This window comes from Nocardioides sp. Z43_10, from assembly GCF_059766615.1.
The window spans coordinates 1-54,175 of record NZ_JCBAJY010000015.1; the positions used below are offsets into that span (position 1 = coordinate 1).

52 protein-coding genes, 1 tRNA gene and 4 pseudogenes are annotated in these 54,175 nt (G+C 70.0%); 43 read left to right on the forward strand and 14 right to left on the reverse strand.

Annotated elements, in window-relative coordinates:
* Positions 1 to 51 precede the first annotated feature (51 nt).
* Positions 52 to 198, reverse strand: coding sequence for a hypothetical protein (locus tag AC6EI4_RS19095; RefSeq protein ID WP_498452440.1), 147 nt, complete (start codon positions 196 to 198; stop codon positions 52 to 54).
* Positions 199 to 649: 451 nt separating this feature from the next.
* A complete protein-coding gene (locus tag AC6EI4_RS19100) occupies positions 650 to 1,795 on the reverse strand; it encodes a DUF1015 family protein (RefSeq protein ID WP_498452441.1) in 1,146 nt (381 codons plus the stop codon).
* A 42-nt stretch (positions 1,796 to 1,837) separates the two neighbouring features.
* On the opposite strand from AC6EI4_RS19100, the gene AC6EI4_RS19105 reads away from it, so the two are divergent.
* From AC6EI4_RS19105 to AC6EI4_RS19240, 28 genes and pseudogenes are all read left to right on the forward strand, one after another.
* Positions 1,838 to 2,878 (forward strand): HAD-IIA family hydrolase, encoded by a 1,041-nt coding sequence (locus AC6EI4_RS19105; RefSeq protein ID WP_498452442.1) that lies wholly within the window; start codon positions 1,838 to 1,840, stop codon positions 2,876 to 2,878.
* Positions 2,875 to 3,102 (forward strand): hypothetical protein, encoded by a 228-nt coding sequence (locus tag AC6EI4_RS19110; RefSeq protein WP_498452443.1) that lies wholly within the window; start codon positions 2,875 to 2,877, stop codon positions 3,100 to 3,102. Before AC6EI4_RS19105 ends, AC6EI4_RS19110 begins: the two co-directional genes overlap by 4 nt.
* Positions 3,103 to 3,105: 3 nt before the next feature.
* On the forward strand, positions 3,106 to 3,945 hold the full coding sequence (locus tag AC6EI4_RS19115) for a TlyA family RNA methyltransferase (RefSeq protein ID WP_498452444.1): 840 nt from the start codon (positions 3,106 to 3,108) through the stop codon (positions 3,943 to 3,945).
* 8 nt (positions 3,946 to 3,953) lie between these two features.
* On the forward strand, positions 3,954 to 4,910 hold the full coding sequence (locus tag AC6EI4_RS19120) for an NAD kinase (protein ID WP_498425370.1): 957 nt from the start codon (positions 3,954 to 3,956) through the stop codon (positions 4,908 to 4,910).
* Positions 4,907 to 6,667, forward strand: a complete 1,761-nt coding sequence (gene recN / locus AC6EI4_RS19125) for a DNA repair protein RecN (protein ID WP_498425360.1) — start codon at positions 4,907 to 4,909, stop codon at positions 6,665 to 6,667. The genes AC6EI4_RS19120 and recN overlap by 4 nt, the downstream gene beginning before the upstream one ends.
* A gap of 69 nt (positions 6,668 to 6,736) precedes the next feature.
* Positions 6,737 to 7,930 (forward strand): putative cytokinetic ring protein SteA, encoded by a 1,194-nt coding sequence (gene steA / locus AC6EI4_RS19130; protein ID WP_498425359.1) that lies wholly within the window; start codon positions 6,737 to 6,739, stop codon positions 7,928 to 7,930.
* Entirely contained in the window at positions 7,927 to 8,847 is a 921-nt protein-coding gene (locus tag AC6EI4_RS19135) for a copper transporter (protein ID WP_498425358.1), read from the forward strand. The genes steA and AC6EI4_RS19135 overlap by 4 nt, the downstream gene beginning before the upstream one ends.
* Positions 8,848 to 8,858: 11 nt before the next feature.
* On the forward strand, positions 8,859 to 10,550 hold the full coding sequence (gene pyrG, locus AC6EI4_RS19140) for a CTP synthase (protein WP_498425357.1): 1,692 nt from the start codon (positions 8,859 to 8,861) through the stop codon (positions 10,548 to 10,550).
* Between the two features lies 1 nt (position 10,551).
* A complete protein-coding gene (locus AC6EI4_RS19145) occupies positions 10,552 to 11,151 on the forward strand; it encodes an NUDIX domain-containing protein (protein ID WP_498452445.1) in 600 nt (199 codons plus the stop codon).
* An 81-nt stretch (positions 11,152 to 11,232) separates the two neighbouring features.
* A complete protein-coding gene (ald, locus tag AC6EI4_RS19150) occupies positions 11,233 to 12,348 on the forward strand; it encodes an alanine dehydrogenase (RefSeq protein WP_498425355.1) in 1,116 nt (371 codons plus the stop codon).
* Between the two features lie 35 nt (positions 12,349 to 12,383).
* The gene (xerD, locus tag AC6EI4_RS19155) at positions 12,384 to 13,286 is read left to right on the forward strand and encodes a site-specific tyrosine recombinase XerD (RefSeq protein WP_498425354.1); all 903 of its coding nucleotides are present in this window, start codon (positions 12,384 to 12,386) and stop codon (positions 13,284 to 13,286) included.
* Positions 13,283 to 15,910, forward strand: coding sequence for a DEAD/DEAH box helicase (locus tag AC6EI4_RS19160; protein WP_498452446.1), 2,628 nt, complete (start codon positions 13,283 to 13,285; stop codon positions 15,908 to 15,910). The genes xerD and AC6EI4_RS19160 overlap by 4 nt, the downstream gene beginning before the upstream one ends.
* Positions 15,911 to 16,076: 166 nt before the next feature.
* A complete protein-coding gene (locus tag AC6EI4_RS19165) occupies positions 16,077 to 16,958 on the forward strand; it encodes a ParA family protein (protein ID WP_498425352.1) in 882 nt (293 codons plus the stop codon).
* Positions 16,943 to 17,308, forward strand: a complete 366-nt coding sequence (locus tag AC6EI4_RS19170; protein WP_498452447.1) for a hypothetical protein — start codon at positions 16,943 to 16,945, stop codon at positions 17,306 to 17,308. The genes AC6EI4_RS19165 and AC6EI4_RS19170 overlap by 16 nt, the downstream gene beginning before the upstream one ends.
* Positions 17,305 to 18,189, forward strand: coding sequence for a segregation and condensation protein A (locus AC6EI4_RS19175; protein WP_498452448.1), 885 nt, complete (start codon positions 17,305 to 17,307; stop codon positions 18,187 to 18,189). Before AC6EI4_RS19170 ends, AC6EI4_RS19175 begins: the two co-directional genes overlap by 4 nt.
* On the forward strand, positions 18,182 to 18,850 hold the full coding sequence (gene scpB, locus AC6EI4_RS19180) for an SMC-Scp complex subunit ScpB (protein WP_498452449.1): 669 nt from the start codon (positions 18,182 to 18,184) through the stop codon (positions 18,848 to 18,850). Before AC6EI4_RS19175 ends, scpB begins: the two co-directional genes overlap by 8 nt.
* Positions 18,847 to 19,602 (forward strand): pseudouridine synthase, encoded by a 756-nt coding sequence (locus tag AC6EI4_RS19185; protein ID WP_498452450.1) that lies wholly within the window; start codon positions 18,847 to 18,849, stop codon positions 19,600 to 19,602. The genes scpB and AC6EI4_RS19185 overlap by 4 nt, the downstream gene beginning before the upstream one ends.
* Before the next feature lie 100 nt (positions 19,603 to 19,702).
* Complete coding sequence (locus AC6EI4_RS19190) at positions 19,703 to 20,797, forward strand: prephenate dehydrogenase (protein WP_498452451.1); 1,095 nt, start codon at positions 19,703 to 19,705, stop codon at positions 20,795 to 20,797.
* Between the two features lie 57 nt (positions 20,798 to 20,854).
* On the forward strand, positions 20,855 to 21,544 hold the full coding sequence (cmk, locus tag AC6EI4_RS19195) for a (d)CMP kinase (RefSeq protein ID WP_498425347.1): 690 nt from the start codon (positions 20,855 to 20,857) through the stop codon (positions 21,542 to 21,544).
* Positions 21,541 to 22,326, forward strand: a complete 786-nt coding sequence (locus AC6EI4_RS19200) for a lysophospholipid acyltransferase family protein (protein WP_498452452.1) — start codon at positions 21,541 to 21,543, stop codon at positions 22,324 to 22,326. Before cmk ends, AC6EI4_RS19200 begins: the two co-directional genes overlap by 4 nt.
* A 35-nt stretch (positions 22,327 to 22,361) precedes the next feature.
* The gene (der, locus tag AC6EI4_RS19205) at positions 22,362 to 23,708 is read left to right on the forward strand and encodes a ribosome biogenesis GTPase Der (RefSeq protein WP_498452473.1); all 1,347 of its coding nucleotides are present in this window, start codon (positions 22,362 to 22,364) and stop codon (positions 23,706 to 23,708) included.
* A gap of 73 nt (positions 23,709 to 23,781) precedes the next feature.
* Positions 23,782 to 23,855: transfer RNA gene (locus AC6EI4_RS19210), tRNA-Pro, on the forward strand.
* Positions 23,856 to 24,027: 172 nt separating this feature from the next.
* A pseudogene (locus AC6EI4_RS19215) lies at positions 24,028 to 24,462 on the forward strand (RHS repeat-associated core domain-containing protein); the annotation flags it as partial.
* 35 nt (positions 24,463 to 24,497) lie between these two features.
* Positions 24,498 to 24,743: pseudogene (locus AC6EI4_RS19220) on the forward strand (IS3-like element ISTesp3 family transposase); the annotation flags it as partial.
* 154 nt (positions 24,744 to 24,897) lie between these two features.
* Positions 24,898 to 25,392 carry a nitroreductase family deazaflavin-dependent oxidoreductase gene (locus tag AC6EI4_RS19225; protein WP_498425367.1) on the forward strand — a complete coding sequence of 165 codons (495 nt, stop codon included), beginning with the start codon at positions 24,898 to 24,900 and terminating at the stop codon, positions 25,390 to 25,392.
* A gap of 67 nt (positions 25,393 to 25,459) precedes the next feature.
* Positions 25,460 to 25,990, forward strand: coding sequence for a GNAT family N-acetyltransferase (locus tag AC6EI4_RS19230; RefSeq protein ID WP_498452453.1), 531 nt, complete (start codon positions 25,460 to 25,462; stop codon positions 25,988 to 25,990).
* 360 nt (positions 25,991 to 26,350) lie between these two features.
* Positions 26,351 to 26,899, forward strand: a complete 549-nt coding sequence (locus AC6EI4_RS19235; RefSeq protein WP_498425343.1) for an SDR family NAD(P)-dependent oxidoreductase — start codon at positions 26,351 to 26,353, stop codon at positions 26,897 to 26,899.
* Between the two features lie 395 nt (positions 26,900 to 27,294).
* Positions 27,295 to 27,479: pseudogene (locus tag AC6EI4_RS19240) on the forward strand (IS3-like element ISPfr13 family transposase); the annotation flags it as partial.
* A 137-nt stretch (positions 27,480 to 27,616) separates the two neighbouring features.
* On the opposite strand, the gene AC6EI4_RS19245 reads toward AC6EI4_RS19240, so the two are convergent.
* From AC6EI4_RS19245 to AC6EI4_RS19255, 3 genes are read right to left on the reverse strand one after another with little or no spacing between them, the layout of a single operon-like run.
* Positions 27,617 to 28,075 (reverse strand): hypothetical protein, encoded by a 459-nt coding sequence (locus AC6EI4_RS19245; protein WP_498425342.1) that lies wholly within the window; start codon positions 28,073 to 28,075, stop codon positions 27,617 to 27,619.
* 18 nt (positions 28,076 to 28,093) lie between these two features.
* Complete coding sequence (locus tag AC6EI4_RS19250; RefSeq protein ID WP_498425341.1) at positions 28,094 to 28,903, reverse strand: hypothetical protein; 810 nt, start codon at positions 28,901 to 28,903, stop codon at positions 28,094 to 28,096.
* Positions 28,900 to 29,406 carry a sigma-70 family RNA polymerase sigma factor gene (locus tag AC6EI4_RS19255; protein ID WP_498425340.1) on the reverse strand — a complete coding sequence of 169 codons (507 nt, stop codon included), beginning with the start codon at positions 29,404 to 29,406 and terminating at the stop codon, positions 28,900 to 28,902. Before AC6EI4_RS19255 ends, AC6EI4_RS19250 begins: the two co-directional genes overlap by 4 nt.
* A 406-nt stretch (positions 29,407 to 29,812) precedes the next feature.
* On the opposite strand from AC6EI4_RS19255, the gene AC6EI4_RS19260 reads away from it, so the two are divergent.
* From AC6EI4_RS19260 to AC6EI4_RS19275, 4 genes are all read left to right on the forward strand, one after another.
* Positions 29,813 to 29,947, forward strand: coding sequence for a hypothetical protein (locus AC6EI4_RS19260; protein WP_498425339.1), 135 nt, complete (start codon positions 29,813 to 29,815; stop codon positions 29,945 to 29,947).
* A gap of 175 nt (positions 29,948 to 30,122) precedes the next feature.
* Positions 30,123 to 31,475: a carotenoid oxygenase family protein gene (locus tag AC6EI4_RS19265; protein ID WP_498425338.1), complete on the forward strand. Its 1,353-nt coding sequence runs from the start codon at positions 30,123 to 30,125 to the stop codon at positions 31,473 to 31,475.
* 866 nt (positions 31,476 to 32,341) lie between these two features.
* Positions 32,342 to 32,602, forward strand: coding sequence for a type II toxin-antitoxin system Phd/YefM family antitoxin (locus AC6EI4_RS19270; protein ID WP_498452454.1), 261 nt, complete (start codon positions 32,342 to 32,344; stop codon positions 32,600 to 32,602).
* Between the two features lie 2 nt (positions 32,603 to 32,604).
* Complete coding sequence (locus AC6EI4_RS19275) at positions 32,605 to 32,865, forward strand: Txe/YoeB family addiction module toxin (RefSeq protein ID WP_498452455.1); 261 nt, start codon at positions 32,605 to 32,607, stop codon at positions 32,863 to 32,865.
* Between the two features lie 261 nt (positions 32,866 to 33,126).
* Here the strand turns inward: AC6EI4_RS19275 and bla are convergent, their stop codons facing one another.
* The gene (bla, locus tag AC6EI4_RS19280) at positions 33,127 to 34,029 is read right to left on the reverse strand and encodes a class A beta-lactamase (RefSeq protein ID WP_498452474.1); all 903 of its coding nucleotides are present in this window, start codon (positions 34,027 to 34,029) and stop codon (positions 33,127 to 33,129) included.
* 422 nt (positions 34,030 to 34,451) lie between these two features.
* Between bla and AC6EI4_RS19285 the strand changes: the two genes are divergently transcribed.
* Together AC6EI4_RS19285 and AC6EI4_RS19290 are read left to right on the forward strand one after the other, a co-directional pair.
* Entirely contained in the window at positions 34,452 to 35,591 is a 1,140-nt protein-coding gene (locus tag AC6EI4_RS19285) for a PucR family transcriptional regulator (protein WP_498452475.1), read from the forward strand.
* Between the two features lie 129 nt (positions 35,592 to 35,720).
* Positions 35,721 to 36,722, forward strand: a complete 1,002-nt coding sequence (locus AC6EI4_RS19290) for a TerC family protein (protein ID WP_498452456.1) — start codon at positions 35,721 to 35,723, stop codon at positions 36,720 to 36,722.
* A 103-nt stretch (positions 36,723 to 36,825) separates the two neighbouring features.
* On the opposite strand, the gene AC6EI4_RS19295 is transcribed toward AC6EI4_RS19290, so the two are convergent.
* Both AC6EI4_RS19295 and AC6EI4_RS19300 read right to left on the reverse strand, forming a co-directional pair.
* Complete coding sequence (locus tag AC6EI4_RS19295; RefSeq protein ID WP_498452457.1) at positions 36,826 to 38,037, reverse strand: hypothetical protein; 1,212 nt, start codon at positions 38,035 to 38,037, stop codon at positions 36,826 to 36,828.
* A 9-nt stretch (positions 38,038 to 38,046) separates the two neighbouring features.
* A complete protein-coding gene (locus AC6EI4_RS19300; protein ID WP_498452458.1) occupies positions 38,047 to 38,415 on the reverse strand; it encodes a hypothetical protein in 369 nt (122 codons plus the stop codon).
* A gap of 253 nt (positions 38,416 to 38,668) precedes the next feature.
* Between AC6EI4_RS19300 and AC6EI4_RS19305 the strand changes: the two genes are divergently transcribed.
* From AC6EI4_RS19305 to AC6EI4_RS19330, 6 genes are all read left to right on the forward strand, one after another.
* Complete coding sequence (locus AC6EI4_RS19305; protein ID WP_498452459.1) at positions 38,669 to 39,940, forward strand: hypothetical protein; 1,272 nt, start codon at positions 38,669 to 38,671, stop codon at positions 39,938 to 39,940.
* On the forward strand, positions 39,922 to 41,340 hold the full coding sequence (locus AC6EI4_RS19310; protein ID WP_498452460.1) for a Dyp-type peroxidase: 1,419 nt from the start codon (positions 39,922 to 39,924) through the stop codon (positions 41,338 to 41,340). The genes AC6EI4_RS19305 and AC6EI4_RS19310 overlap by 19 nt, the downstream gene beginning before the upstream one ends.
* A gap of 75 nt (positions 41,341 to 41,415) precedes the next feature.
* Positions 41,416 to 43,335, forward strand: a complete 1,920-nt coding sequence (locus AC6EI4_RS19315) for a peroxidase family protein (RefSeq protein ID WP_498452461.1) — start codon at positions 41,416 to 41,418, stop codon at positions 43,333 to 43,335.
* Entirely contained in the window at positions 43,316 to 44,266 is a 951-nt protein-coding gene (locus AC6EI4_RS19320; protein WP_498452462.1) for a trypsin-like serine peptidase, read from the forward strand. Before AC6EI4_RS19315 ends, AC6EI4_RS19320 begins: the two co-directional genes overlap by 20 nt.
* Before the next feature lie 38 nt (positions 44,267 to 44,304).
* On the forward strand, positions 44,305 to 45,231 hold the full coding sequence (locus tag AC6EI4_RS19325; RefSeq protein ID WP_498452463.1) for a hypothetical protein: 927 nt from the start codon (positions 44,305 to 44,307) through the stop codon (positions 45,229 to 45,231).
* Between the two features lie 647 nt (positions 45,232 to 45,878).
* Positions 45,879 to 47,102: a catalase family protein gene (locus tag AC6EI4_RS19330; RefSeq protein WP_498452464.1), complete on the forward strand. Its 1,224-nt coding sequence runs from the start codon at positions 45,879 to 45,881 to the stop codon at positions 47,100 to 47,102.
* A gap of 31 nt (positions 47,103 to 47,133) precedes the next feature.
* On the opposite strand, the gene AC6EI4_RS19335 is transcribed toward AC6EI4_RS19330, so the two are convergent.
* Both AC6EI4_RS19335 and AC6EI4_RS19340 read right to left on the reverse strand, forming a co-directional pair.
* Positions 47,134 to 48,081 carry a hypothetical protein gene (locus tag AC6EI4_RS19335; RefSeq protein WP_498452465.1) on the reverse strand — a complete coding sequence of 316 codons (948 nt, stop codon included), beginning with the start codon at positions 48,079 to 48,081 and terminating at the stop codon, positions 47,134 to 47,136.
* Entirely contained in the window at positions 48,078 to 48,530 is a 453-nt protein-coding gene (locus AC6EI4_RS19340; RefSeq protein WP_498452466.1) for a hypothetical protein, read from the reverse strand. Before AC6EI4_RS19340 ends, AC6EI4_RS19335 begins: the two co-directional genes overlap by 4 nt.
* A 555-nt stretch (positions 48,531 to 49,085) precedes the next feature.
* On the opposite strand from AC6EI4_RS19340, the gene AC6EI4_RS19345 reads away from it, so the two are divergent.
* Positions 49,086 to 50,024, forward strand: a complete 939-nt coding sequence (locus tag AC6EI4_RS19345; protein WP_498452467.1) for a class II glutamine amidotransferase — start codon at positions 49,086 to 49,088, stop codon at positions 50,022 to 50,024.
* Between the two features lie 31 nt (positions 50,025 to 50,055).
* Here AC6EI4_RS19345 and AC6EI4_RS19350 read toward each other — a convergent pair whose 3' ends face one another.
* Positions 50,056 to 50,442, reverse strand: coding sequence for a VOC family protein (locus AC6EI4_RS19350; protein WP_498452468.1), 387 nt, complete (start codon positions 50,440 to 50,442; stop codon positions 50,056 to 50,058).
* Here AC6EI4_RS19350 and AC6EI4_RS19355 point away from each other — a divergent pair.
* Together AC6EI4_RS19355 and AC6EI4_RS19360 are read left to right on the forward strand one after the other, a co-directional pair.
* Positions 50,362 to 50,868, forward strand: a pseudogene (locus tag AC6EI4_RS19355) (CoA-transferase); the annotation flags it as partial. The gene AC6EI4_RS19350 and the pseudogene AC6EI4_RS19355 sit on opposite strands and share 81 nt — an antisense overlap.
* A gap of 80 nt (positions 50,869 to 50,948) precedes the next feature.
* Positions 50,949 to 51,641 (forward strand): GAF and ANTAR domain-containing protein, encoded by a 693-nt coding sequence (locus AC6EI4_RS19360; protein WP_498452469.1) that lies wholly within the window; start codon positions 50,949 to 50,951, stop codon positions 51,639 to 51,641.
* A 71-nt stretch (positions 51,642 to 51,712) separates the two neighbouring features.
* Here AC6EI4_RS19360 and AC6EI4_RS19365 read toward each other — a convergent pair whose 3' ends face one another.
* From AC6EI4_RS19365 to AC6EI4_RS19375, 3 genes are all read right to left on the reverse strand, one after another.
* Positions 51,713 to 52,282 (reverse strand): DinB family protein, encoded by a 570-nt coding sequence (locus AC6EI4_RS19365; RefSeq protein WP_498452470.1) that lies wholly within the window; start codon positions 52,280 to 52,282, stop codon positions 51,713 to 51,715.
* 61 nt (positions 52,283 to 52,343) lie between these two features.
* On the reverse strand, positions 52,344 to 53,213 hold the full coding sequence (locus tag AC6EI4_RS19370) for an SDR family oxidoreductase (protein ID WP_498452471.1): 870 nt from the start codon (positions 53,211 to 53,213) through the stop codon (positions 52,344 to 52,346).
* 126 nt (positions 53,214 to 53,339) lie between these two features.
* Positions 53,340 to 53,966, reverse strand: a complete 627-nt coding sequence (locus AC6EI4_RS19375; RefSeq protein ID WP_498452472.1) for a DedA family protein — start codon at positions 53,964 to 53,966, stop codon at positions 53,340 to 53,342.
* Between the last annotated feature and the right edge of the window lie 209 nt (positions 53,967 to 54,175).

The window sequence follows — 54,175 nt, forward strand, 5'->3', positions numbered from 1 at the left end:
AGGACGCCGCCGGACAACACTTCAACGTAGAGGCCATCACAGACCCCCGGGTCAGTGATGGCCTCTACGTGCATTTACGCCCGTGAGGCGCTGAGTGCCGACGAGCGCGGTCGTGTAGGTGAACTCGCCCAGCTCGATGGTCTCGCCGCCGGGGGAACGTGACGGCGAGTTGCGCGGGGTCAAGCGGTTGTCGTTCACCGCGTCCACCTGTGTCGTTACATGTGGAGGTGTACGCGTGCCCGTAGAACGCCAGGGTCTTCCCGGGGCGGATGCTCGCATCTGGGGCAGGGATGGCGCCGGGTGGTGAGCCGGCGGCGTCGTCTCGAGCCATGGTCCCGAGCCCCCACCGCTCGAGGCATGGTCTTCTCCTCCGAGCCGTCGTGCCCCCAGGCGCCAAGGAGAAGTCCCGTCCACGCCGGCGCGCCCCTCGTCGTTCTGCTCCAGAGAGTCACAATTGGTCGACGTTTCGTCACCGGGCGGGTTCTCCGGGCACCGAGGGCGGCGGAGGCGTGATGGGTCGCCGATTGGGCAGAAACGGCATGTCCAGACGCGGAATGGCGTCCGTTGGGGACCAAACGGCGGCCTTGGCGGCGGCCTTGGCGGCGGCCTTGGCGGCCTTGGGCGGGCGGTTTTGGCGGCGGGCTGAGGCTCAGCGGCCGGCGGTCTCGTCACGGATCGAGCGCATCAGCACGCCGAGGCTGGGTTTGGGCTGGAACGACGTCGCCTTCTCGGGGAGCAGGCGCTGGTCGGAGACGATCTCGCTGACGAGGTCGAAGTCAGGGGCCGGCATCAGCACGGCAAGGCCACGCTCGCTGCTGGTGCGGGCCAGGGCCTGCTCCACCGAGTGGTGGTACGACATTCGCGGCACCCCTGCGACCAGCGCCGGGAGCACCTGCTGGTGCAGCACCTCCACGGCGCCGCGGGACGAGCCGGGCTGCGGGCGCAGTCGTAGAGCCCCCCAGCGCTTCCCGTCGGAGACCACCAGGGAGGCGGGGGAGAGGGCGGTGACGGCGGCCAGCTCGTCACAGATGACGAGGTCGAGGCCCGCCGTGCGCGCCGCGTCGGCCAGGTGGTCGAACGTGACGCCCTGCAGGTGTCGGTGGATGGGCCCGAGGAACAGCGGGCTCTCGTCCTGGTCGACCAGCATCGCCAGCCCCCGGTCCCACGGGGTGCTTGGATGCTGCTGCTGCAGGCGCAGGTACGCCGCATAGCGGTGGTGCCCGTCCGCGATCAGGGCGTGCGAGCGGGCCAGTGCCGAGGTGATCGTCTGCAGCGTCCCGGAGTCCCGGATGGCCCAGATCCGGTGCTGCTGATCGGCCCGGTCCACGAAGGAGTGATCCGGTGCGGCGCTGGCCTGGATGCGGCGCATCACGTTGCGCACGGCGAGCGGGCCGCGGTGCACCAGCAGGATCGGGGCCGGGTTGAGCTGCATCTCGTACATGCGCTCGGCCAGCTCACAGACCTGCTCGGGGTGGATGCCCTCGTGCGGGAGGATGGCGCGCTCGCGGCCGGTGCCCTCGCCGTGCGAGAGGTCGACGGCCCCCACCAGCCCCCGGACCGTGAGGCCCCCCGCCGTGTACTCGTGCAGGTAGAGCGCCGGCACCGGGTCGTGGCGCAGTCGGCCCTCCTGCTCCCAGCGCGCGAGGCGCTGCCCGACCGCGCGATAAGGTCGCGCGAACGCCCGCGCTGCGGCGGGGTCCCCGATCCGGGTCTGGTCCAGGATCAGGGCGCGGAAGGGGAACAGTCGCAGCGGCGTCGCCACGAAAGGCGGGCGCACCACACTGCTCGACTCCATCGGTGCATCGTATTGCGCCGGACCAACCTACGAAGGAGAGGGATGTCGTTGCTGGGCTCGTCGCGTGAGGCGCTCACCGCCACCTACGACCTCGCCATGCTGGATCTGGACGGGGTCGTCTACGTCGGTCCCGACGCGGTGCCCGGCGCTGCGGGCAGCCTGTCGGCCGCGCGTGAGGCCGGGATGCGGCTCGCGTTCATCACCAACAACGCCTCGCGTCCTCCCGAGGTCGTGGCCGAGCACCTCGCTGAGCTGGGCATCCCGGCCGGTCCCGAGGACGTGGTCACCTCGGCCCAGGCCGCCGCCCGGGTCCTGCGCGAACGGCTCGGCGCCGGCGGCCGGGTGCTGCTCCTGGGGGGCCAGGGGCTCGAGGACGCCCTGCGCGCCGAGGGCCTCGAGCCGGTCGGGAGCGTCACCGACGAGCCCGACGCGGTGGTGACCGGCTTCGGTCCGCAGGTGCTGTGGCGCGAGATCATGGAGGCCGCGGTGGCGATCCGCAACGGGCTGTGGTGGGTCGCCAGCAACACCGACCTGACCTTCCCCACCGGCGCCGGCCTGGCGCCGGGGCACGGGGTGCTGGTGCGGATGCTCGAGGGCTTCACCGAGGTGGCGCCCGTGGTGGCAGGCAAACCGCAGCGCCCCCTGCTCGACGAGACCGTGCGCCGGATGGACGCCGTACGCCCGTTGATGGTCGGGGACCGCCTCGACACCGACATCGAGGGCGCCACGGCCGCCGGCATCGACTCGCTGCTCGTGCTGACCGGGGTGACCGGCCTCAGCGAGCTCGTCGCCGCGCCACCGACGCTGCGACCCACCTATCTCGCGCCGGGTCTGGACGGACTCCTCGAGGCGCACCGGACCCCCGACCTCACCTCCGACGGTGTCCAGCAGCGCGGCTGGACGGCCCGCGTCGACGCCGGGCGGCTGACGGTGCACGGCAGCGGGGACCCGACCGCGTGGTGGCAGGCGGTCGCGGTCGCGGCCTGGCGCCACCTCGACGAGACGGGGGTGGTGGTCGACACGTCCGGGCTCGTCCCGCCCTCGGCCGAGGAGCCGACGGCGAGCGGTAGCCTCGGGGCATGAGTGAGTCCCACGAGCTCGGCGTCTCGGATCCGGGCGCCCCGAGCGCCCCGAGCGCCACGACCGGCGTCGCCGCCGTCGATGCCGTCCTGGACTCCCTGGACGGGATCGACGCGCTGCCCCTCTCCGAGCACGTGGCGCTCTACGAGTCCGCCCACCAGCGCCTGCGTCAGGCCCTCGACACCCGCCCCCAGCTGCCTCGCCCGGGCCGCCCGGCCGGGAGCTGAGCGGTGCCTCCCCGTCGACTCCGCCTGGACGCCGAGCTGGTCCGGCGCGGCCTGGCCCGCTCGCGCGAGCACGCCAGCGAGCTGGTCGCCGCGCGCCGGGTGAAGGTAGCCGGAGCCTTCGCGAGCAAGCCGGCCACGGGCGTCACCACCGACGTCGCCCTCGTCGTGCTCGACGACCCCGAGCGCCCCGACTACGTCTCCCGCGGAGGGCACAAGCTCGCCGGCGCCCTGGCCGCGTTCGCCGAGCAGGGCCTCACCGTCCGCGGACGCAGGTGCCTGGACGCCGGAGCCTCCACCGGCGGCTTCACCGACGTGCTGCTGCGCCTGGGCGCGGCCGAGGTGGTGGCCGTCGACGTCGGGTACGGCCAGCTCGCCTGGCGCCTGCAGCAGGACGAGCGGGTCCAGGTGCACGACCGCACGAACATCCGCGACCTCAGCGTCGAGACCATCGGCGGCCCCGTCGACCTGGTCGTGGGCGACCTCTCCTTCATCTCCCTCGAGCTGGTCCTCGACGCGCTCATCGGCGCCACCAAGCCCGAGGGCGACCTGGCGCTGATGGTGAAGCCGCAGTTCGAGGTCGGCAAGGACCGGGTCGGCAAGGGCGGCGTGGTGCGCGACCTCGCCCTGCGCGCCGAGGCCGTCACCGCGATCGCCGACAGCGCTGCGCGCCGGGGCTGGGGGGCCCGTGCGGTGGTGACCAGCCCGCTGCCCGGCCCCTCGGGCAACGTCGAGTTCTTCCTGTGGCTGCGCGCGGGACCGGCGCTGATCGGCGCCGAGGAGATCACCGCGGAGGTGCAACGCTCGGCGTCGCTGGGGGTCTCGGGTGAGAGGGTGGACACGTGACCGCGCCCATGCCCAGCCGCCGTGTCCTCCTGCTCGCCCACACCGGACGGGAGGAGGCCCGCGAGGTCGCGCGGGCCTTCTGCAAGTCCCTGGTCGAGAACGGGATCGTGGTCCGCCTGCTCGCCCACGAGGCGCCCGACCTCGGGTTCTACTCGGGCGCGGACCGGGAATCGCCCGACTCGCTGATCGAGGTGGCCGACGAGGAGCACGGCGACCCGGTCGAGGGCTGTGAGCTGGTGGTGGTGATCGGCGGCGACGGGACGATCCTGCGCGCCTCGGAGATGACCCACGAGAGCGGCACACCCGTGCTCGGGGTCAACCTGGGGCACGTCGGCTTCCTGGCCGAGGCGGAGTCCGACGACATGGAGCTGACGATCGACGCGATCGTGCACCGCCGCTACACCGCCGAGGACCGGATGACGCTCGACGTGTCTGTCTACCGCGACAAGGAGCTGATCGCGCAGACCTGGGCGCTCAACGAGGCGAGCGTGGAGAAGGCCGCTCGCCAGCGGATGCTCGAGGTGGTCGTCGAGATCGACGGGCGTCCGCTCTCGCGCTGGGGCTGCGACGGGGTGGTCTGCGCGACCCCCACCGGCTCGACCGCCTACAACTTCAGCGCCGGGGGACCCGTGGTCTGGCCGGGCGTCGAGGCGCTGCTGATGGTCCCGATCAGCGCGCACGCGCTCTTCGCCCGACCGATGGTGGTCGCCCCCACCTCGGTGCTGGCGGTCGAGGTGCTGGCGCAGACCGAGGGCGCCGGCGTGCTGTGGTGCGACGGCAGGCGCACGGTGGAGCTTCCCCCCGGCGCTCGCATCGAGGTACGGCGCGGGCAGCGCCCGGTCCGGTTGGTCCGGCTGCACCAGGCACCCTTCACCGACCGGCTGGTCGCCAAGTTCGGTCTCTCGGTCGAGGGCTGGCGCGGCGCGGCGGAGCGCCGGCGCCGGGTGAGCGGGGGACAGGCGTGATCGAGGAGATCCGGATCAGCTCGCTGGGGGTCATCGAGTCCTCCACGCTCGAGCTGGGGCCGGGCCTGACCGTGATCAGCGGCGAGACCGGGGCCGGCAAGACCATGATCGTCACCGCATTGACGCTGCTGCTCGGCGGTCGCGCCGACAGCGGCGCGGTGCGCTCCGGAGCGCGCGGCGCCCGGGTCGAGGGCGTGGTGCGGGCCGAGGCGCTGCCCGACTTCGTCGCCCGCGTCGAGGAGGCCGGCGGGGAGGTCGAGGACGGCCTGGTCGTGCTGGCGCGCAACCTGTCGGCCGAAGGGCGCTCGCGCGCGTTCGTCGGCGGCGCCTCGGTACCGGCGGCGACCCTGGCCGAGGTGGCCGAGCCACTGGTCGCGGTGCACGGGCAGTCCGACCAGCACCGGCTGCTGCGCGGCTCCGCCCAGCGCACCGCCCTCGACCGGTTCGGGGGCACCGAGATCGCCGGGCTGTCTCAGCGCTACGCCGGCCTCCACACCGAGCTGCTGGCCACCGAGCGCGAGCTGGAGGAGGTCGTCGCCACCGCGCGCGAGCGGGCGCGCGAGGCCGACCTGCTCCGGTTCGGGCTGGAGGAGATCGAGCGGGTCGCGCCCGAGCCCGGTGAGGACACCGCGCTCGCCGCGGAGGAGAACCGGCTCGGCTTCGCCGACACCCTGCGCACCGCCGCCGAGCAGGCCCGTGAGGCGCTCTCCAGTGAGAGCGGCGCCCCGGACGCGCTGGGCGCCGCCTCGGTGGCGCGCAACCTGCTCGAGGGCGTGCGCGAGCACGACGGCGAGGCCGCCGAGCTCGCCGACCGGCTCGCGGAGGTCAGCTACCTGCTCTCCGACGTCGCCGCCGACGTCGCGTCCTACGCCGCGCGCATCGAGAGCGACCCGATCCGGCTCGCGGGGGTCTCCGAGCGTCGCGCGGCGCTGACCGCGCTGACCCGCAAGTACGGCGAGAGCATCGACGAGGTCCTCGACTGGAGCCGCACCAGCGCCGAGCGGCTGCTCGACCTGGACTCCACCGACGAGCGGATCGCGGAGCTCAAGGCCCGCCAGGCGAGCCTGCGCGAGGAGCTCGCGCAGGTGGCCGGCGAGCTGTCGCAGGCCCGCACGGCGGCGGCGCTGCGTCTGGGCGAGGAGGTGACCGCGGAGCTGACCCGGCTCGCGATGCCGCACGCCCGGATCGAGATCGCGGTGCGCCAGAGCGAGCAGGAGCCCCCCGCAGGCGACGCCGGACTCACCGGGGCGCCGCTGCGGGTCGGCAAGCGCTGGCTGCGCTTCACCGCCTCCGGGGTCGACGAGGTCGAGCTGCTCCTCGCCGCGAACTCCGGTGCCGAGCCCCGTCCGCTGGCCAAGGGCGCCTCGGGAGGCGAGCTCTCCCGGGTGATGCTCGCCCTCGAGGTCTCGCTCGCCGGCACCAGCCCCGTCCCGACCTTCGTCTTCGACGAGGTCGACGCCGGCGTCGGCGGCAGGGCCGCCGTCGAGATCGGTCGCCGGCTGGCTCAGCTGGCCCGCACGGCCCAGGTCCTGGTGGTCACCCACCTGCCTCAGGTGGCGGCGTACGCCGATCGGCACGTGGTGGTGGAGAAGTCCAGCGACGGCACTGTGACCACCTCGGGGCTCACCGTCCTCGGACCCGAGGACCGCCAGCGTGAGCTCTCCCGGATGCTGGCCGGGATGGACGACTCCGACTCGGCCCTGGCGCACGCCCGGGAGCTGCTGGACAGCGCCCAGCCGGCCCGCGCGCTGGGCTGACAAGGGCGACTCGCCCGGCCTGCGCGGTTGCGACAAGGGCTCCGAACGGGTTGAGAAGATGACCCGGTCATGAAGTTCTCTGTACGACCACGCACCCCTGCCGCACTGCCCGGGATCGTCGGAACCGCACGCGCCGAGCGGCGCACACGGGTCCTGATCTCGCGGGTGCGTCCCGGTGACGTCGCTGTCCTCGACCACCTCGACATGGATCGGGCCACCGCACAGGCCCTGGTCGATGCTGGCGTGGTCGCCGTCCTCAACGCCTCCCCGATGATCTCGGGGCGCTACCCGAACCTCGGACCCCAGGTCCTCGTCGAGGCCGGCCTGCTCGTCGTCGACGGCCTCGGCGCCGACGGCTTCGCGGCGATCCGTGACGCCAGCACGGTCCGCATCGACGAGGGCGTCGTCCACGTCGACGACGCCGAGGTGGCGCGCGGACGCGTCGTCGACGCGGGCACCGTGCGCGAGGAGATGGAGAGCGCCCGCCGCGGGCTGGGCACCCAGCTCGAGAGCTTCACCCACAACAGCACCGAGTTCCTACGCCGCGAGCAGGACCTGCTCCTGCACGGCGAGGGCGTGCCGAGCCTGGCCACCAGGTTCGAGGGCCGTCCGGTGGTGGTGGTCGTCGCCGGTCACGAGTACCGCACCGAGCTGGCCGGCATCCGCACCTACATCCGTGAGCAGCGACCGGTGCTGATCGGCGTCGACCGCGGTGCCGACGCGCTGCTGGAGGCGGGGTACCGGCCCGACGTCGTGGTGATCAGCGGCGACGCCGACGAGGACGACGCCCCCTCGGCCAAGGTGCTGCGCCAGGCCAAGGACGTCGTGGTCCGGGTGGCGCGCGGCGCGAGCCGGGACTCCACCGAGCACCTCGAGCGACTCGGAGTGCGCCCGGTGCGCTTCGAGTCCGGCGCCACCTCCGAGGACGCCGCTCTCATCCTCGCCGACTCCGGGCACGCCCGCCTGATCGTGGGCGTCGGGATGCACGCGACGCTCGCGGAGTTCCTGGACCGCCAGCGCGCCGGTCTGGCGAGCACCTACCTCACCCGGCTCAAGCTCGGCCCCCGCCTCGTCGACGCCGAGGCCGTCCCGGCGCTGTACTCCGGTCGGGTCCGGCCACGGCACGTCTTCGTCGTCCTGCTCGCCGCGCTGGTGGCCCTCGCCGCCGCGATCGGGGTCACCCCCGTCGGCCAGGAGTGGACCACCGAGGCCACCGACGGCCTCGCCGACCTCTTCGACTACCTGCAAGGACTCCTCCCGTGATCTCGTTCCGCCACCACCTCGTCTCCCTGGTCTCGATCTTCCTGGCGCTCGCGGTCGGTGTGGTCCTCGGCGGCGGCCCCCTCTCGGAGGTGGGCAGGACAGCCGGCGACGACGCCGAGCGCCGGGCCGTCTCGGCCCAGCAGCGCGCCGACGATGCGACCAGCGCCGCCGCCTACGCCGACACGTTCGCCACCACCGTGGCCCCGCTCGTCTACGCCGACCGGCTGAGCGGTCGCGACGTCGCGATCGTGACGCTCCCGGGCGCCGACACCGAGGTCCTCGACGCGCTGACGGCGCAGGTCGCGGCCGCCAAGGGCCGGCTGACGGGCGTGCACGCGCTGAAGGAGGCCATGGTGGACCCGGGGGAGAAGGCGCTGGTCGACACCCTGGGCAGCCAGCTGGTGACCCAGGCCGGGCCGGGCTCCGCGACCGCGGACGCGACGACCTACCAGCGCATCGGCCAGCTGCTCGGGCGCGGCATCGCCAGCAAGAACGTCGCCGGTGAGCCCATCGACGAGAGCGGCCAGGAGATCCTGGACAGCCTGGCCGGCGCAGGCCTCGCCAAGACCGCGGCCGGCGCCACCCGACGAGCGCCGCTGGTGCTGGTCGTGCTCGGCGAGGAGCCGGCCGACGAGGACGGCGACCACGCGGGCAGCGACGCGATCCTCGCCGGCATCGTCTCCGGCCTGCGGGGCACCGCCACCGGCGTGGTGCTCGCCGGATCCACCGCGTCCGGAGCCGAGGGCCAGCTCGGCCGGCTCCGCGAGGACGAGGTGGCCGCGCAGCTGGCGACGGTCGACGGCGTCGAGCGTCCCCTGGGGCAGGTCACCGCCGTGCAGGCGCTGATCGGCGTCCTGGACGGCAGCGTCGGGGCCTTCGGCGCGTCCGGTTCGGACGGAGCCGCCCCTCTCCGGTAGGGTGGAACTCCGTGAAGATCGCGACGCCGACAAAGCACGTATTCGTGACCGGAGGAGTCGCCTCCTCCCTCGGCAAGGGGCTCACCGCCTCTAGCCTGGGTGCTCTGCTGAAGTCCCGCGGTCTCCGCGTGACGATGCAGAAGCTCGATCCCTACCTCAACGTGGACCCGGGCACCATGAACCCGTTCCAGCACGGCGAGGTCTTCGTCACCAATGACGGGGCCGAGACCGACCTGGACATCGGGCACTACGAACGGTTCCTGGACACCGACCTCAACCAGATCGCCAACGTCACCACCGGGCAGGTCTACTCCACGGTCATCGCCAAGGAGCGCCGCGGCGACTACCTCGGCGACACGGTCCAGGTGATCCCGCACATCACCAACGAGATCAAGGACCGCATCCGCGCCATGGGCGGTGACGACGTCGACGTGGTGATCACCGAGGTGGGCGGCACCGTGGGCGACATCGAGTCGCAGCCCTTCCTGGAGGCCGCGCGCCAGGTGCGCCACGACGTGGGCCGCGACAACTGCTTCTTCATCCACGTCTCGCTGGTGCCCTTCATCGGCCCCTCCGGTGAGCTCAAGACCAAGCCCACGCAGCACTCGGTGGCGGCGCTGCGCTCCATCGGCATCCAGCCCGATGCGATCGTCTGCCGCGCCGACCGGGAGCTCCCGGCCAGCATCAAGGGCAAGATCTCGCTGATGTGCGACGTCGACGAGGAGGCGGTGATCACCTGCGCCGACGCCCCGTCGATCTACGACATCCCCAAGGTCCTGCACCGCGAGGGCCTCGACGCCTACCTGGTGCGCCGCCTCGACCTGCCCTTCCGCGATGTGAACTGGACGGTGTGGGACGACCTGCTGCGCCGGGTGCACCACCCCAAGGAGGAGGTCACCGTCGCGCTGGTCGGCAAGTACATCGACCTGCCCGACGCCTACCTGTCGGTCGCCGAGGCGCTGCGCGCCGGCGGCTTCGCGCACGAGGCCAAGGTGCAGCTGCGCTGGGTCCCCTCCGACGAGTGCGCCACCCCCGCCGGAGCGGCCCGGATGCTGGGGGACGTGGACGCGATCTGCGTGCCGGGCGGCTTCGGGATCCGTGGGATCGAGGGCAAGCTCGGCGCCCTGACCTACGCCCGCACCCACGGCATCCCCACCCTGGGCCTGTGCCTGGGGCTGCAGTGCATGGTGATCGAGTACGCCCGCAACGAGGCGGGCCTCGAGCAGGCCGCCTCCACCGAGTTCGACCCCGACTGCCCCGAGCCGGTCATCGCGACGATGGACGAGCAGAAGGAGTACGTCGAGGGCGCCGGCGACCTGGGCGGCACGATGCGCCTGGGCCTGTACCCGGCCGCGCTCAAGGAGGGCTCGGTGGTGCGCGAGGTCTACGGCGCGCCGCTGATCGAGGAGCGCCACCGCCACCGCTACGAGGTCAACAACCGCTACCGCGACCAGCTGGAGAAGGCCGGGCTGGTGTTCTCCGGGACGTCGCCCGACGACAGCCTGGTCGAGTTCGTGGAGCTGCCCCGCGAGGTGCACCCCTTCTACGTCTCCACCCAGGCGCACCCCGAGCTGCGCTCGCGCCCGACGCGGCCGCACCCGCTCTTCGCCGGGCTCGTCGGCGCGGCGATCGAGCGGCAGCGCGAGCTGCGCTTCCCGTTGGACGAGGACGCCCTGCGCACCCCCGCCCTCGACGAGGCCTGAGGTGTCCACGGGGGAGCAGGACGTCGTGCTGGCCGACACGCCGGCCTCGTGGCCGGTGGCGCGCAGCGCGGACCTGCACCGCGACGGCTGGGTGATGGCGCTGCGCGAGGACTTCGTGCGCCGCCCCGGGCACGGGGACGACGAGCCGTTCCGGCGGCTCGTCCTGGAGCACCCCGGAGCGGTCGTGGTGCTCGCCCTCGACGAGCAGGAGCGGGTCTTCTGCCTGCGCCAGTACCGCCACGCGGCCGGCCGGGAGTTCGTCGAGCTCCCCGCCGGGCTGATCGACGGCGAGGGGGAGGACCCGCTGGACGTGGCCCGGCGCGAGCTGCGCGAGGAGGCGGCGCTGCAGGCCACGCACTGGAGCCACCTGGCCACCACGTACTCCTCGCCGGGGATCTCCTCGGAGCAGGTGCACTACTACGTCGCCACCGGGCTGAGCCCGGCCGATCGCGGTGACTTCGAGCTGGTGCACGAGGAGGCGGAGATGGTGTCGTTCTGGGCGCCGTTCGCGCAGCTGCGCGAGGCGGTGCTCGACGGCCGGGTGAGCGACGCCCCGGTCGCCGTCGCGGTGCTGATGTACGACGCGCGCCGACGCGACTGAAGGCCCTGGCGGCGGCCCGGGCGGGAGTAGTCTCGCGCCGTCGCCACAACGACGTGGTGAGTCTCACAGCGAGGAGCACACGTGAAGGTCGGGGTCCCGAAGGAAGTCAAGAACCACGAGTACCGCGTCGCGATCACCCCCGCGGGGGCCAAGGAGCTCACCGTGCACGGGCACGAGGTGCTCGTCGAGACGGGCGCCGGGCTGGGCTCGTCGATCACGAACGCCGAGTACGCCGCCGCCGGAGCGCGGATCGTGGACTCCGCCGAGGAGGTCTGGGGCTCGGCGGCGATGGTGCTCAAGGTCAAGGAGCCGGTCGCCTCGGAGTACCCGCTGATGCGTGAGGGGCAGCTGCTCTTCACCTACCTCCACCTCGCTGCCGACAAGGCGCTCACCGAGGAGCTCCTGGAGCGTGGCGTCACCGCCATCGCCTACGAGACCGTGCAGGGCGAAGACGGGGGGCTGCCGCTGCTGGCGCCGATGTCGGAGGTCGCCGGCCGGCTGGCACCGCAGGCCGGGGCGTACCACCTGATGCGCGCCGGGGGAGGGCGCGGGGTGCTGCTCGGTGGCGCGCCGGGCGTGCACGCGGGCAAGGTCGTGGTGATCGGTGCCGGTGTGTCCGGGATGAACGCTGCGGCGATCGCGCTTGGCATGCAGGCCGAGGTGCTGCTGATGGACAAGGATGTCGCCAAGCTGCGCGCCGCCGACCGGATCTACCGTGGCCACCTGCAGACGGTGGCCTCCAACGCCTACGAGGTCGAGCGGGCGGTGCTGGACGCCGACCTGGTGATCGGCGCGGTGCTGGTCCCGGGCGCGAAGGCGCCGACGCTGATCTCCCACGACCTGGTCGCCCGGATGAAGCCCGGATCCGTGCTCGTCGACATCTCGATCGACCAGGGCGGCTGCTTCGCGGACTCGCGGGCGACCACCCACGACGACCCGACCTACCGGGTCCACGAGTCACTCTTCTACTGTGTGGCCAACATGCCTGGCGCCGTTCCGCACACCTCGACCTACGCGCTGACCAACGTGACCCTGCCCTACGCCGTGGCGCTCGCGGACAACGGCTGGCGGGGCGCCTGCCTCGAGGACCCCAGCCTGGCCCGCGGTCTCAACGTGCACGCCGGCCAGCTGGTCAACGCTCCGGTCGGCGAGGCGCACGGGATCGCCGCCGTGGCACTGGACGGTGTGTTGAGCTGAGCGAGTCGTCCGGACCCAACTCCCTGGTGCGCGCGGTGCGCACCTACCTCGACCACCTGGGCGTGGAACGGGGACTGGCCGCCAACACCCTGTCGTCGTACCGCCGTGACCTGCGGCGCTACCTCGGGTTCCTCGCCCAGTCGGGCGTCGAGGAGCTCGACGCGGTCACCGAGGCGACGGTCTCGTCGTTCCTGGTGCGCCTGCGCGAGGGCGACGCCGAGCACCCGCCGCTGTCGGCCAGCTCGGCCGCGCGCACCATCGTGGCGGTGCGCGGCTTCCACAAGTTCGCCGTGCACGACGGGCTGACCACGGTGGACCCGGCCAGCGCGGTGAAGCCGCCGACGCCCGCCAAGCGACTGCCCAAGGCCCTCGCGCTGCGCGACGTCGAGGCGATCCTGGAGGCCGCTGGGGCGCCGGGCACCACGCTGGCCCTGCGCGACCGTGCCCTGCTCGAGGTGCTCTACGGCACCGGGGCCCGGATCTCGGAGGCGGTCGGACTCGACGTCGACGACCTCGACCCGGTCGACGGGGTCGTGCTGCTGCGCGGCAAGGGCGGCAAGGAGCGGCTGGTTCCGCTCGGGTCCTACGCCCGCGAGGCGGTCGAGGCCTACCTGGTGCGCGCCCGCCCCGAGCTGGTCACGGCCGGGCGCGGCACGCCGGCCCTCTTCCTCAACGCCCGGGGCGGTCGGCTGTCGCGGCAGAGCGCCTGGACGGTGCTCGCGCGGACCGCCGAACGGGCCGGTGTTCCGGTCGATGTGTCCCCGCACACGCTGCGTCACTCCTTCGCCACGCACCTGCTCGACGGGGGCGCGGACGTGCGCGTGGTGCAGGAACTCCTGGGGCACGCGTCGGTGACCACGACCCAGGTGTACACACTGGTGACCGTGGACAACTTGCGCGAGGTCTTTGCCGTGGCCCATCCGAGGGCTCGTTCGTGAGCGACGAGAGACGCCTCGACCGGCTCGCTCCCCGACCAGAGGAGGCTGACGCCGACCGGCTCTACGACGTCTTCAGCGCCTGGGCGAGCGCCGCGGGGACCAAGCCGTACCCGCACCAGGACGAGGCGATCATCGAGCTGCTCAGCGGCAACAACGTGATCCTGGCGACGCCGACCGGGTCGGGGAAGTCGCTGGTGGCGACGGCCGCCCACTTCGCGGCGTACGCCGGCGACCGGGTGAGCTTCTACACCGCGCCGATCAAGGCACTGGTGAGCGAGAAGTTCTTCGCGCTGTGCGAGGTCTTCGGGGCGGAGAACGTCGGGATGCTGACCGGGGACGCCTCGGTGAACTCCGACGCCCCGATCATCTGCTGCACCGCGGAGGTGCTGGCCAACATCGCCCTGCGCGAGGGCAGGCGCGCCGACGTCGGCCTGGTCGTGATGGACGAGTTCCACTTCTACTCCGAGCCCGACCGCGGCTGGGCCTGGCAGGTGCCGCTGCTGGAGCTCCCGCAGGCGCAGTTCCTGCTGATGTCGGCGACGCTGGGCGACGTCACCCGCTTCGTCGACGACCTGGCCCGGCGCAACGGCCGCGAGACCTCGGTCGTCGACGACGCCGAGCGGCCGGTGCCGCTGAGCTTCCGGTGGGCGATGACACCGCTCGCGGAGACCCTGGAGGAGCTGGTCAGCACCCATCAGGCACCGGTCTACGTCGTGCACTTCACCCAGGCCAACGCCGTCGACCACGCGCGCACGCTGCTGGGCAGCCCGATCGCCAGCCGCGAGGAGCGCGACCGGATCGCCGAGCAGATCGCCACCTTCCGCTTCGGTGCCGGCTTCGGCAAGACCCTGTCCAAGCTGCTGCGCCAGGGCATCGGCGTGCACCACGCGGGGATGCTGCCCAAGTACCGCCGCCTCGTCGAGCAGCTCGCCCAGCTGGGCCTGCTCAAGGTCATCTGCGGCACCGACACGCTCGGGGTGGGCATCAACGTCCCGATCCGCACCGTGCTCTTCACCGGGCTGGCGAAGTTCGACGGCAGCCGGCAGCGGGTGCTGCGCTCGCGGGAGTTCCACCAGATCGCCGGTCGGGCCGGCCGGGCGGGCTTCGACGCCGCGGGGTACGTCGTGGTGCAGGCCCCCGAGCACACCATCGAGAACGAGAAGGCCCGCAAGAAGTCCGAGGCCAAGAACGCCGCCAACCCGAAGAAGAAGAGCAAGCCGCAGCTGAAGAAGCCCCCCGAGGGCACGGTGGTGTGGACCGAGCAGACCTTCGAGAAGCTCGTGCACGGGACGCCGGAGCAGCTGGTGTCGCGGATGAAGGTCGACAACGCGATGCTGCTCAACGTCGTCGCCCGCGAGGAGGACGCCTTCCCGGTGCTGCGGCGGCTGCTGCAGGACAACCACGAGGAGCGGCGCCAGCAGCTGCGGCTGAGCCGGCGCGCGCTGCGCCTGGCCCGCAGCCTGCTGCGCTCCGGCGTACTCACCCGCCTCGAGGAGCCCGACGAGCTCGGCCGGCGCTACGTGCTGACCCTCGACCTGCCGGTCGACTTCGCCCTCAACCAGCCGCTGGCGCACTTCGCCCTGGCCGCCCTGGAGATCCTCGACCCCGAGTCGGAGACCTACACCCTCGACATCGTCTCGGTCGTGGAGTCCGTGCTCGAGGCCCCACGCCAGATCCTGATGGCCCAGCAGCACGCCGCGCGCGGTGAGGCCGTCGCGGAGATGAAGGCCGACGGGCTGGAGTACGAGGAGCGGATGGCGCTGCTGGACAAGATCACCTGGCCCCAGCCGCTGGCCGAGATGCTGGGAGCCGCCTACGAGCTCTACCGCCAGGGCCACCCCTGGCTGCGCGAGGACGCGCTCGGGCCCAAGTCGATCGTGCGCGAGATGTACGAGCAGGGGATGGGCTTCACCGAGTTCGTCAAGCGCTACGAGCTGGCCCGCTCCGAGGGGCTGGTGCTGCGCTACCTCACCGACGCCTACCGCACGCTCAACCACACCGTCCCCGACGCCCACCGCACCCCGGAGCTGGAGGACCTGATCGAGTGGCTGGGGGAGACCGTGCGCCAGACGGACTCCTCGCTGCTCGACGAGTGGGAGGCGCTCAGCGCCCCCGACGCCGACCCGAACGCGGTGCGCGACGCGGTGGCGCACGCGCTGGACCAGACCGCCCCGGCCTCCTCGCGCCCGATCACCCAGCAGGAGCGCGCGTTCCGGGTGATGGTCCGCAACGCGGTCTTCCACCGCGTCGTGCTGGCCGCACGCGACGACGTGGACGCGCTGACCAAGGGCGAGCGCGCGGTCGCGGACCGGTTCGAGCCGCCGCGCGAGCTCCAGGTGACCCGCAGCGCCTGGGACGAGGCGCTGGAGGCCTACTACGGCGAGCACGACGAGATCGGCACCGGCAGCCAGGCCCGCGGACCGCAGCTGTTCCAGGTCGAGCCCGGACGGGCCCCGGCCCCGGGGACCGACGACGAGACGCCGGTGCGGGTCTGGCGGGTGCGCCAGGTCCTCGACGACCCCGAGGGCCACCACGACTGGGTGCTCGAGGCGACCGTGGACCTCGACGCCTCCGACGAGGCCGGCGAGGCGATCGTCTTCGCCACCGGGCTGCGCCGGCTGTAGTGGCCCCGAGGTTGTGGCCCGCTGGCCCCGGTCCTAGAGTCGCGGGCATGCCGCACGCGGTGTCGCTGAGTCGACAATTACGATCAGGGACGGACGTGGGCCCGTGACCACCCCTCCCGCGTCACCCACGGCCGAACCGACGACCTCCCCAGGAGCTGAGCACCGCGTGACCGAACACCTGCCGTTCCAGAGCCCCGCGTCGTCGACCGTGCTCGGGCCGACGGGGCGGCCCCTCCCGGACCTCCCCGAGCCGGGTCCGCGCACCAACACCGGCAACGCCCGGGTGATCGCCCTGTGCAACCAGAAGGGCGGGGTCGGCAAGACCACCACCACCATCAACCTCGGCGCGGCGCTCGCGGAGTTCGGCCGCAAGGTCCTGCTGGTCGACTTCGACCCGCAGGGGTCGCTGTCGGTGGGCCTGGGGCTCAACCCGCACGAGATGGACCTCAGCGTCTACAACCTGCTGATGGAGCGCGACGTCACCGTCGACGACGTCGTGGTGCCCTCCGGCGTGCCCGGGATGGACCTGCTGCCCTCCAACATCGACCTGTCCGCCGCCGAGGTGCAGCTGGTGCACGAGGTGGCGCGTGAGCAGAGCCTGCAGCGGGTGCTGAAGCCCGCCCTGTCCCAGTACGACGTGATCCTGATCGACTGCCAGCCGTCGCTGGGCCTGCTCACCGTCAACGCGCTGACCGCCTCCGACGGGGTGATCATCCCGCTGGAGTGCGAGTACTTCGCGCTGCGCGGCGTGGCGCTGCTCAAGACCACGATCGACAAGGTCCAGGAGCGGCTCAACCCCGACCTGGAGATCGACGGCGTGCTCGGCACGATGTTCGACGGGCGCACCCTGCACGGCCGCGAGGTGATGGACCGGCTGGTCCAGGCGTGGGGGGACAAGGTCTTCCACACCGTCATCCGCCGCACGGTCAAGTTCTCCGACTCCACCGTGGCGGGCGAGCCGATCACGTCGTACGCCTCGGCGTCCGCGGGCGCCCAGGCCTACCGCGACCTGGCCAAGGAGGTGCTGGCGCGTTGTCCCGGCGCGTGAGCCTGCCGTCCGCCGACGACCTCTTCCGACCGACCGCCCCGGTCCCCACCGAGGCCGCGGCCCCACCGAGCCCCGCGCCCGAGGCCGCGCCGCCCGCCGCGAGCACGCCGCCCGCCGCGAGCACGCCGCGCAAGCCGAGCGGGCGGGTGCGTCACGACGAGAAGATGACCGTCTACGTCACCTCCGACGAGCTGATGGACCTCGAGCAGGCCCGCCTGACGCTGCGCAGCCGGCACGGGCTGGCGGTGGACCGGGGACGGCTGGTGCGCGCCGCGATCGCGCTGGCGCTCTCCGACCTCGAGGCCGAGGGCGCCGACAGCCCGCTGGTGCGCCGCCTGAGCGAGGAGTGAGCACCCGGGTGTCGGGACGCCGAAGGGAGACGGAGACGCCGGCGGCCGAGCACGGCCCCGGCTTCGCCGTGCGGCTGACGAACTTCGAGGGTCCCTTCGACCTGCTGCTCAGCCTGATCGCCAAGCACAAGCTGGACATCACCGAGGTCGCCCTCTCGCAGGTCACCGACGAGTTCATCGCCTACGTGAAGGCCGGCGGCCCGGTCTGGGACCTGGAGCAGACCACGTCGTTCCTGCTGGTCGCCTCGACGCTGCTGGACCTCAAGGCCGCGCGGCTGCTTCCCCAGGGCGACGTGGAGGACGAGGAGGACCTCGCCCTGCTCGAGGCCCGCGACCTGCTCTTCGCCCGGCTGCTGCAGTACAAGGCGTTCAAGCAGGTGGCCGGGGTGATGTCGCGCCGGCTCGCCGACGAGTCGCGCCGCCACCCGCGGGCGGTGGGGCTGGAGGAGCGCTTCGCCACGCTGCTGCCGGAGGTGCTCATCGGCATCGGTCTGGAGCAGTTCGCCGCGCTGGCGGCCCGGGCGCTGGCCCCCAAGCCGGTGCTCGAGGTGTCGCTGACCCACATCCACGCGCCGAAGGTGAGCGTCAAGGAGCAGGCGGCCCTGGTGGTGGAGCGGCTGCGGCGCTCGGGCACGATGACCTTCCGTGCGCTGTGCGGCGACTCGCCCGACACCCTGACCACGGTGGCGCGCTTCCTGTCGCTGCTGGAGCTGTTCCGCGAGGGCGTGGTCTCCTTCGAGCAGATGACGCCGCTGGGCGAGCTCACCGTGCGCTGGACCGGCGGCGACGGCGCGGAGATCGAGATCACCGACGAGTTCGACGGCCAGCCGCCGCCGCGCACCCGTGACGAGCCCCGGCAGGGGGAGGAGAGCGATGACTGAGGAGACGGCCTCGGCCGGCCCGGCCGAGGAGGTGGCGCGGGCCGCGTTGCGCCCGGCGCTGGAGGCGATCCTGATGGTCGCCGACCAGCCGCTGGACCGGATGGTGCTGGCCACCGCGGTCGGCTACCCGGCCGCCGAGGTGGACCAGGCGCTGCGCGTCCTGGCCGCCGAGTACGACGCGCAGGGGCGCGGCTTCGAGCTGCGCCACGTGGCGGGCGGCTGGCGCTTCTACACCCGCGACGAGTACGCCGGGGTGGTCGAGGCCTTCGTGCTTGAGGGCCAGTCGGCGCGGCTCACCCAGGCGGCGCTGGAGACGCTCGCGGTGGTGGCCTACAAGCAGCCCGTCTCCCGGGCCCGGGTCTCGGCGATCCGTGGGGTCAACGTCGACGGGGTGATGCGGACCCTGCTCACCCGCGGCCTGGTCGCCGAGGCCGGCCAGGACGGCGAGACCGGCGCCAACCTCTACCGCACGACGAGCTACTTCCTGGAGCGGATCGGGATCAGCTCGCTCGACGAGCTGCCCGAGCTCGCCCCCTACCTGCCCTCCATGGACGACATGGAGGACGACCTGGCCATGCTGGCGGGCACGCCCGCCCCGGCCGCACCCACGCTGGACGCCACTGCGTCCACCGACACCGACGAAGGGACCACCACACCGTGATCGAGACCGACGACGACGGGCTGATCCGGCTGCAGAAGCTGCTGGCCCAGTCGGGCATCGCCTCGCGCCGCAAGTGCGAGGAGCTGATGCTCGAGGGCGAGGTCGAGGTCGACGGCGAGGTGGTCACCCGCCTGGGCACCAAGGTGGACCCCCGCACGGCCGTGGTCCGCGTCTCCGGCAAGCGGTTGCCGCCGATCTCGGCGCACGTCTACCTGGTGCTCAACAAGCCCCGCGGCGTCGTCTCGACGATGTCGGACCCCGAGGGACGACGGACCCTGCAGGACCTGGTCGACGACCGGCCTGAGCGGCTCTTCCACGTGGGCCGGCTCGACACCGACACCTCCGGGCTGATCCTGCTCACCAACGACGGGGACTTCGCGCACCGGATGGCGCACCCGTCCTACGAGGTGGACAAGACCTACGTCGCCGAGGTGGAGGGGGTCGTCGCCGCCGAGACCCTGGAGCGGCTGCGGCGCGGCGTACGGCTCGAGGACGGACCGGTCACGGTGTCGCGGGCCAAGCTCGTCCAGCACGGGCAGGGCGCGGCGAAGGGCCGCACGATCGTCGAGATCGTCATCCACGAGGGCCGCAACCGGATCGTGCGCAGGCTGCTGGAGCACGTGGGCCACCCGGTCCGCAAGCTGAGCCGCACCGCGATCGGGCCGGTGCGGATGCAGAACCTGGCGCCGGGCAAGCTGCGCGACCTGACCCGGGAGGAGCTCGGCGCTCTGCTGGACAGCGCCCAGCTGTGAGGCGCCGCAGAGCTGGTGCCCTCGCCGACGCCGGCGGGCGCCTCGATAGCCTGGGTGCGACCGGGAGAGCCCCCGGGGCAGAGCGGGACGAGGAGCAGCGGTGACCCAGGCACACAACCCACGAGAAGGTGGCCTGGTCGGGCCGGTGCGGGTGGTCGGAGCCGGGCTGCTGGGCACCTCGATCGCGCTGGCCTGTCGCCGGGCCGGGCTGGACGTGCTGCTCGCGGACGTCTCCACGGAGAACGTGCGCACCGCCTCCGGGCTCGGCGCGGGGCGGATGGACGAGCCGGGCACCCCGGTGCAGCTGGTGGTGGTGGCGGTGCCTCCCGACCATCTCGGCGAGGTGATCACCGCGAGTCTCGCCGACGCCGGCGCGGTGGTGACCGACGTGGGCAGCGTCAAGGGCGAGCCGCTGCGCGCGGTGCTGGGCGCGGCGACGCCCGAGCAGGCCGCGCGCTACGTCGGCTCCCACCCGATGGCCGGCAGCGAGCGGTCGGGTCCGCTGGCGGCGTCGGCCTCGCTGTTCGACGGTCGTCCCTGGGCGATCACGCCGCACGAGGGCGCCACGCCCGAGGCGGTCGCGCTGGTGGAGGCCCTGGCGCGCCTGTGTGGCGCGGTGCCGGTGCACCTGAGCCCGCGCGAGCACGACAAGGCGGTGGCCCGGACCTCGCACCTGCCGCACCTGCTGGCGTCCCTGGTCGCCGGGCGGCTGGCCGACGCCCCGCCCGAGCACCTGGCGCTGTCGGGTCAGGGGGTCCGCGACGTGACCCGGGTCGCCGGCGGCGACCCCGGCCTGTGGCAGCAGATCGTCTCCGGCAACGCCGAGGCGCTGCTCGCGCTGCTCGGCGAGGTCCGCGGCGAGCTGGACGCGCTGATGAGCGCCGTCGAGTCCGGTGAGCGCGCGGCGCTCGGTGCGCTGCTGGCGCGCGGCGTCGCGGGCACCCGGGCGATCCCGGGCAAGCACGGCGGCCCGGCCCGGCCGATGCGCGCGGTGTTCGTGTCGGTGCCCGACGCGGCCGGGGAGCTGGCGCGGCTGCTGGCCGACGCCGGCGCCAGCGGGGTGAACATCGAGGACATCCACATCGACCACGATCCCGGGCGACCGGTCGGTCTGGTGGAGCTGCTCGTCGAGGAGGCGCGGGCCGATCACCTGCTCGGCTCTCTCGAAGCACGGGGCTGGGTCACTCACCGGTAGGATTCGGGGGGTGCCTCCCGTCCCCGGGACGCATTCCCCAGCTAAGGAGCAGTCGCAGTGAGCAGCACCCCCGCGGATGCCCGCCCCGGCGTGGTCGTCGCGATCGACGGACCCTCGGGATCGGGCAAGTCGAGCACGTCGAGAGGTGCCGCCAGCCGGCTGGGCCTGCGCTACCTGGACACCGGGGCGATGTTCCGGGCGATGACCTGGTGGATGATCCGGATGGGCGTGGACGTGCACGACGCCGCCGCGGTCGCGGCCGTCGCCGACCAGCCCGACATCCGCTCGGGGACCGACCCGGTCAGCCCGGCGATCCTGGTCGACGGCGTGGACGTCGGCACCGCGATCCGCTCCGACGAGGTCAACGCCGCGGTCAGCCCGGTCAGCGCGGTGCCCGAGGTCCGGGCCCGGCTGCTGCAGCTGCAGCGCGAGGCGATCGGCGAGGGCGGCATCGTCGTCGAGGGCCGCGACATCGGCTCGGTGGTGGCTCCTGACGCCCAGGTGAAGGTGTACCTCACCGCCGACCCGACCGCCCGGGCCGCGCGCCGCGCGGCGGAGGAGGGCGGCGCGGACGTGGCCGCCACCCAGGCGTCCCTGCTGGCTCGCGACGCGATCGACTCCGGTCGGGCCGTGGCCCCGCTGGTGCAGGCCGACGGCGCCGCCCACATCGACACCACGGCGTACACGCTCGAGCAGGTCATCGCCCAGGTGGTCGCGCTGGTGGAGGCGGTCGAGGCTCGAGCGTGAGCGCTCTTCGTACGCGGACGACCCGCGGCGGGGCGCCGCACACCGAGCTTCCCCGCAGCGCGGAGACGAGGCACCCACCGCTCTGGCTGCTGCGCGGCGCACGGCCGTTGGTCGAGTTCTTCGTCCGCAGGCTCTACCGGGTGCGGGTGCAGGGGCTGGAGCACCTGCCGCCCAGCGGACCGGTCATCCTGGCGGGCAACCACATCGGGGTGGCGGACGGACCGCTGATGGCGGCTCTCACGCCGCGGCCGGTGCACGCGCTCACCAAGATCGAGATGTTCCGCGGCCGGGCCGGGCGCTTCTTCCAGTGGAGCGGCCAGGTGCCGCTGGACCGGTTCTCGGTCGACGTGGCCGCGGTGCGGACCTGCCTGCGGGTGCTGCGCGACGGGGGAGTGGTCGGCATCTTCCCCGAGGGCCGACGCGGGGAGGGCGACCTGGCGCACTTCCACCGCGGCGCCGCGTACCTCGCCCTGGTCACCGGGGCGCCGGTGGTGCCCGTCGCCTTCCTCGGCACTCGTGCGCCCGGGGCGGGCGCGAGCGCGCTGCCCCCACGAGGTGGGACCATAGACGTCGTGTACGGCACGCCGTACCGGGTCGCGGCACAGCCGTGGCCTCGCACACGGGAACAAGTCAGGCAGGTGTCACTGTTGCTCAGGGAGCACATGGTGGCCCATCTCGACGTGGCCCGTGCGCTGACGGGGCAGGACCTGCCAGGTCCGATGCCCCCTGGAGAACTCGAGGACGACCCGCAGACCGGTGTCGTCGAGCAAGGAGCAAGATGACTGAGTACGACGCGTCCCCCGACGCCACCGACCCGATGGTTGACGCCGGTGGGGAGACGTCGCTGGGGCCGGTGCCGGTGCTCGCCGTCGTCGGGCGGCCCAACGTCGGCAAGTCGACGCTGGTCAACCGCATCATCGGCCGCCGCGAGGCCGTCGTGGAGGACCGCCCCGGGGTCACCCGCGACCGGGTCTCCTACGACGCCAACTGGAACGGGCGCGCCTTCACGGTCGTGGACACCGGTGGCTGGAACCCCGACGCGCAGGGGCTCGCCGAGCGGATCGCCGCCCAGGCCGAGATCGCGATCGGGCTGGCCGACGCCGTGCTCTTCGTCGTCGACGCGACGGTGGGGATCACCGACCACGACGAGGCCGTCGTCAAGATCCTGCGCCGCTCCAAGAAGCCGATCATCCTGGCCGCCAACAAGGTCGACGACCAGCGCACCGAGGCGGAGGCCTACGGCCTGTGGAACCTCGGTCTCGGCGAGCCGCACCCGGTCTCCGCGGTGCACGGACGTGGCTCGGGCGACCTGCTGGACGCCATCCTCGACGCGCTGCCCGAGACGCCGCCGGAGTCGTGGGACCCGCCGGGCGGTCCGCGCCGCATCGCGATCGTGGGACGCCCCAATGTCGGCAAGTCCTCGCTGCTGAACAAGCTCGCCGGCCAGGACCGGGTGGTGGTCGACGACGCCTCCGGCACGACCGTCGACCCGGTCGACGAGCTCGTGGAGTTCGCCGGGCGGCCCTGGCGCTTCATCGACACCGCCGGCATCCGCAAGCGGGTCAAGGAAGCCTCCGGGCACGAGTACTACGCCTCGCTGCGGACCACCACGGCCATCGACCGCGCCGAGGTGGCGGTGCTGGTGATCGACGCCAGCCAGAGCATCACCGAGCAGGACATCCGGATCATCCAGACCGTCCGCGAGGCCGGGCGCGCGCTGGTCATCGCGTTCAACAAGTGGGACCTCGTCGACGAGGAGCGCCGCTACTACCTGGAGCGCGAGATCGAGCGCGACCTGGTCCAGGTGGCGTGGGCGCCGCGGATCAACATCACCGCCCGCACCGGGTGGCACGTCGACCGGCTCGCGGTCGCCCTGGACAAGGCGATCGAGGGCTGGGAGACCCGGATCACCACCGGGCAGCTGAACAACTTCCTGGGTCGTCTGGTCGCCGAGCACCCGCACCCGGTGCGCAGCGGCAAGCAGGCCAAGATCATGTTCGGCACCCAGGCCACCACGGCCCCGCCGACGTTCATCCTGTTCACCAGCGGCAAGCTTGACGCGTCGTACGAGCGGTTCATCGAGCGCCGTCTGCGCGAGGAGTTCGGCTTCGTCGGCTCGCCGATCGTGCTCACCCAGCGGGTGCGCGAGAAGCGCAAGCGCTGACCCGATTCCCCAGGTCGGGCGAGGCTGCGGTAGTGTTCATCCCGCTTCGCCCGACAATGTCGGACGAGCGATTCGGGCTGTAGCGCAGCTTGGTAGCGCACTTGACTGGGGGTCAAGGGGTCGCAGGTTCAAATCCTGTCAGCCCGACCGAAAAGTGGCCTCTGACCTGCGGAAACGCAGGGCAGAGGCCACTTCGTTTTTTGAGTCGCCCGGGCCATATTCCGCGTTTACTCTCGCGTGTGGTCCTGACTTCGGCGCGTGAGTCTGCCCGCTCGTGCGGGCCAACGGGTGCTGGGCGTGCGGTCGAAACGCCGCGACGATGCGGTCGTGTGCGTGTCGGCGGATCGGGGCCCCTGATGCCGGGACCTGGTGGGTCAGTCCTCAGTTGGCGGTGACGAGCCTCAGCGGCACAGTCATCGCGCTGCGCAAGAACCTGGGCAGCCCCCAGTGGCTGGCCCCCGACCACCAAGGCACCAACCACGTCGCGGTCCTCCCGAGCACCTGGAACGTGGCACGTCGCCCGCTCGACCCCTACGGCAGCGTCCTACCCGGCACCAAAGGCACCTGGCCCGACAACCACGGATTCCTCAACAAGCCGCAGAGCGCGACCACCGGGCTGACCGACATGGGCGCCCGCAAGTACGACACCCTCCTGGGTCGCTTCATCAGCGTCGATCCCATTTTCGCCAGCGGCGATCCACGACAGTTCAACGGCTACCAGTACGGCGGGAACGACCCCGTCAACCAGTCCGACCCCACCGGTCTCATCTTCACCAAGTGCGATGGGTACTCAACGACGGTGCCCCAGCCGAGCAGCGGGTCAACCACAAGCGCGTCGCGCGCGTCATGCGTGCCGCCGGTATCGCCGGCTACGTCAAGAAGCGCCGCGTACGCACCACGATCCCCGAGCCATCGGGGCAGAAGCACCCGGATCTGCTCAAGCGCGACTTCACCGCCCCGGCGCCCAACCAGCGCTACGTCGGCGACATCACCTACCTCCCTCTCGCCGACGGCACCAACCTGTACCTGGCCACGGCGGGTGTTGTATCGGACGAGCCATCGGAAGACCTCCCTGCGGCAGGTCGGCTCGTCGGTCCAGCAGGCGGCGTCTTGGAGGACCTCGCGCTTCATCGTGGCTACCGTTCAGTTGGCCCTCTGCGCCCCAAGAGCGCGCGAGTACCGTCATGGGATGAGCAGCAACCGGGAACGCATCTTCGTCACGGGTCCGGGGCGCCGGATGATCAACCGCATCTACACCGTCCTGACCACGCTTGGGTTGGGCGCCTCGTACCGGCACCTCCTTACGGTGGCCGGACGCAGGACGGGTCTACCCCGGACAACGCCCGTCGATGTCATGAGCCTGGACGGCACGGCCTACCTGGTCGCCCCGTACGGCGTGGTGTCCTGGGTGCACAACGTGCGGGCAGCCGGCGTCGTCGAGCTCAGCCGCACTCGTCGGACCCGTCGCTACCGGGCCACGGAGCTCGCTCCGGCTGATGCGACCTCGGTGATTCGCAGCTACATCGCGCGCGTGCCTGTGACGCGCACCTGGTGGGCGGTGAGGTCGGACGCCTCGGACGACGAGCTCCGGGTCGAGGCAGCGACGCACCCCGTGTTCCGGCTCGATCCAGCAAGCGACGACAGCGGTACGCCGCCTCACCCGGTTCGCGCGAAGGAGGGGTGACGTCGACAGATTGCGCTCGTCTGCGGTTCGGCGACAGGTCGCGGTCCTCACTCGCTACGGTGTGCCGATGGCAACCGAAGTTCGACTGCGGGACGGGACACTCGGCCTCACGTGGGGACTGTTGCCGGAAGACCGCGACAGGCTCGCGCAGGGCTACGAGGGGCTCAGCAGTGAATCCCAGTTCCACCGTTTCCTCACCGGCACTCCTTATCTCTCCGAGGCGTTGCTCGATCATCTCGTGGATGGAGTCGACGGAGTCGACCATGTCGCGTTGGTGTTGTTCCTCCTTACTGACGAAGGCGTCGGCACGCCCGTCGGGGTGGCGCGAATGATCCGCTATCCCGACGAGCCGTCGACGGCGGACGTAGCGGTCACCGTCGCTGAGGCTTACCGCGGCAGGGGCGCAGCTTCCACGCTCTTGTCTGAGCTCATGGTGCAGCGCCCCAAGGGTGTCGAGCGCATCAAGACCATCCTGGCTGCTGACAATCCAGCGTCGTTGGCGATGCTGCAGCGGTTGGGTCCAACCTCCGTTAATCGCCTCGGCAGCCTCGTGGAGGTCGTCGTTGAGCTCCCTCGAACCTCAACCGCCGGACCGTGATCTGAGTAGTTGGACCGCGATCATGCAGGTGCCGCAGTCCCGTCCACATGCCGGCTCCTACCGAAACCCCGGCGATCCAGATCGCCCCGGAGGTGAGGAAGGCGAGTAGCCGCGCTCGCCGGAGCGCCATAGGCCCCCTGAACTCGCCTTGTGGACGGGCGGCGGTCGCATTGGGGGCGCTGAGGCGATCGTTCACGCGAAGCACCTCGTAGCGGGTCATCGTATGAAGTCTCGGCGCAAAGGTGGACTCCTGAAGCACGACCACGACCCGCGACCTGCGCCGGCACCCATGTTAGTTCAGCGTGCTCTCGGTCGGTCGGGACTGCTGAAGGTCTGGTTGTCACTCTGACGTAGTCCGAGTTGGTCCCGGCAGCGAACGAGAGGTTCGGCCCGGTCAGCGTGCTGGCGAACAATGCCGGGATCCTGCGTTTCGGCGCTCTGGACAAGATGCCGCTGACCGAGGCGCAGCAGGTGTGGGCCGTCAACATCTCGGGTTGCTTCCTGGGCATGCAGGCGGTCGTGCCGACGATGAAGCTGAACGGGGGAGGCTCGATCATCAATGCCAGCTCGATCGAAGGTCTGGCCGGCATGGGGCACCTCGTGGCCTACTGCGGCTCCAAGTGGGCGATCCGTGGCATGACGAAGGCCGCGGCGCACGAGCTGGGCGGTCGAGGCATCCGGGTGAACTCAGTCCACCCCGGCATGATCGACACCCCGATGACGCGCGCCCACGGAGGCGAGGAGGCGATGGCGCACGGGGGAGCCAAGGTGGCGCTGCGCCGGGTCGGACAGCCCGATGACGTGGCGCCGACGTACGTGTACCTGGCCAGCGATGAGTCGAGCTATGTGACCGGGGCGGAGATCGCGGTCGACGGCGGTGCCAGCGCGACCCATGTCTTTGGTGGCTGATCAGGGGGTGCCTTCTCGCCGACGAGGCTGAATGAGATTCGAGCCGTGCCGCGTTTATGTCGCGGAAACGTGGGCGGAACGGGTCAATCCGGGTGTGTTCGGATCAAACGAGCGAGCGCTTCGGCCGCCCCTACGGCGGCGTCTGTGCAGGTCAGCGCGTTACGGGCAAGAATGCGCAAGTGGCGACGGTCAGCGGTCGCCATGTCACGTGCTTCAAGGGGTCGCAGGTTCAAATCCTGTCAGCCCGACCGAAGAGTGGCCTCTGACCTGCGGAAACGCGGGCCAGAGGCCACTTCGCTTTTGAGTCACAGCGCCTTATGTCGCGAAAACTCTCGCGGGTGGTCCCCACTTTGGTGGGTGAGTCTTGCCCGGCCGTGCGGACAAACGGATGCTGGCTGGGTTTCATCGACACCATGAGGAGCCACGGCCACGCGGTCGAGTCGATCTGTCGGGTGCTGCGCGAGCAAGGGCTGCCAGATCGCCGCGCGGACCTATCGAGCGTGGAAGTTACACCGGACGCGCCGTTGCGGCGCGGACCATCACCGACGCCCAGGTCGTCGACGCGGTGCGTGACATGGCCCGGTCCTGAGGGGAGCGCTTGTCAAGAGTTGCTCGGTCGGCGGCGTTGTGAGCAAGTCGAAACGCCGCGACGACGAAGTCGTGTCCGTGCCGGCGGATCGTGGCCCCCTGATGCCGGGCGACCTGGTGGGTCAGTCGTCAGCTGGCGGTGACGACTCGTCGGAGGCGATCCTCGTGGCCTTGAAGTGCCCCAGTTTGATGCCGCTCCTGTTTGAGTCCAGGAGGATGAGCACCATGCCGCAGAAGATCGATGATGAGCTGAAGGCTCGGGCGATCCGGCTGGTCAACGACCACCGTGGCGAGTACTCCTCGCTGACCGGCGCTGCCGCGGTCGTGGGCAAGCAACTCGGCGTCGGCAAGGAGTCCGTGCGTCGCTGGGTGCTCCAAGCCGGCATCGACGGCGGTCAGCGCGCTGGCGCGACCACCGAGGAGCTGGCTGAGATCAAGGCGCTGAAGGCCAAGGTCCATCGCCTCGAGGAGGACAACGCGATCTTGAAGTCCGCGACGGTTTTCTTCGCCGGGGAACTCGACCCCCGCAACCCGCATGATCGACGTCGTGGTGCTCCAGATCGTGGTTCCACTGGCGGTCACCACCATCGCCCCCTTTGGCGTCAGCTAGAAGCCCTTGGTGCTGTGAGAAAGGACGTTGCCGTCGGTGTCGAGGGAAGTGATGGTCGCCCGGTCCAGGTCGGCCTGGGTGAAATGGTCGTCGGCGAACCAAAAGAAGACCAGGTCGTTGGTGTTGACAGTGCTGGTGTATCTCTCTCCCGCTATGACGATCTCGACGCGCGCGACGTCAGAGGATGTCTGTGCCACAGCAAACACGTCGGAGAGCTTCCCGCCCATGGGGCCGGGATCGGCCGCACCCATGGTGACCAAGGCCACGTGCTCGCCGGTGGGGGCGGCCTTCTCGGTGCCGGCGCTCTGCCCGAGAGTCCGAAACCGGCCCGCCTCAGTGAGCTCCAGCTCGCAGGTTGCGTAGTCACGTCCCTGACGGAAGTAGGTCAGTACCGTGCCGTTTCGCAACTCGGCCGCCACCGGAGAGATAGTGCCGGGCAGGCCCCAGCCGCGCTCCGTGAGGCCACCGGCTTGCGCGACCTCCCGCGCCGAAGCGGCGCAGGTCTTCTGCACGGCCATCAGTTGCTGGCCTGTGAGGTTCGTGGTGGTACTGGACCACGAGACAGTCTGGAACGCGTCGGAGCGGGCGGGTCCGACCGCTTCGAGAGGCCCTTGGCTCGGTTGCAGCCCCGCGAGGGTTGTGACACCGAAAGCCGTCGTGGCCAAGGCGCCCGTTACACCGAGGCCGACTGCGCGTCGTCGGTGACGTCGGATGCGGCTGCCGCGGGTGAGGACCTCGACGACGGGGGTTTCGAGGGTCAGCCCCGCAGCGGTGCTGCGCAGAGTCTGCTCCAGTTGCGTGTTCACAGGGACGTCCTTTCGGAGATGGCGAGAAGCCCGCGCAGGGACGCGAGGGCCTGGTGGAGGTGAGCGCTGACGGTCCCGGTTGCGATCCCCATCGTTTTGGCGGTGGACTCGGTGTCGAGGTCCAGCAGGTAACGAAAGATCACGACTTCGCGCTGCCGTGGTGGCAGCTTCCGGATGGCGGCGACCAAGTCGACTCGGCCCAACTCCTCGGTAGCCGGCCGTTCCAGTGAGGTGGCGGAGAGCACTTCGCGGTGTCGTTTGCGCCACCACGAAATGTTGTGGTTGATCGCTGTTCGCACTACCCATGCGGCCGGTGACTCCATGGTGCGCACGGTTCGCCACCGCGACCAAGCGCTGGCGAACGCCTCCGCAACTGCCTCCTCAGCACGGTCTTGTTCCATGCCGCTGGCAACCACCGCCCGCAGGCAACGATCTTTCTGCGCGGTGTAGAACTCGACGAACTCGCTAGTGTCCACACCCTCATGACGCATCGGCAGCTTCATCCCTTTAGTCGTGACAGCCGGGTCATTTGTACGAACACCCAGATGCTCCCAGGGACGGCACTCGACGGCGCGGTCGACGGGCCGTGGCGCGGACCGGTCCACCCATTGAGCCTGCGTCACGATCGAGCCCTCGATGGGCAGGCGCGGCGCGACTGAACCGGTGCCCGCACCGGTCAGGCGGGGTGAAAGGAGAAAACGTGAGAGACGGCGAACAATCGGCCGAGTTCGTGGAGTTCACCCGTGCTCACGGCAGGAAACGATGCGGACGGCCTCACTGTTGTGTGCCAACGAGGAGGCCAACGCCGAGGACCTCGTGCAGACGAGGCTGACCATGACTTGATCGAAGCCCCTGCTGCCGGGCGACCTGGTGGGTCGGTCGTCAGCTGGCGGTGACGCGTGGTCGGAAGTGATCCTCAACGGCGCACCGGTCGAACGGTTCGCTGCACAGACCCGGCACCGCGACCTCAGCACGCTGCTCAACCACTACATCCGTCCCGCCGAAGCGCTCGCGACCAGCACCAGCCGCGACCTCGGACTCTGAGCCGCCTCGATCGGCGCTGACCCCGATCCAAGCCTCCAGTCACCGGCGTGATCTCGCTCGGATTGCGGGGAGTCCCGACGCAGGGGGTCGCGTCCCAGAGGCGGTGGATTGACCCGTAGCTGGAGAGGGTGTCTATTGGTGGGGTCGGCTCGGCGGCCTATCCAGGGAGCAGGCGATGACTGCAGCGACGTACCTCGACGGCAACTTCGCGCCGGTGGCCACCGAGGTGACCGCCACGGATCTCGAGGTCACGGGCGCGGTCCCGCCGGGCCTGGCGGGAAGGTACCTCCGCACCGGCCCCAACCCGTTCGCAGCGCAGGCCGACACGTACCACTGGTTCGCGGGCGACGGGATGGTGCACGGCGTCGACCTGCACGGCGGCCGGCCGCGCTGGTACCGCAACCGCTGGGTGCGCAGCCCCGAGGCCAGCGCGCACCTCGATGCGTCTCCCGTGCCGCACGAGGACGGCGGGTGGTACTCCGGCTCGGGCAACACCAACGTGTTCGCCCACGCCGGCCGGATCCTGGCCGTGACGGAGGGGTCGCTGCCGTATGAGCTGACGGGCGATCTGGACACGGTCGCCACGCGCAACTTCGGTGGCCCTCTCCCTGCCGGCATCAACGCTCACCCCAAGTTCGACCCGAACAGCGGCGAGATGCACGTGATGAGCTACGGCTTCGACAACCCCGCGTTGCGCTATCACGTGATCGGCTCTGCCGGGGAGCTCGTCAGCACTGTCGACATCGACCTTCCGGCTCCGGTCATGCTCCACGACATGGGCCTGACCGCCTCCCGGGTCGTGCTCTTCGATCTGCCTGTGCTCTTCGACCTGGAGCTCGCCCTCCAGGGCGTTGCCCTGCCCTTCCGCTGGCGCCCCGACAACGGGGCCCGGGTCGGGCTCCTGCCCCGGGCCGGCACCGGGTCCGACGTCGTGTGGATCGATGTCGAGCCGTGTTTCGTCTACCACCCCCTCAACGCCTTCGACGACGGTGATCGAGTGATCATCGACCTGGTGGTGCACGACCACGCCTTCGCCGAGGACGGCGAGCCCGTGTCCGATCGTCCCCGTCTGGAGCGCTGGACGATCGACCCGCGGGCACGCAAGGTCCTCACCGAGACGATCGACGATCGCGGCACGGAGTTCCCACGCGGGGACGAACGACTCACTGGCCGCCGGCACCGCTACGGCTACACGATCGGCGCATCCTCGGTGCTCGACTTGGGCGCCCTAGGCGATGACCCTCGGACCGCTGTGCGCAAGCACGACCTTGTCGGCGGCACCAGCGTCGAGGTGGACCTGGGCTCCGGCCGCATCGCCAGTGAGATGGTGTTCGTCCCGGCTGGCAGCGCGGCTGGCGAGGACGACGGTTGGCTCATGGGCTACGTGTACGACGCGGCGCGCGGCGCCAGCGACCTGGTGATCATCGATGCCCACGACTTCGGACATCCGGTGGCCACGGTCCACCTGCCGGCCCGGGTGCCGCAGGGATTTCATGGGAACTGGATCCCCGACTCCGCCCTCGCCTGAGCATTGGACTTCGGGGTCCGAGCGTGGCGTCCTGTTGTGCCGCGGACCTTGTTTTGTGGCCTAGCGACAGTCGGCAATCCTGTAGATGTCCCAGACGTGGTGATAGGCATCGTGGCAGTTGTTTCGGGCTACGTCGGCTGCACGCTGTAGTCCGCGGGTCGCATGCTGCAGTTCGACTCCCTCGTCGAGTGCCGCCGTCAACACCTCGCACCACCGATCAGCGGCGTTGCTCGCGGACCACAGCGCGACTGCCAGCGGAATGGCCTGGTAGCCCCTGGCCAGGGCCAGCGCGTCCGGGTCATAGCCCGCAACGTGAGCCTGCTTCGCAAGTCGGGCGCCCTGGACCCGCTCCGCCCACTGGCGCAGGTTGTCACCTACGTGGGAGACGTACTCGGCTACCGACCAGCCTTCGAGGCGCTCGTCTCCGGAGAGAGGGCCTACGACCTCGCGAACGCGCTCGTCGAATCCGCGGACCCAAGCCACAGCGTCGTCCGGTGTCAGCTACAAGGGGCGGTGCCGCACCGGCACCCGACACCCGGGGATGCCAGAGCGCCCCGCGGCCGCCAACGGGCTGACTCATCATCCGCGGCAACCAGCCTCGGATCTGCCGAACGCTGAACTTGCGTTGCGGGCGTGATCGGCTGCTGTCGCAGTCCGCCCCTCGAGCTACTGGGTGAGGTGGACACGGGTTTGGGGACGCCGCGGGCTCCGGCATCTGGGGAGAGGCAGGCCCCACCCATTTCGGCGCCCGGCGGACCGCTCCCCGGCTACGAAACCCCGGTGTTGCACTGAGACCTGGAACCCGCGTCCGAGTCGGTCCAGGTCCACGGGGACTGCTGTACAGTTTTCTGTACGAAGGAGGTGGAATGGTGAAGACGCTGAGTTACACAGAGTCCCGGGCCCGCTACGCCCAAGTGCTCGACGACGTCGTCAACGACCGAGAAGAGGTCGTGATCACCCGGGCCGGTCACCCTTCGGTGGTGATCGTGTCGTTGGAGGACTTCGAGTCCTTGCGTGAGACCGCCTACCTGATGCGGTCGCCGAGGAACGCTCGTCGCCTGCTCGACGCCATGGAGCGCCTCGAAGGGGATGCGGGGGAGACCCACGAACTGGTGGACACCGACTAAGAATGCGGTTGGTTTGGGATCCCAATGCCTGGGAGGACTATCTGTGGTGGCAGACCCAAGACCGCAAGGTCCTCAAGCGCATCAACCTGCTCATCCACGATGTCGTGCGCAACGGCAACGAGGGGATCGGCAAACCTGAGCCGCTCAAGCACGACTTCGCCGGTTACTGGTCGCGGCGGATCACCGACGAGCATCGACTGGTCTACAAGGTGACTAACACCGAGGTCCGCATCGCCGCCTGCCGCTACCACTACGGCCGCTGAAGCCGAACCGCACGCTCATGCCGATTCAAGGCTGCTACCGACCGGCCTGCCAGATCGTGCAGCAGTCCCTGTGATTCTGAGGCCGATGAAAACCGTGGAGATCGGCGGCTCGGCCCTGGATGCGGAGGCCCCATCGGATGATCGGTGTGGCGATCGCCGCGGTGGTCCTGGTCCTGGTCCTGGCCCTCGGCTCGAGTGGCGTCAAAGGAGCGGCTGACGTCAGGGCGCCTTGGCTTTTCGTGGGGCTGGGTCAGAGCTGGGTCACCGGAGGTGACGGACCACGACTCGGGTGGCGTGCGCGACCAGTGCGTCGTCGTACGTCGCGTCGACGTTGCTCCGGTCGGAGAACACCGCCAGCACGATGGGTGCACGCCCCGGTGGCCAGACGACTGCCAGGTCGTTGCGGGTGGCATACGCCGCGGCGCCCGACTTGTCCACCACCCGCCAGCCGTCCCGCAGCCCTGCCTCGACGAGTGAGTCACCGGTGTCGTTGCCGCGCATCCAGCGCAAGAGCAGCCTTCGGTCCGAAGCGCTCAGCCACGCATCGACGGCGTACCCGCGCAGCACCGTGGCGAAGGCACGCGGGGTGGTGGTGTCGCGTGAGTCGTCCGGTGCGGTTGCGTTGAGCTCCGGCTCCTCGCGTGCGGCCTGGGTGGCGTCGTCGCCGAGGGCCCGCAGGGCGCGCTCGAAGCCAGCGGGTCCACCCAGCGCGTCGAGCAGCAGGTTGCCGGCCGTGTTGTCGCTCTCTCTGACGGCGGCTTCGGCGATCCGGCTGAGGGTCAGCCCGGTGCTCACATGGTTCTCGGTCACCGGAGAGTGGGGGACCAAGTCCTCGGCGTCGTATCGCACGACCCGGTCCAGCTCGCGGCTCGTGGTCCGTTCCATAACGGCAGCGGCCGCCAACGCCTTGTAGGTCGAGGCGTAGGCGAATCGCTCGTCGGCCCGGTAGGCCACCGTCATCCCGCTCCCGGTGTCGATGGCGAAGACGCCGAGCCGGGCGTCGAACCGGTCTTCGAGAGCGGCCAGTCTGGTCATCGTCTGCTCGGTCGGCGAGGATGAGGGCTGGGCTCCGACTTCGACCTCGGCCTCGGTCTCTCTCCCCGGATGCGGCTGACCTGAGCAGGCGTTCAGCATCACCAGGGTCAGTGCGGTGGCGGCCAGCATCCCGAATCGAGTGCCTCGGTTCGGTGACGTCACGACTTGATCCGACGGGAGCACTGACGGCCTCGAGACCCCGAGCGGCAAACGGCGTGCCCGTCCGACATCCGATGGCCGTCCAGGTGGCGCGGATGCGAATCGTCCGCGCAGTGCTGGTCAGTGCGAGCGAACGCACCGCGGATCGTGCTCAGCGTCAGCCTCCCAGCTGGCTCGTCGGCGCGAGATCACCCTTGGCCACGAAGGTTAGTCGCCCCCCGGTGAGGGCGGGCAGCGCGCCAGGGGTTGTGCACCTGCCCGATCGTGCGACTGCGGCCCGCGAAGAAGGAGCCTGACCCGGTGGGGACCATTCGTGCCTCGGCGGGGGAGGATGGAGCATCTTGGCCGGCTTCCGGATGTCGGCAATGGGAGGATGCGTGTCCCGATTGGACGTGGTCGCTGCAGCAGCCGCGCGCGACGCTGGGGGGATCGACGCTGGGCTGCTCGGTGACTTCCTCTCGATCCTGGAAGAGGCCGTCGCGTCCGGTCGCCGGTTGCGACGCTCGGAGCTGAGGGCATGCGGCGAGCGTGGCGCCGCAGCGGCGTTGGGCGGCGTGCCGCTGCGGGCGCTGGTCGACCTCTATCTCTCGGCGTGCTGGCGGCTGTGGGAGGAGCTCGACACCGGTTCGAATGCCGCCCAGGTTCGCGCGGCCGGCCTGGCAGTGCTTCGCGCCGCGGACGATGCGGTGGCAGCGCTGGCCGAGGGCTTCCAGCTCCCCCGCAACGACCTGTCACGTCAGCAGGAGTCGACCCGGCGCGACGTCTTCGACCTGCTGCTGGCCGGTGGTCCGTCCGCGGTTGAGGTGACCGGTCGGGCCGCCGACCTGGGGCTCGACCTCACCAGCCCGCACGCGGTGCTGGTCGCCCGGCACGACCTCACGTTCGATCACCCGTCGCTGACCTCGGTTCCGCGCCGCTTCGAAAGCGCTTTGAGCGGTCGTCATGGCGACACCCACCCGCTGGTAGCGACCAAGAGCGGACTGTTGGTCTGCATCTTCGCTGCTCCTGACCAGGCGAGTGTCACCTTGGTCGGAGACAGGCTCGCGGCGGTCATCGCCGCGGTCGCACCGGTCCGTCCCGGCCGAGGTCATGAGCGGTCCTGGCAGGCTGCGATCGGGCGTGCTCAACCCGGCGCAAGCGCTGTCCGGGTTTCCTACGAACAGGCATGCAGCGCACTGGACCTCGCCGGCCGTCTCGGCCTCGAGGATGCCGTGATCGACTCCAGCTCGTTGGTGGTCTACGAGATGCTGCTGCGTGACCGTGATGCGATCGACGAACTCATAGCGACCGTTCTGGGTCCGCTCAAGCACGCCCCGGGTAGTGCTAGGACGACATTGGAGACCCTCGAGGCCTACTTCGCGACCGGCGGGGTCGCCACCGCAACCGCGGCGCGATTGAACCTGTCGGTCCGGGCAGTCACCTATCGGCTGCAGCGCATCGGCGACGTGCTTGGTCTGGATCCCACCGACCCGGCGCACCGCTTCACCCTGCACGCCGCGGTGCTCGGAGCCCGATTGCTGGACTCGTTCTGAGTGCTGCCCCGGCCTCCGTTGCCGAACCTCGGCAACATCGCGGCCGGAGTTCGTCCGCAATCTGCCCTCGTCCGGTGAACGTCTGTCGCCCAGACTCGACGGGTACCTAGACCACCTCAAGGAGCACTTGTGCACGACGTACCTGTCTGGCTGTGGGGCGCGTTCGCCGCCACCGTCGTCATCGCCCTGGCCATCGACCTGCTGGCCCATCGCGACGCCCATGTCATCGGCTTCAAGGAAGCCGCCCGCTGGAGCGTGGGTTGGGTCGGGCTCGCGGTGGTCTTCGGGGTCGTGGTCTTCGCCGTAGTCGGCCGCGACGCAGGCGTCGAGTACACCACCGCCTGGCTGCTGGAGAAGAGCCTGTCGGTGGACAACCTCTTCGTGTTCGCGCTGATCTTCGGCTACTTCAAGGTCCCGGCGCAGTACCAGCACCGGGTGTTGTTCTACGGCGTGATCGGGGCCCTGGTGTTCCGAGGGATCTTCCTGGCACTTGGCGTGGCCGTCGTCAGCCAGTTCACCGCGATCCTCTTCGTCTTCGCAGCGATCCTGCTCTACAGCGCCTACAAGTTGATCAAGGGCGACGACGATGACTACGACCCGAGCAGCAGCCTGGCGCTGCGGTTGATGCGCAAGGTCGTGCCGATGACCGAGGAGTACCACGGCACGAAGTTCTTCATCCGGGAAGCCGGAAAGCGCGTCGGCACCCCGATGCTTGCCGTCGTGGTCGCCATCGAAGCAGCCGACCTGTTGTTCGCTGTGGACAGCGTGCCTGCCGTCCTCGCGGTGAGCGACGACGCGTTCATCGTCTACACCTCCAACGCCTTCGCCATCCTCGGCCTGCGCGCCCTCTACTTCCTGCTCTCGGGCCTGCTCGACCGGTTCCACTATCTCGGCACCGGCCTCGCACTCATCCTTGCGTTCATCGGCGTCAAGCTGATCCTGCAAGCCGCCCACAAGACGATCGACACCTCCATCCCGGAGATCCCTTCGCTCGTCAGTCTCGGCGTGATCGTCGTGGTCCTTACCGGCTCAGTCGCACTCAGCTTCCTGAAGCCGAAAACGGACGAGGGCAAAGACGAGGGCAAGGACGACGACAAGGGCGAGGAGACCGTGAAGGCCGAGTCCCGCTGATAGAGGGTGGGAGTCGCACATGCTCTACTCCTCCGGACGGCCGTGGAGCACACCGAGCGCGACGCAGCCCTACGAGGAACCTGCGACTCCCGCCCCACCAAGGTCACGGCGCTTGGCCATGCTCGGGCGGGACGTGGTCCGCCCCGCGGACGCTGTCCAAGACGGTCTGCCCCTGCCGGTCGACCAACCGCGTGAAGAGCTGCTGGGCGTACCCGAACACCAGCGCCCACGCGAGGATCTGGGCAGAGGAGTCCAGGGCGCTGAGGCCGGGCACGAACTGGCCGCGCATGAGCAGTAGCCCGAGGAAGGCCGTGATTGCCCCGGTCGGCAGCTTGAGCACGGCGAGGGCCACGGGGATGCCGTGGCGCTCGGAGGAGCCCCTGATGCCTCGAATGGCACCGGCGGCAGCCACGGCCGCGGCTGCCAACCCCACCAGTTCCACAATGAAGAGGTCGAAACCGGTCGCCGTGTCGATCACCGCATCGTCGATGTCCTCGGTCGGTGTGACCACTTCGCCGTCCGTGCTCGCCGGTATGGGCGCGACGGAGAACGGCGCCGATTGCCCCGTCGGACACACCACCATGGCCGTCCCCGCCTCTTCGGGTGCGAAGCAGAGGGGGATCAGGGTGGGCTTGAATGCCCCGAGGATCGCCACGGCGCTCGCTAGGGCTGCCATGAGCAGGATGGTCACGACTAGGACGTTGCGGAAGCTGCGCACACGGATCTGCTCACGTACCGCTGCTGAGCTTGCGGCGCGGACCGCTGTGACGATCTGACCCCGCTCCTGTGCGACCAGTTCGAGCTTGCAGGCCTGATCGAGCTGGTTCCCGTCGGTCGGGCGGACGCTTGTTGCGATGCCGAGCATCACCGCGAGGCGCTCGAACTCGATGCGCCGGACGTCGTTCGCCACCAGGTGGCGCTTCACGTGCGCGAGCAGGCCGGGAAGTTGCCCGAGGATCATCGACGGGGGAGCGAAGTTCAGTAGCTGCGACTCCGCAGCGTCGAGATTGGTCATCGCTCGTTCGCGCAACGAGCTGCCGCGCAGACGCGGAAGCCACTGCTTCGGGTTCGACTTGTCCGAGCGTGCGGCGGCTCGTGCAGCCTCAAGGTGAGCAGCGAGAGCTCTGGCAAAGATCTTGCTCTCGGGGGTCTCGCACCCCGCACGCGCGTAGGCACACAGAGCCTCGAGTTCGAGGGCCCGGGTGAGCGTTCCTTCGCGCCAGCCGGCTGACAATGGCCCACCGACGCCGTACTCAGAGCTGCCGGTCATGGAAGGTCCGGTCGGGTTGCCGCCCTGCTCACCCCCGAGCTCCATCGTCGGGCTTCAGGTTCGTCGCGCCGCGAGCACCGCAAGAACGGTGTTCGTCGCGGAGATCAGCGTGGCGGTGATGCCGGCCTTGCGAGGCAGGTCCCCCCGCAACGCTGCCGAGGCGGCCGAGACCGTGTCACACGCGTGGATGACCATCGCCCGATTGCTGGCCCGGCGCAGGTCGTCGTCGCGCAGGGTCAGCAGGTCTAGGCCAATCAGCACGGTGCGAATCCCGAACATGCGGAACGGGTAGATCCCTGACCGGTCGAGGCGGGGGTCGGTACCGAGCCGGCGGAGCAGGAACTCGGGGACAAGAAGACCTGCCAGCCCGTTGAAGATACGGATTGTCGCCAGAACCTTGTGTGCGGATCGAGGACGTCCCATCCTCATTCCCCCGTCAGAGCGTTGGGACTGCCATCGTGTTCTCGTTCTGGACGGCACGTCAAGGCTCTTCGAACGCCTTTACAAGCCCAGCGGGTGAGAGCACTCTGAGAAGTCCAGGGACTGGGCCCCGCTTGGCAATTGAACGCCGAGCGCAGCACGGTCCCGGGCACGGGGTTGGAGAAGGGACACGGTCGCCGTCAGGGACTTCGTCTCACATCGGGCTTCATGTGAAAGCTGGCGGACGGGGAGTCCCATGCCGCACCAGGTGGCCGTCACCCTGAGGGCGCCGATCGTCCAGAAGCAGTGCGACGCCGTGCGTGACCTGCTCGAGCAGGTGCGGGCCCGAGGTGGTGACGACGGGTTTTTCCCGTTCGCCCTGATGTCTGAAGTCCACTTCGCCCGACTCTTCATCCTCGAGGCGGTCACGGACCTCGACGGCGAGCCGATCCCCGCCTCGCTCGTCTACATGTCTGACGTCGACGGCCCTGCTCTCGCGCACCTCCAGCACTTGTCCCGGATTGCCGCCACCGGGCTCGACGCCCTCTTCGGCCACTGCGTCGGTTACCCCACCGATCCCACCGCGGGCTCGAGGTCGCAGTGGCTGGAGCGCCACCTCCTGCAGGCGTCGGCGTACTACGTGCACACGGTCGGGCGGACGGTGGGGCAGGTACGTGCGGAGGACTCCCTGCGTCACGAGGTCGGTCGCCTTGTGGACGGCGTAGCCATCACGGACCACGCCACCGCCCCCCGGTCCGTCCGCCGACGAGTGCAGGAGCTGCTTCTCGAGCATCCGGGGCTGGCCTGGGCGGCCAAGCCGCCCCGCGGGCCCGGTGGCGCCTATCGAGTAGGCAAGGCCCGGGAGATCGTGAGCGTCGTGCTGCCGGGGACCTTGGTGCTGCCCCTCCTGACGCCGGTGGTGGCGGCCTGGCTGGTGGTCATCCGGTTCCTCGAGATCCGTGACCGGGCTGACAGTTCCCCGCCGGATGCACAGCACGTGCGGGAGGTCGAGTCCTACGAGGACGTGGCTGCGCAGAACCCGTTCACCGCGGTGGGATTCGTCAAGCCTGGACGGGTGCGACGCACAACGATGAAGGTCGCCCTTCGCCTGCTCGACCTCGGCTGTCGCCACGTCTATCACCGCGACAACCTCTCCGGGGTCCGCAGCATCCACTTCGCCCGGTGGTTGCCGATCGACGACGGCCGCCGGGCGGTCTTCGCCAGCAGCTACGACAACACCCTGGAGAGCTACATGGACGACTTCATCGACCGGGTGGCCTGGGGGGTGAACCTCGTCTTCAGCAACGGGGTCGGCTACCCGCGGACCCGATGGCTGGTGTTCGGTGGCGCTCGCGACGAGCTGACCTACAAGCGCCACCTGCGGCGCCACCAGGTGCCGACGGTCGTGTTCTACTCCGCGTACCCGACGTTGTCGGCGCCGAGACTGGATGACAACGCCCGGCTGCGGCGCGGCCTGACCCGCGCGTTGGACGAGGACGAGGCTCGCGAATGGCTGGCGCTGCTGTGAACACGGCGACGAACGAGCCGCTCGAGCTCGCGGACATCCAGGGATTGGTCCTGCGTGGGTACTCCCAGCTCGGGTACGCCTCCTTCCTCCTCCTCCAGGTGGAACGCTCGCAGGAGGCATGCTCGGTGCTCTCGACGTGGGCCGAGCAGGTGACCACGGGGGAGACGGCTCCGGAGGAGACGGCGATCAACCTCGCCCTCTCCGGGCAGGGCATCCTGCGGCTCACGGCGAACGAGGGCCTGCCCAGCGGCTTCTCCCATGCCTTCACCTCGGGGATGACCACGCCGTACCGGAGCCGCCTGCTGGGCGACGTCGGCGAGGACGCGCCGTCCCGGTGGCGTTGGGGTGGTCCCGAGACCGACAAGATCGACGTCTTGGTGCTGCTGTACGCCGTGAGCGCACCCGTCCTGCAGTCGCTCGTCGAGCGGGTGGCCGGCGACGCTGCCCACGGAGGACTCCGCATCGTCGAACGGCTCGACACCGACGTCCTGTCCGACAGGGAGCACTTCGGCTTCCGGGACGGAATCTCGCAACCCACCATCGCCGGCCTGCCCCGCGCCGAGCACGACTTCGACGTCGTTCGGACCGGCGAGTTCCTCCTCGGCTACACCAACGAGTACGGGCAGCTCACCGAGCGTCCGCTGCTCGACGAGCGCTGTGACCCGGCGCGGGTGCTGTCCCGTGATTCCTCGGGGTCGGGGGCGGCAGACCTGGGTCGCAACGGTAGCTACCTGGTGTTCCGGCACCTGAGCCAGGACGTCGAAGGGTTCTGGAACTATGTGGACTCGGCGGCTGGGGCGGGCGGCGAGGACGATCCCCAGCAGCGGACCAGGTTCGCGGCCAAGCTGGTGGGTCGTTGGCCGAGCGGCGCTCCGCTGGTGCTGAGCCCCGAGCGCGACGAGCCCACGTTGGGGGCGGCGAATGCGTTCGGCTACCACCACAGTGATCGGTTCGGCCTCGCCTGTCCCATCGGCTCCCACATCCGGCGCGGCAATCCACGTGACTCCCTGGAGCCCGCCCCAGGCACGGAGCGCGCCTGGGAGGTGAACCGTCGTCACCGGCTCCTCCGTCGAGGCAGGACGTACTCGGGATATCCCAGCCCGGAGGGCACCGAGCTGGGCGTCCACTTCATGTGCCTCAATGCCAACCTCGCCCGACAGTACGAGTTCGTCCAGCACAGCTGGATGAACGACCCGAGCTTCAACCGGCTGGACCAGGCGGATGACCCACTCATCGGCACCCGATCGTCCGGACCGACGACCTTCGTGGAACCCGCGTGGCCGCTGCGGCGCCGCCACCACGGCGTGCCCAAGTTCGTGCAGGTCCGCGGTGGCGGCTACTTCTTCCTGCCCGGTGTCGCCGGTCTGCGCTACCTCGCCTCCGGTCCACGTTGGGAATGACCACGGTGTCCCGGCGACTCGCCCCACGAACTTCATGCACGACAGGACAAGGCCACAACGATCAGGGAGGCCCAGATGACTGATGGAGCCAGGAGGGCGGCCCCCTCCGGGGGCGGGTATCGCGGCGGGCGGGCCTGGACGTACTTCCGTGCGGTGGCCGATGCCGTGGACCGGCGACGTGGCTGGGACAAGGTCCCGACCCCCGTCTCCCTTGCGGTCCTGGTCGGGCTGCGTGACTCGCTGCGGCGGAACAACCTGGTCGAGACCGACAGCCTGCCCCGGACTGAGCCGCCGGCGGTCCCGCCGTTCCGGTCCGAAGTGCTCACCTCGCGGACGCTGGACGGCTCATGGAATGACCTCAACGCCCCGCACGCTGGCATGGTCGGAGCGCGGTTCGGCCGGAACATCCCCCTCGATGCGGCACTGCGGCCGGAGCCTCACGAGGTGCTCGAGCCGAACCCCCGGGAGGTCAGCCGCCAACTGATGACCCGCGACGACCTCATCGCCGCCACGTCGGTGAACGCGCTGGTGGCACCGTGGCTGCAGTGGATGATCCGTGACTGGTTCAGCCACGGGAAGAGCCCGACCGACGACCCCTGGCAGATCGAGGTGGCGCCGGACGACTCGTTCCCGGAACGACAGATGCGGGTGATGCGCTCACCGGAGGACCCGACGCGGGCGGACGGCATGCGGTCGCCCCGGACCGCGATCAACACCAGCACCCACTGGTGGGACGCCTCGCAGATCTACGGGACCACTGAGGAGTACCAGCGGGAGAGCCGCACGTACGAGTCCGGAAGGCTGAAGATCGACGCTAACGGGATGCTCCCGATGCCGAAGAGCAACCACCCGACCGCGGAGGAGCCCGGGTTCTGGGCCGGGCTGGTGCCCCTCCAAACCCTCTTCACCCTGGAGCACAACGCCGTGTGCGCCATGCTTGCAACGGCATACCCGCATTGGGACGACGAGGAGCTGTTCCAGCGTGCGCGTCTCGTGATAGCCGCGCTCATCGCCAAGATCCACACCGTCGAGTGGACTCCGGCCGTGATCAGCCACCCGGCCACGGTCATTGGGATGCGTGCTAACTGGTGGGGGCTCGCCGGCGAGCGGCTGAGCAGCGTCTTCGGACGGCTCTCGGACAGCGAGGTCGTGAGCGGGATCCCCGGTGCCCCCACGCAGCACTACGGGGTGCCGTACTCCCTCACCGAGGAGTTCACTGCCGTCTACCGCATGCACCCGCTGGTGCCGGACTACTTCGACTTCCGCTCGCACACCACCGATCAGCCGCACCGCGATCAGCCCTACACGCTGCGGGAGCTGTCGGGCCCGCAGTCGCTCGGCTTGTTCGGCCAGATCCCGATGGCGGACTTGTTCTACTCCTTCGGCACCGAGCACCCCGGGGTCGTCTCGCTGCGCAACTTTCCGCGGTTCCTGCAGGAGTTCGAGCGGCCCGACGGCTCGGTCATCGACCTCGCCGCCGTCGACATGCTCCGGCACCGCGAGCTCGGCGTCCCCCGGTACTGCGAGTTCCGGCGGCAGCTGCGGCTGTCCGCCCCGACAACGTTCGCCGAGCTGACCGAGGACCCCGAGCTCGCCGAGCGGATGGCGGCGCTCTACGGGGGTGACATCGAGAAGGTGGACCTGATGGTGGGCCTTTACGGCGAGCGGTTGCCGGCCGGCTTCGCGTTCAGCAACACGGCCTTCCGGATCTTCGTCGTGATGGCATCGCGCCGACTCAACAGCGACCGGTTCCTGACGAAGGACTTCACACCGGCGGTCTATACCCCCGAGGGGATGCGCTGGCTGGCCGACAACACGATGGCATCGGTCATCCTGCGCCACTATCCGGAGCTGCGCGGGTCGATGAGGGGTGCCAGGAACGCGTTCACGCCCTGGCAGCGCGCACAGGCTCCGGCAGCCGACGCCGCCAGCGGAATGGGCGCCGCGGGCGCCGGAGAGCACGAGGGGGAGCGTCATGGTCCTCAACTCGGATGACCATGTCGGTCGTCGGCGCGAGATCCGCGAGAGGTGGGTCGGTAGCGCCGACCAAAGGGCCGCCGCGCAGGTGGCCGTCGACACCGGTGAGCTGAAACGGGTGAACACCGAGGAGGACCTCGACGAACGCCGCGAGCGGCTCGAGCGCCGCAACCTGAGGCTCGAGGGGATCGTGGAGACCGACGACTCGGTGTGGCTGAGCTTCTTCGAGTCCGGGATGAAGGCGGCGCGTGCGGTGGGCAGGGTCGTCGAGGCCGGCCGAGGACCGTCCCAGCCGGTAGGCACCGGCTCCCTGGTCGCGTCCCGGCTGCTCCTCACGAACAACCACGTCTGCGACAGTGCCGAGACCGCGAGAGGACTGAAGGTTGAGTTCGGCTACGAGTATGACGGGGAGGGCGCCGAGCGCCTGGCCGATCCCTGGCCGCTCGTGCCCGACGACTTCTTCGCCACGGATACCGAACTCGACTTCACCCTGGTCGCGGTCGCCCTGCGCGACGGCTCCGCCCCTGGCGACACCTACGGCCACATCCCCCTCATCGCTCAGACCGGGAAGGCAGTGATCGGCGAGGTCCTCAACGTCATCCACCATCCGGCGGGCGAGCGCAAGAGGGCGAGCATCCGGTTCAACCGGATGGTGTCGGAGGACGACGTCTGGGTCCGCTACGAGTCGGATACCCGAGAAGGCTCCTCCGGGGCTCCCGTCTTCAACGACCAGTGGGAGATGGTCGCCCTGCACCACGGTGGCGTCCCTGCCACCGACGCCGAGGGCTTCGAGCTCACGCGGACGGGAGAACGGTGGACACCCGAGATGGGCGAGGGCGCCCTCTCCTACCTGGGCAATGAGGGGGCGCGTGTCAGCCGCATCATCCGCAGCCTGTCTCAGATGCAGCTGCCGCCGGTGCACCAGGCCCTTATAGCCGACATCCTCTAGGGAGGGGGCCGAAGATGGAGACTCCTGCGATCGTCCTGGTGCACGGCCGGGGCCAAGAGTTCAAGGACCCAGCCGCGCTGCGCACCAAGTGGCTGGCCGCCCTGGCCGCCGGGCTCACCCGCGCCGACCGCGCCGAGGTGCCTGCCGGCGACGTGCTGTTCCCGTTCTACGGCGACGAGCTTTACCGGATCGGGGCTGAGGCCGGGGACGCGCGGGTCCGGCTGGAGTCGTTGCCCAGAGGAGAAGCCGGACCGTTCCGTCCGGACACGCCCGGCGACGTCGGTGAGGTGGAGCGCGAGCTGCTGGCCGGCATGGGCGTGCACGCCGGCGTGGCGGACCTGGTGCCTGACAACGCGGACGAACCCCTCGGAGAGCCTGGCCGCGGGCGGGTGAGGCACGAGGGGTTACGCGAGAGGCTGCAGGAGGGGGCGCTGTCGTGGAAGGCCGCTCGCGACGTACTTGCGCTGCTGGCGAAGCGGTCCCGCGTGGACCAGCTGATCATCCAGGCCGAGCTGCGCGACGTCGCGATGTACCTGACCCGGGGACGCGCCCGCGTCCTCGAAGTGGTGGAAGCCTCGGTCCCTGGTGACAGGCAGCTGATTCTGGTCTCCCACAGCCTCGGGACCGTGGTCGCTCGTGACCTGCTCGACGATGCGGAGATCCGCGGGCGCACAGCGCTGTGGGTCACTACCGGGTCACCCCTGGGGCTCGAGGCGGTCCAGAGGAACCTCCGTACGCCGGGCTGTGTCCATCCCGGGACGCCGTGGCTGAGCGCCTACGACGTCAACGATGTCGTGGCCCTGGGGCACCCGCTGCGGGCGAACTGGGGCGACCCGCTCATCGACGTCGAGGTCGAGAACGAACACGAGCCGCACTCGATCTCCCGTTACCTCGCGCACGCCGAGGTTGCGGGGCCGATCGGTGACGCGCTGAGGGGCGCACGGTCGAAGTCGAGCGAGAAGTAGAGAACGTGGAAACGGCCGAGAAAGACCAGCCCCAGGAACACGCCAGGTGCTATCTCTCTGATCTCGTCACGGATCCAGCGCGCCACCCACGACGTTCGCGAGTAGTCCAGGACGATGCACGGCCGGCCGTCGTGCCAGCTGGGGCCCTCGTAGACGGCGGCCACGATGGCGGGGATGCTCGTCGGGCCCAACAGGTTCTTCAGCCGACCTGCGCGGCGGTCCACGACCTTGCCACGCCAGAGCGCCGCGTGGACCAACGCGGCGGCGATCGGTCTGCTGAGAAGGCCGCCAGTGCGCAGCAACACTGTTCCCCGCGCCCTCCCATCGGGAATGGCGCCGACGGCACCAGAGTCGAAGAGCGCGGCGAGTCGCCGCCTTCGCATCGAGGGCAGAGCCGACGCGGTTACCGCGGGAACGTGCTGCTGAGTCATGAACGCGCCTCGCAAGTGCGCCTGGAGTGCCGAGAGAACGGTGCCCCGGATCGGCAGGTGTGTCTTCGCCTCCTTTCCACGTTAGACCTCGACCGCATCCGCGGATAGCCCCTTTTCCGGCCCGTGGCTGCGATACGTGTCATTGACCCTCGCTATAGCGCTCTGCCACATTGGAAGCAATGCGTCCGGACTCGACGCCCCCTGGGAGGTACGGCGGTGACGCTGGAACCCGAGTCGAAGTTCACCTACCTGGTCCTCCGGCCCCTGAGCGACTTGGTGCTGTGGCTGTGGCGACTGGAGCGTCGGGTGGAATTCCTCTACCGACCCGCCTTCGACCGGGTGTTCCGGCCGCGGCTGTTCGCTGCGCTGCAGGCGTTTCAGAATTGCCGCCGCGTGGACGAGCATCTGGCGCTCGCGGAGGAGAAGCTGCTGTCGAACGAGGAGGAGTACACCCAGCGGATCATCGACGAGATCAAGGCGTTCACGCGCGAGAACTGGCTGCCGGGGTCGGCGCAGCGCTTTGGAAACACCAAGACGTTCGGCGTGGTGCGCGGCGAGTTCACCGTGCTGCCGGACCTCCCGCCCCACGTTGCGCGTGGCCTCTTCGCCGAACCCGGCACGTTCCGCGCTTGGGTGCGGTTCTCGGGGCCCGGGCCGTATGCCCCGCCGGATCTGGAGGACTTCGGGCAGTGCTCGGTGGGCATCAAGGTGATGGGGGTGCCCGGGTCCAAGCTGATGGCCGACGAGCGGGCGACCCAGGACCTCATCCTGGTCAGTCCCCCCAGCTTCGTGACCCCGAACATCCGGGAGAACGCCAAGATGCAGCGGTGGGTGCGGGCCAAGGCTCCGATCGGCTACGCGATCGCGCCGGGGAACACGCACCTGACGCACCTGGCGATGCAGTTGCTGTACTCCCCGATGCACTCCAGTCCGCTGGAGGTCCAGTACTACAGCAACGTCCCATTTCTGCTGGGGGAGGGCCAAGCGGTCCAATACTCCCTGAAACCGACGTCGCCGCGACGCAGCCGCATTCCGGCCCACCCGCCGGAGAACTACCTTCGCGAGGCGATGGCCCGGACGCTCGAGGCGGGGGAGTTCACCTTCGACTTCATGGTGCAGGTTCAGACCGACGCCCACCGCATGCCCATCGAGGACGCGACCGTGAAGTGGCCGGAGCGGGAGTCGCCGTACGTCCCGGTGGCACGGTTGAGGCTTCCCCCGCAACGTTTTGACTCCGACCGACAGCTGGCCTTCGCGGACGTGCTCCGCTACAACCCGTGGCACAGCCTGCCGGAGCACAGGCCGCTGGGGAACTCGAACCGCGCCCGGAAGCGGATGTACGAGGAGCTCGCCACCCTGCGTCAGGAAATGAACGGCGACCGGCATCTGGAGCCCACGGGGGACGAGACGTTCGCCGTGGACGGCTCGCCGGCGTCCTGACCACTACGTCTGACCGGGCTCTGGGTGGCCGTCAGCAGGATTGCCCGCCTTCCGCGGGTGGGGACCAGGTGAACTCCAGACGGGTCGAGCCGCCTTCGGAGACGACCGCGGCCGGCGCCGTGCCGGGCGTCCACTGCCGGGGCACCAGCAGGTACTGGCCCCCGGACTGCAGGATGAGCACCAGACCGTCGTAGCGGAACTCGTAGGCCGCGTCCGCGCCTGTGCACCGCACCTCGGACACCCCCGGACCTGTCAGGTCGAGGCTGCGCTCGCTGTAGAGCGTCGCGTGTGGCTCTTCGTGGAGCAGGGCCACCGTCTGCTTGGCCCGCACGGTGCCCACCGCCGCGGCGTAGTCGCTGACCGCCCAGAACAGGCCGATGCCGACCAGGGCGAACACCGCCGCCCACTCGATGAGCGCCGGCACGTCGACGCCCTCGGTGCGTCGCAGTGCCCCTCGGGCGACCCGGATGCTGTGGACGGCGTAGGAGAGGAGCAGGACACCGATGACGAGGCTCAGCGGCGCGATCAGAAAGAGGTTCTCGCGGGCGACGTTGCTGACCACGGCCGAGGCCGCGACTCCGACCAGGACCAGCCCCAGGCAGGTGCTCACCGGGACGCGGCGCCGCTCCACTCGCGCCCAAGCAGCAGATGACAGCTTCTGGGGTACGACGGACCTGGCCCACAGCACCACCAGCCCGACGACCGCGGCGCCCGTGACCGGGACGAACAGGGCGTCCACGCTGCGCATCAGGTAGTCCTGGCTGGTCGATCCGAGCAGCGTGGCGTTAACGCCGAGGTAGTGGAAGTACCAGTACGTGAAGGACCAGCCGAAGTAGAACAGCAGACCGGTCAGCAGCGTCGTCGGCGCGATCACCTTGCCGAAGATCCGGCCCAGCCGGGAGATGTCTGCCAGCCGGGAGCCTTGGTCGGCCGGGCCTGCGTCCCCGTCGGGCTCGCCGGCTGAGTCCTCGTGGGTCACGAGCCCGGATTCTCGGACGGCATGGACGGCGCGCCACCCTCGTCGGGTGGGACCTCGTCCTCCGTGCCGCTGGTTCCCCCGCCGTCGGTGCCGCCGGTGCTGTCCGTGCCCTGGCTGTCGGTGTCGGTTGCCCCGCCGTCGGTCCCATCGGTGCCGCCTTCTCCACTGCCCTCGCCGGGGGTGTCGGTGCCCCCACTGTTCTCGTCGGTCCCCAAGTCCGGGCACGGCGGCGTCGTCAGGAACACCACCGTCGATCCTCGCTTTACGAGCTCGTCCTCGCCCGGTCGGGTCCCGGCGAACCCGCAGGTGGACTGAGGACCCTTGCCGTCCTCGGACTCCACGACGATCTCGACACACAGCCCGCCGCGGCCACAGGCAGCGGCGATCTCGGCGACCAGTCCGTCGTAGACCGTGACGATCTCTGCACCGATCTGCTGGAAGCCCGGCATCCGGATGGGGGAGCCGATCGCGCCGCCCCCGCCTACGGATCCGCCACCTCCGCCGCCGGGGCCGCCCGGGGAACCTCCGCCGCCTCCTGAGCCACCGCCATTGCCACTGGCATTGCCCCCGCCACTGCCGTGGCGCTGGCCACCGGAGGTGGCAGTGGAGGTCTCGGCTTCTCCGCCGGGGCCGACGTTGGAGGTGTCCGCGGGGTTCGTGCAGCCGGCCGAAAGCGCCAGGAGGAGCGCGCCTAGTGCAAGGTGACGTCTCGAGATACCCACGACCCACCTCCGCTCACGGAGTGGTCTCATCTAGTCATGGTCCGCCTGCGAAAAGGACTGGTCAATGACGGGCAATGACGAGTCAGCGGCGCCGGTGGCCACACGCACTTCCCCGGCCCACCGGCGGGCAGCGCTTCACCCACACGCCCCTAGGCTGTGGAGTGCGCGCGACGGATCGTTTGAGTGCACGAGTGCACTCAGCCTCTCGTAGGTGCACAGCACCCGCGTCAGCGTTCGCGCTCCAGATCCGAAGACCCGTCAGTGAGGGAACATATGTGCCGCGTGCTCGCCTACATCGGGGCAGAAATACCTGTGGAGAATCTGCTTCTCAAGCCGGAGAACAGTCTCATCAACCAAACCCTCGACCCAGAGCGTCATCCGCAGCTTCAGCTCGCGGGCTGGGGATTCGGTATCTGGAGCGAACATCTGCTGAAGACAGAAGAGCCCCTGCTCTATCACCGACCGATGGCTGCGTTCTACGACGACAACGTTGCCGGCATCCTGCCAAGCCTTCAGGCCAGTACGCTGCTTGCTCATGTGAGAGCTGCTGACTACAACTCGACCGTGGTGCTGGCCGACGAGAACTGCCACCCGTTCTCCTACCAGGGCACCCCCTGGATGATTGCTCAGAATGGTGACCTGCCGAACTGGAAGCTGCTGCAACGGGAGCTGCTGCCGCACTGCAAGGACAAGTTCCTGGAGCAGATGCGGGGCACCACTGACACGGAGTTCCTCTACGTGCTTCTCCTCTCCCTGCTCGAGGACGATAGCGACGAAGGCGTACAGCGCGGATTCGAAGAGATGATGAAGCTCATCGTCAAGGCCATGGACAGTCTGGACCTTCGGAGTCTGACCAAGCTGAAGATGGCCTTGGTCGCCCCGAACCGCATCATCGGAGTCAACTTCGGCACCGGACACCAGGGCGAGACCGACCCTGCTGGGGACTGGAGAGAGCTACGGAAGTCCGGTCCGGGCACGGACGACTTCGCTCTCTCCATGCTCCTGGAGCCGATGTATCTGCTGATGGGCCGCAACTTTGAGGATGACGAGACGACCTACGACTTCGAAGACTGCACGGAAGAAGACGCGACGTCGGTCATCCTCGCCTCCGAGCCGCTGACCGAGAACGACGGCTGGTTGAACTTGGAGTTCGGCGAGATTGTCTTCCTGGAGAAGAAGGGCGCGAGCATCACGAGAACCGTCGGCAGCTTGAAGGTGTAGGGCGCCAGTGGGAACGGGCCAGCGGGCCGCCTCATGGGGAACCGCGCAGATCGGCTCCCGCGGGTTGCCAGAGCTGGATGGCGTTGCCCTCAGGATCGGTAAGCCCGGCGAACCGACCGTTCGGGTACTCCTCGGTGTCGACGTCCACCTCGACTCCCGCCGCGCGCAGCTGGCGCACCATGGCGTCGAGGTCGGCGACCCGAAAGTTGATCGACCAGGAGTTCGCTGCGCTGCCAACGTGCTCTGAGTCGGCCGGCATGGCGGCAAACACGGTCGGGCCTGGCTGTTGCCACCAAGACGAGGTCTCATACGACTGCGGCGGCGGGTCGACGCCCAGATGCTCGGCATACCAAGCGGTGAGCTTGCTGGGATTCTCTGCTCTGAAGAACACCCCGCCGATGCCGGTAACCCGCTCCATGAGGCTCCTTCGCTGCACGCTGGCGACGCGTCAATTTGCCCCAGGATCGCGTTGGCAATCTGTCCCTGTCTACCCTGCGAACACCTCGCGCCGCTGTTGCTTTTCGTCGGCGATGGCGGTCTGAGACCTGCCGACGCCGCCGTTAGGGCCAGCACCCGGGTGCCGGCAGGGAGCAGGTCGTGCTCGCCACGCTGGAGTACGTGTGGTGGTGCTGCGGTCCAGTCCACGCTTGCACAAGTGCACGGCGCGAAGAAGGTCGTGGTGTTGATGGAGCACGTGGCCCGCGACGGCTCGCACAAGATCGTCGAGGAGTGCTCGCTGCCGCTCACCGGCAAGCGGGTCGTGCAGCGGATCATCACCGACCTCGCCGTCATCGACGTACGCCCCGACGGGCTGCACCTGGTCGAGCTCGCGCCCGGCGTCGGCGAGGACGAGGTCCGCGGGAAGACCGGAGGTGGGGCGTCGCCCGGTTGTGAGGAGGGCCGGTGTTCGGTCATGCTGCGTCGGTGCCGAGCTATGAGAAGTTCAACCGGGAGCTGGCCGCTGCAGCGCGCGACATGCAGGACGAGAAGAACGCCAAGGAGGCCATGGAGCGGGCTGTGGAGCTCGCGACCGAGATCCTCTCGGGGTGCGACGCGGCGGGGGTCTGTGTGGTCCACCGCGGCGAGCGCATCGACACGCACGCTGTGAGCAGCGAGACGGTCCGGCTGGTCGACGCGCTGCAGCACGAGCTCCAGCAGGGGCCGTGCCTGGACGCGCTCCAGATGCAGGACACCGTGCACAGCAGGGACCTGTCCACGGACGAGCGGTGGCCCCACTGGGGTCCCGAGGTCTCGAGGCAGCTGGGGTTTCGAAGCATCGTGAGCTACCGCCTGTTCTCCACCGGCAAGAGCCTCGGGGCACTGAACCTGTACGGCGCGAGGAAGGCTGCCTTCAGTACCGACGTCATCCACGACGGCATCGCCCTCGCGGCCCACGTGGGCGTGGCGCTGGCGGGGGCGCAAGAGGTCGACCACCTTGAGCGCGCACTCGCGGGCCGCACCGTGATCGGTCAGGCCACCGGCATCCTCATGGAGAGGTTCGACATGCCAGCGGACCGGGCCTTCGCCCTCCTCAGTCGCCTCTCACAGGCCAAGAACGTCAAGCTACGCGCGCTGGCCGAGCAGATCGTGGACACCCGAGCTGTTCCCAAAGCGTAGGTCTGCGGACACGCACGAAGTCCTCGTACAAGAGCGCCGAACTTAGCGGAATGAACGGCCACCCGTTTCGTTCAGAACCGTTCTGCGACGGCCGTCAACTTCGCGACGTAGACCGGCCAGTCCGTGTCCCCAGGCAAGTTGCTGGCATCGCGCAGCAGCCCCGTCGAACCGTCGATCTGCTCGCGCAGGATGTCGGCGTGGCCCGCGTGGCGCTGCAAGTCGACGATGTTGTGGATCATGATCTCCTGGAGCGAGACCTCCGCTCCGCCCCAATGCGCGACCGTGCCGATCGCATCTAGCGCTAACGCGTCGATGGTTTCATCAGCGAAAGCCTGGACCCGCAGGTAGAGGTCGATGAGGCCGTCTGCTGACTCCTGCGCGGTGGCGTACCAATCGGCCTGTGGATCGGTTCCGTCCGTGGGCACGAGTTCCTCGGGCGTTGCCCAGTCGCGCTCGAAGGTCGGACCGAAGTAGAGCGCCTCCATATTGAGCGCGTGTTTCACGATGCCCAGGAGGTTCATTCCCGTCGGCGTTCGAGGCAGCCGCTGGTCACGCTCGGACAGGCCGTCGAGCTTCCAGATCAAGGTGTCCCGAGCGCCTTGCAGGTAGTTCTTGAGCACGTCTTTCGGATCGGCTGGCATGCGGCCATCGTGCCCCACGCCCTTCGCCATGATCGGTCGTTTCCAACCCCTCGGCGGCCGGCTACCGCAGCGCCGCGAACCGCCTCATGTCGCGCAAGTAGCGCACCACGCCGCGGGCGGGCACCGGCTGCGGCCAGGCGTCGGGGCGGAACCACGCGTCGGACCCGCCGTCGACGAAGATGATGCTGCCGCACAGGAAGTCTGCCGCCGGTGTGGTCATGAAGACCGCCCAGGAGGCGAGCTGCTCGGGGTTCCCGAAGTCGCCCACCGGGACGGGGAAGGCCCGGATGGTGCGGGCCTGGGACGGCGTGGCCAGCTGCCGCTCGAGCAGGGGAGTGAGGATGGCCCCCGGGGCCAGCGCGTTGAGCCGGATCCCGGCGCCGGCCCAGTCGGGCAGGACCGCGGTACGGCGTACCCAGTAGCTCAGCGCGATCTTGGACGCGGCGTACGCCCAGGGCGCCCTCAGCTGGGGGATCCGGCCGATCCGGCGCAGGGCCAGATCGGCGTCGCCGTCCAGGAGGGCCCGGACGGCGCGGCGGGGCACCATCGGCGTCGTCGTCGTGGAGTTGCTGGAGAACACGACGACCTTGGCGTTGCCTGCGGCGGCCAGTGCGGGGCGCCACTGCTCGAGGAGCTCGGTGACGCCGAGGTAGTTGACCTGCAGGATCAGCCGCGGGACGCCTTTGCCGGCCGTGGGGCCGACTCCGGCGGCGAGCACGGCGCCGTCCAGCACCCCGTCGCAGGCCTCGAGCACCTCGCGGGCGGCGCGGCTGCGGCCACGGGTGGTGGACAGGTCGGCGGTGACGCTCGAGGCCACGACGTCGACGTCGATCACCCGGTGTCCCGCGCGGCGCAACTGGGCCGCCACCGCGGCGCCCATCCCGGAGGCGGCACCGGTGACCGCATAGGTCTTGGCGCGATCCGCCTTCATCGGTGGACCCCGCGTCCCAGCAGGTCGACATCGTCGATCGGAGAGGCGGTCACGGTCGGGTTCACGGGGACCACCATGGCGCACAACCGCGGGTTGCGGAGGCTGTTGGCCGCATTCAGCGGGCCGTCACCGGCTGCCCGAGGGCTCGTGCCCGCTCCGGTGGTGCGAACGTGCCCACCAGAGCAGGCCCAGCGCGACCAGGAGCGCGGCGATCACGTCGCCGCCGGCCCCGAGCTCGTGCGCGAGGGTGCGGTACGACGCGCCGGCCAGGTAACCAGCGAGCGTGATGACGGCGGCCCACAGGCTCCCGCCGAGCACGTTCGCCGCCGTGAACCGCGCCTGAGCCATGCCGCTGGTGCCGGCCACGCCCGGGACGAGAGCGCGCAGAACGGCCACCCACCGACCGATCGCCACCGCCGCGGCACCACGACGGCGGATGAGCTCCAGCGCGCGCTCGAGGTCCCCGGACCGGCGCACCGCCGCCGGCAGGTGCGCCATCAGGCGATCCCCGTAGCGGCGTCCGAGGAGGAAGCCGATCTGATCACCGGTGATCGCGCCCGCCGCCGCAGCCACGATGACGGCCCACACCGACAGGTCGCTGCCGTGGGCGACGACGCCACCCAGCAGGACGGCGACCTCGCCGGGGACGAACACGCCGATGAGCAACGACGCTTCGGCGGCAGGCAGCGCGAAGACGAGGAGCAGGACCAGCCAGGGCGGGAGCCCCACCAGAAGGTCGAGCAGCGAGCTCATCACGTCGATCCCCCATCCGTGGGACGCCGGCGATCGGTGAGGCTCGTGCTCCCCGCGCAGCAGCGAGGTGCCGACCCCACGACGATAACCCCTGCCGCAGAGCCGCCTTGTAACGCGGGGTTATGCGCACTGCCACAGCGAAATAACGCCGCGGACTCCATCGGTCGTAGCAACGCTGACCGATGGTGGTGTTGTGGATGGCGAAGCGG

Bases quoted from the DNA above. Each gene is read 5' to 3' on its own strand.
- AC6EI4_RS19100 (WP_498452441.1), bottom strand. From the start codon at position 1,795: ATGGAGTCGAGCAGTGTGGTGCGCCCGCCTTTCGTGGCGACGCCGCTG.
- AC6EI4_RS19105 (WP_498452442.1), top strand. From the start codon at position 1,838: ATGTCGTTGCTGGGCTCGTCGCGTGAGGCGCTCACCGCCACCTACGAC.
- AC6EI4_RS19110 (WP_498452443.1), top strand. From the start codon at position 2,875: ATGAGTGAGTCCCACGAGCTCGGCGTCTCGGATCCGGGCGCCCCGAGC.
- AC6EI4_RS19120 (WP_498425370.1), top strand. From the start codon at position 3,954: ATGCCCAGCCGCCGTGTCCTCCTGCTCGCCCACACCGGACGGGAGGAG.
- steA (WP_498425359.1), top strand. From the start codon at position 6,737: ATGAAGTTCTCTGTACGACCACGCACCCCTGCCGCACTGCCCGGGATC.
- scpB (WP_498452449.1), top strand. From the start codon at position 18,182: ATGACTGAGGAGACGGCCTCGGCCGGCCCGGCCGAGGAGGTGGCGCGG.
- der (WP_498452473.1), top strand. From the start codon at position 22,362: ATGGTTGACGCCGGTGGGGAGACGTCGCTGGGGCCGGTGCCGGTGCTC.
- AC6EI4_RS19225 (WP_498425367.1), top strand. From the start codon at position 24,898: ATGAGCAGCAACCGGGAACGCATCTTCGTCACGGGTCCGGGGCGCCGG.
- AC6EI4_RS19230 (WP_498452453.1), top strand. From the start codon at position 25,460: ATGGCAACCGAAGTTCGACTGCGGGACGGGACACTCGGCCTCACGTGG.
- AC6EI4_RS19245 (WP_498425342.1), bottom strand. From the start codon at position 28,075: ATGGTGGTGACCGCCAGTGGAACCACGATCTGGAGCACCACGACGTCG.
- AC6EI4_RS19255 (WP_498425340.1), bottom strand. From the start codon at position 29,406: ATGAAGCTGCCGATGCGTCATGAGGGTGTGGACACTAGCGAGTTCGTC.
- AC6EI4_RS19265 (WP_498425338.1), top strand. From the start codon at position 30,123: ATGACTGCAGCGACGTACCTCGACGGCAACTTCGCGCCGGTGGCCACC.
- AC6EI4_RS19270 (WP_498452454.1), top strand. From the start codon at position 32,342: ATGGTGAAGACGCTGAGTTACACAGAGTCCCGGGCCCGCTACGCCCAA.
- AC6EI4_RS19275 (WP_498452455.1), top strand. From the start codon at position 32,605: ATGCGGTTGGTTTGGGATCCCAATGCCTGGGAGGACTATCTGTGGTGG.
- bla (WP_498452474.1), bottom strand. From the start codon at position 34,029: ATGCTGGCCGCCACCGCACTGACCCTGGTGATGCTGAACGCCTGCTCA.
- AC6EI4_RS19295 (WP_498452457.1), bottom strand. From the start codon at position 38,037: ATGGAGCTCGGGGGTGAGCAGGGCGGCAACCCGACCGGACCTTCCATG.
- AC6EI4_RS19300 (WP_498452458.1), bottom strand. From the start codon at position 38,415: ATGGGACGTCCTCGATCCGCACACAAGGTTCTGGCGACAATCCGTATC.
- AC6EI4_RS19305 (WP_498452459.1), top strand. From the start codon at position 38,669: ATGCCGCACCAGGTGGCCGTCACCCTGAGGGCGCCGATCGTCCAGAAG.
- AC6EI4_RS19310 (WP_498452460.1), top strand. From the start codon at position 39,922: ATGGCTGGCGCTGCTGTGAACACGGCGACGAACGAGCCGCTCGAGCTC.
- AC6EI4_RS19315 (WP_498452461.1), top strand. From the start codon at position 41,416: ATGACTGATGGAGCCAGGAGGGCGGCCCCCTCCGGGGGCGGGTATCGC.
- AC6EI4_RS19320 (WP_498452462.1), top strand. From the start codon at position 43,316: ATGGTCCTCAACTCGGATGACCATGTCGGTCGTCGGCGCGAGATCCGC.
- AC6EI4_RS19340 (WP_498452466.1), bottom strand. From the start codon at position 48,530: ATGCCGGGCTTCCAGCAGATCGGTGCAGAGATCGTCACGGTCTACGAC.
- AC6EI4_RS19350 (WP_498452468.1), bottom strand. From the start codon at position 50,442: ATGGAGCGGGTTACCGGCATCGGCGGGGTGTTCTTCAGAGCAGAGAAT.
- AC6EI4_RS19365 (WP_498452470.1), bottom strand. From the start codon at position 52,282: ATGCCAGCCGATCCGAAAGACGTGCTCAAGAACTACCTGCAAGGCGCT.
- AC6EI4_RS19370 (WP_498452471.1), bottom strand. From the start codon at position 53,213: ATGAAGGCGGATCGCGCCAAGACCTATGCGGTCACCGGTGCCGCCTCC.
- AC6EI4_RS19375 (WP_498452472.1), bottom strand. From the start codon at position 53,966: ATGAGCTCGCTGCTCGACCTTCTGGTGGGGCTCCCGCCCTGGCTGGTC.